Source organism: Pelagibacterium nitratireducens, from assembly GCF_037044555.1.
In the GTDB taxonomy this organism is placed as follows: Bacteria; Pseudomonadota; Alphaproteobacteria; order Rhizobiales; family Devosiaceae; genus Pelagibacterium; species Pelagibacterium nitratireducens.
On record NZ_CP146275.1, the window covers coordinates 1903769 to 1960417 of the forward strand.

Below are 56649 nucleotides of genomic sequence, written 5' to 3' on the forward strand. Positions count from 1 at the left end.
GATACATCCCTGGTTTTCGCGCTCCTGCCGAGCATGCTGCATGTGCGGGGGCAGGCGCGCTTGACCGCCCTTGTGCAAATGATCCGCGAGGAAGCCCAAGCTGACAGGCCCGCAAAGGAAATCGTGCTCGAAAGGCAATTGCAGCTGCTGTTGATCGAGGCGTTACGATCAGATGCGGCCGGGCTGGAAACGCCGGGTCTGCTGCGGGGCCTTGCCGATCCGCATCTCGGTCCGGCAATTCGGCAGATGCACGAGAACCCGGCCAAGGCGTGGACGATCGAGGAGTTGGCATCGGCAGCCATTCTGTCACGATCGGTATTTTTCGACCGATTCCAAAAGCAGACGGGCATGGCGCCCATGGAATATTTGCTGTCCTGGCGGATGGCCCTGGCCAAGGACATGCTCCGCCGCAAGGACGGAGGAATGAAAGAGATCGCCAGACGCGTTGGCTATGGCTCAGCCAGCGCCTTCAGCGTTGCCTTTTCCCGCTTTGTCGGTGTTGCGCCGAGCAAGTATGCGGCTCCGATGCAAACAGTCTCCGGGGCTCGTGCTCCATAGACGGGCGGTTGGTATTGTCGAGGCCAGCACCGCCGGGCCCTTCAACCATGTGAGCCTGTCGGTGTCATTTCCGGCGTCCGGTTGGCAAGCAGGCCATCGACGCTCAGCCGACCGGCGCCATAGGCCATGAGGGCCAGAGCCATGGCTGCCCAGGGCAGGTGGAAGTTCGCCCACCCTTCGGGGACGGTGAGCTGGATCACAGCGGTCATCAGCAAAATGCCCAAGGCCGCAAAGCGCGTGCCCAGTCCCAGGACCAAAAGGATGGGCAGAACGATTTCACCGGTTGCGGCGAGATAGGCGGCAAGGGTGGGGAACGGGTAGGGGTAGGCGCCTCCGAGAATATGGAGCCGGAATTCCTGTCCGAACAGGAACGCCTGGCTCGGCGCGAGCATGAAGGGCGCGTCCCATTTGGTCAGGCCGGACCGAAAGAAGGGGACGGCAAGCGCGATGCGCAAGACCAGCAGTACCAGGGTTGCGGGAAGGCTGGCGATGAGCGCTTCGCTTCTGGCGATTATCGAACGCAGTGTCATGCCTTATCCCCTTTCGAAGGCTTGAAGGCGCCCAGCGAGATCAGCCCGACAAGGGCGGAGCCGAGGTCGAAATCCGCATCGTTGGCCGATGCCGTTGCAGCGTCGCCAACGGTGGCGCCGGCCATTATGGCGCGGGCGAATTCGGCGTCCTCGTGGGGCAAGACCGTTACGACGACGTCGAGGCCGGGGCGGGCAATCAACACCGTCTCGGGGCCGGCCGACCCGAGCGCGGCGGGCGGTGTCTGCCGGTGCGCGTGCCATATCGAGCCGACGGGAAAGCGTGAGGTGACGAGCGCGCAAGCAGGATGCAGGGCAAGGCGGGATTGAAGGAGGTCGGACGGCTGCAGGTCGGCGAGCGCATCGACCGTCAGGACGGGATCGTCCGCAGCGTGGTACGCGCGGGTCCATGCGCATTCGAGCCGGGCGACATCGGAGAGGTAGGGAAGGAGGCTGCCGGCGGAAATTCGGCAATGAAATCGGGGAAGTTCTCGCCGTATTGGAACAGCATGGGCGATGAAGGTTTGGTCTGGCCGACAAAGACGCGGGCCATGGCGGTGAAAAATTCCTCGCCGACGAGCGCACGCACGACGGGAAACCCTTTGGTCAAGGCGGTCACGAGGCTGACGTGAACATTGTTGCGATAGACGGCGAACCGCAGGGGGTCGTTCTGCCCGCCCTTGCTGGTCAGGCCCTGGGGCAGGGCTCTGGCGGGATCCTGCACCGCCTGGGCGAAGCGGGTCTGCGCGCTCATTGTGCCGCGCTCCGCATACCGGGGAGAGCCTTGTCGAGCGCGGCCTGGGCCATACGGGCTTCGCTCATCAACGTGGGGAAGTCGGGCACGTCATTGTCCCATTCCACAAGTGTGGCGATGGGGCCGGTGCGGCCGAGCGTATGGACATAAAGATCGAAGACGTCGGGCCGGACGGCCGATCCATGGGCGTCGATCAGCAGACGCGCTCCGGCGCTGTCGAGCGTTTCGTCATAGCCGGCGAGATGGATTTCACCGACGAACTCGATGGGAAAGCGATCGATATACTCTTTGGGGTCCCAGCCGTGGTTGACCGATGAGACCATGACGTTGTTGACGTCGAGCAGCAGGCCGCAGCCGGTCCGTTCGGCGATGGCGGCGAGGAAATCGACCTCGTCGATGGTGCTTTCCTCGAACAGAAGATAGGTCGATGGATTTTCGAGCAGCATGGCAACGCCAAGCGTTTGCTGGACGTCATCGACATGAGCGCAAACCTGATCGAGCGTGCGGGCCGTGTAGGGAAGCGGCAGCAGATCGTTGAGATAGGCGCTGTCATGGGTCGACCAGGCGAGGTGTTCGGAAAATGAAGCGGGCCGATAGGTCTCGATGAGATGCTTGAGGCGGGCAAGGTGGGCGCGGTCGAGATCGGTCTCCCCGCCGATCGACAGGCCGACGCCATGTAGGGAAAGTGGATAGGTCTGGGCGATGGCAGCCAGATAACGATGCGGCGCGCCGCCATCTCCCATGTAGTTTTCGGCATGGATTTCGAAAAAGCCGACCGGCGGACGGCCTTCGAGAATTTCCCCGTAATGCTCGGGCTTCAGGCCCACGCCGGCTTGCAGGGGGAGCGTATTGTAGCGGGTCATCATGGCCTCCCAGTCGTTTGGCGAGGGGAGCGCGGACAGTGCCGCGCTCCGATGGGTGCGGCTCAGGCGGGGATGTCGCGTTCGAGCGCTTCGAGGCTGCCCATGCGATCGCCCGGTAATTCCATGCTTTCGCATGTGCCCGAGGGCACCAGTGTCCAGGCGTTGCCCTGATAATCGACGGTGGAGGTGCCGGCGCAGGTGGTGCCGGGGCCGGCCGCGCAATCGTTCTGACCGGCAAGCGAGACGCCGTAGCACTTGACCATATCGTCCTGAGCGATGGCCGGGGCAGTGCCCGCGGTTCCGAGAGCCGTCGCCAGCGATGCGGCGAGAGCGACTGAGGCTATGTTGCGGTTCATTGCAATGTCCTTCCTTTGGAGATCGAAGGCGCCGTTTTTGGCACCCGACGACTCATTCGTTGGGACATCGAAGATGGTTACGGCCATGCGGCATCACGGTTCCGTGAACGCGCCCGGGGAGGTAGCGGCGTGGTCGGGGCGACTACTCCTGCGCGCCGGCGTCATAAATGCCGATGATATCGGCAAGCAGGTCATGAAGGCGATCGCGATGGCCGTTGCCGCCCGACGGGCTGTTGGGGTCGGAGGTCATGACGACGGTCAGGTCGAGATCGGGGACGATGTAGAGCATCTGGCCGCCATAGCCCCAAGCGTAAGAGACGTCATGGCCGGCCAATTCGGTCAAGAACCAGCCATAGCCATATCCGTGTCCGCCAAAGCGTGAGGTGGTGCGCTGTTGCCTGGATTGCTCGATCCAGTCTTCCGAGACGATCCGTTCGCCATCTTCCGTGACGCCGCCATTGCGGATCATTTCGCCGAAAGCCAGGAGTGAGAGTGGGGTCATGGCAAGCTCGTTGCCGCCGAGATAGATGCCCTGGGGGTCCTGATGCCAGCCGGTTATGGCAAAGCCGTCAATGGGGCCGAGCCATTCGCGGGCGAGCTGGCGGGTGGAGGCGCCGCCCACATCGGTGAGGATGGCCGAGAGCAGATGGGTGGAGCCGGTCGAATAGACCATGGGGCCACCCGGTTCGGCGACGAAAGGCTGGGCGAGGGCAGTGCGCACCCAATTGGCGCTGGCGACCCAGCGCCCGTAATTGGCGCCGGACGTGGCTTGAAGGCCGGCCTGCATGGACATGAGGTGGCTCAGGGTGATCTCGTCGACGCGCGGGTCGGGATCGGAAGGCAGATCATCGGCAAGCAGTTCGGCGACCGGTTGGTCGGGACCGTCGAGCAGGCCCTTGTCGATGGCGATGCCGATCATTGTGGTGACGATGACCTTGGAGGCCGATTTGATATTGGTGGGATCGCTGGAGGTGTAACCGTTATAGCCGCGGTCGGCGATGAGTTCGCCGCCGCGGGAAACAGTGACGGTGCGGAGTGGTTCGAGGTCTCCGGCGGCCTCCAGCACGGGGGTCAGCGGGTCGGGGGATGTGGTTTCCTGTGCCCAGGCGGCGAGGGGGAAGGATATGGCAGCGGCCACGGCCAGAACCCGGGCGGGGCGAAGGAAGGTTGAAATCGTCATGGAATGAAGGCCGCGCGCAAGAGTGGATATCCGTTCGGGCGATGTGTCGGGCAAGATGGGCTTTTGTGCGGCGTTGCGGGCAGGATGGCGATCAACAAACCGGGAGGTGGGGGCAGGGGCAACACTCGAAAAGCAGTGCTTCTCTGCCCCTCAGGGCCTGGGAATCCCTCGTCCGTTATTTCTTGGGCTTTTTATGCTCTCCAAGCTGAACGACACCTTTTAGCGAGGGCGCTGCTGCTATGGTTTTCTCTTTGACCTGTTTGGGCTTTTTCGCTTCGCGGTTTTTCCGCACCTGACCTTTGGCCATGTCGCTGTCCTTTGAGCGCGCAAACATGATCGTTTGCGCCCGCGCAGCATCGCACGTTCCGGCCTCGGCCCCTATGGAAATTTGCAGCCTGCATGCAGCATATGCGCCAAGCAAAAAGGGCTCCCGAAGGAGCCCTTTCCGTATGCGATTAACAGTGGCCCTCAGGCCGAGTAGTACATCTCGTACTCGACGGGGTGAGGGGTGTGTTCGAACTTGATCACTTCTTCCATCTTGAGGTCGATGTAGGAGTCGATGAAGTCGTCGTCCATCACGCCGCCGGCCTTGAGGAAGTCGCGGTCGGCCGAAAGGCTGTCCAGCGCTTCGCGCAGGGAGGCGGAAACGGTCGGGATGCCCTGGAGCTCTTCCTTGGGCAGCTCGTAGAGATCCTTGTCCATCGGGTCGCCCGGGTGGATCTTGTTCTTGATGCCGTCAAGGCCAGCCATGAGCAGCGCCGTGAAGGCGAGATAGGGATTGGCGAGCGGATCGGGGAAGCGGACTTCGACGCGCTTGGACTTCGGGCTCTGACCGAAGGGGATGCGGCACGAAGCGGACCGGTTGCGGGCCGAATAGGCCAGCAGCACGGGGGCCTCGAAGCCCGGCACCAGACGCTTGTAGGAGTTGGTGGTCGGGTTGGTGAAGGCGTTGATGGCCTTGGCGTGCTTGATGACGCCGCCGATGTAGTAAAGGCATTCCATCGACAGGCCAGCATATTCGTCGCCGGCGAAGAGCGGCTTGCCGTCTTTCCAGATCGACTGGTGGCAGTGCATGCCCGAGCCGTTGTCGCCGTAAACAGGCTTGGGCATGAAGGTTGCCGTCTTGCCGTAGGATTGGGCGACCTGCTGGACACCATACTTGTAGAGCAGGACGTGATCGGCAGCGGTGATCATCGGAGCGAACTTGATGCCGAGTTCGTGCTGGGCGGAAGCCACTTCGTGGTGGTGCTTTTCAACGACCACGCCCATCGCGGCAAGCGCTTCGAGCATTTCACCGCGGATGTCCTGGGCGCTATCGACCGGCGGAACCGGGAAGTAGCCCTTCTTGAGTCCGACGTGGTGGCCGGTGTTGCCGCCCTCGTAATCGGCGTCCGAGTTGGAGCCGAGTTCGGAGGAATCAACCTGGAAACCGACCTTGTAGGTCGAGGTCGAATATTTCACATCGTCGAACAGGAAGAATTCGGGTTCGGGACCGAAACCGACGAAATCGCCAACGCCGGAGGTCTTGACGAAGGCCTCGGCCTTCTTGGCGATCGAGCGCGGATCACGATTGTAGGGCTGGTAGGTCGCCGGCTCGAGAATGTCGCAGTTCACGCACAGGGTGGGCGCCGAAAAGAACGGATCGACATAGGCCGAATCGTTGTCGGGCATAAGGACCATGTCGGATTCGTTGATGGCCTTCCAGCCAGCGATCGAGGAGCCGTCGAACATGACGCCTTCTTCGAACATGTCGGCATCGACAACCGATGCGTCCATGGTGACATGCTGAAGCTTGCCGCGCAGGTCGGTGAAGCGAAGGTCAACGTATTTGATGCCTTCGTCCTTGATCTTTTGCATAAGATCGTTTGCTGAGCTCATAATAGATCCCCAGAAATTGGTGTTTGAAGTTTATGCCTGCGCTTAAAACGTCCGGGAGGAGTTTGTCGCGCGCCTGACTTGGTTTCACGAAGCCCGATTATAGGGCTTCGTCTCCGCTTTCGCCCGTGCGGATTCGAATGGCCTGTTCGACCGTCGAAACGAAAATCTTGCCGTCGCCAATCCGACCGGTCTGCGCCGCGTTGCGGATCGCCTCGATCGCCTTGTCGGCAAGCTGGTCCGGTACAACGACCTCGACTTTGACCTTGGGCAGGAAATCGACGACGTATTCGGCGCCCCGGTAGAGCTCGGTATGGCCCTTCTGACGACCGAATCCCTTGGCCTCCGTCACTGTGATGCCTTGCAACCCAACTTCCTGAAGGGCCTCTTTGACCTCATCGAGCTTGAAGGGTTTGACGATGGCCTCAATCTTTTTCATGTCCACGTCTCCTCGTGTTCGGGACCGGTTGGCCCATTGAATGCATGGGGTGTGCCAATCGGGATTTTTGCGACTTCAGTGCTGCGAAAACAAAGGGTTGTATGGATAAACGAAACCGTTTTGTTATGTCTTCTGTATGGCTATCGGTCAAAATATGGGCAATATGCCTATATAATGAGCATTTCCGATGCTGATGGCGCGATGCCGTTTGGACGCATCATGGAACAGGATGGCGTGGCACGCAAACGCAGGGGAACGCGGGCCCCGAACCAATGAGGCTTTGACTGCAATGAGAAGTTGGGCTAGGACGCGTGCCAACTCGACGCCGGGCGTACGAGATGCGCGGGTGTGGCGGAACTGGCAGACGCACTGGATTTAGGTTCCAGCGCCGCAAGGCGTGGAGGTTCGACTCCTCTCACCCGCACCAAATTCTGCGCCGGCTTCCAACACGATTTACGAAAATACGGGATCGATACGCAAAATGAACGTAACTGAAACTCTGAACGAAGGGCTGCGCCGCAAGCTCGATGTGACCATTCCGGCGACGGCGCTCGCATCGAAACTCGACGAAAAGCTCGACGAGGTTCGGGGCAAGGTGCAGATCAAGGGCTTCCGCCCCGGCAAGGTGCCGACCGCGCATCTGAAAAAGGTCTATGGCCGCTCGCTGATGAGCGAAGTGCTGCAGGATTCGATCAACGAGACCGTTTCCAAGACACTCGAGGAGCGCTCGGAAAAGGCCGCGACCCAGCCCGAAATCGACCTGAGCGAAGATCAGGCCCTCATCAACCGCGTGCTGGATGGTGAAGGCGATCTGGCATTTTCGGTTTCCTACGAAGTGCTTCCCCCCGTTTCGCTGATGGATTTCAAGACCATCGCGCTCGAACGGCCGGTTGTTGAAGTGACCGACGAGGAAGTCGACGAGGAAGTCGAAAAGTTCTTCAAGCAGAACCGCCAGTATGAAGACAAGGGTGACGATGGTGTTGTCGAAGACGGCGACCGTGTCGGTCTCTCGTTCGTCGGCAAGATCGACGGTGAGCCCTTTGAAGGTGGTTCGGCCGAGCATACCCACCTGACGGTGGGGTCCGGCCAGTTCATTCCCGGTTTTGAAGAGGGTCTGATTGGCGTCAAGAAAGGCGGCAACAAGACCATCAAGGTCACGTTCCCCGAAGATTACCAGAACGCTGAACTGGCCGGGAAAGAGGCCGAGTTCGACGTCAATGTGCTCCATGTGGATGGCCCCAAGGCCGATGTGGAACTCAATGACGAGTTCGCCAAGACGTTGGGTCTCGAAGACCTCGCGGCGCTGAAGACGGCGATCCGCGAGCAGATCGAAAGCCAGAACAAGAGCCTGTCGCAGCAGCGGCTCAAGCGCCTCGTTCTCGACGCGCTCGACGAGGGCCACAAGTTCGACGTGCCGGCCAAGCTGGTCGAATCCGAGTTCGATGCGATCTGGAATCGCGTCAAGCACGAAGTCGAGCACCACGGCAAGACCTTCGAATCGGAAGGCACGACCGAGGAAAAGGCGCAGGAAGACTATCGCAAGATCGCCGAGCGCCGCGTGCGTCTGGGGCTGGTCGTCGCCGAGATCGGCAATGTCAACGAGATCACCGTGTCGGACGAAGAGCACCAGCAGGCGCTGATTGCCGAAGTGCGGCGCTTCCCCGGCCAGGAACAGCAGGTCTACGATTATTACCGCAAGAACCCCAACGCTCTTGCCGGTCTGCGTGCGCCGATCTTTGAAAACAAGGTCGTCGATTTCGTTGTCGAACTGGCCGACGTCAAGGACAAGAAGACCAGCCGCGAAGAACTGGTCAAGCTGGTCCGCGAGGGCGAAGACGGATTCGATATCGACAGCGATCACGATCACTGACGACATCGTTTCCTTGTGGTCGCGCTGCTGAACCGGAAAAGTGGGACCCACTTTTCCTGGCAGCACTCCGGATCGACAGCGATCACGATCACTAAAGCTCTGTGGAGCGATAGGCAACGGCCACGTTATCGACACAGAACTCGCTATTTGAATAGGGCTCCGCAACCTTTGCGGGGCCCTATTTGTTTGTGATTGCAGGCCGTGTCGGGGGATGGTGCTGCCGATTGTGACCGGAGTTGATGGTGCAGGACCTGCTAACCCCAAAACAGATGGCCATGGCCGACAGGCTGGCGATCGAAAGCGGCGTCAATTCGCTCAGTTTGATGGAAAATGCGGGGCAGGCGGTTGCCTATGAGGTGAGCCGCAGGTTTGTGCTGCAGCCGGTTCTGGTTCTTTGCGGGCCAGGCAACAATGGCGGCGACGGGTTTGTCGTGGCGCGTCTGCTGTCCGAGCGTGGCTGGCCGGTGCGGCTGGGGCTGACCTGCACCAAGAGCGATCTCGACGGCGACGCGGCGATGATGGCCCGGATGTGGGGTGGCGCCATCGAAACGGCGGCCCCGGGAATGTGCCCGGACTTCGGAATCATCGTCGATGCCCTGCTGGGGGCGGGTCTGTCGCGCGACGTCGAGGGCGAGATGGCCGATCTTGTCGAAGCAATCAATGAAAGCGCGGCAAAAGTGGTGGCTGTCGACATCCCCAGCGGGGTCGATGGGGAAACAGGAGCGGTGCGCGGCACGGCCGTGCGAGCCGCCCTCACGGTCACCTTCTTCCGTCACAAACCGGGCCATTTGCTGTTGCCGGGCGGCGGGTTATGCGGTGAAGTGCTGCTGGCCGATATCGGAATTCCAGACGCAGTGCTTTTAGAGATCGACATACGCCTTTACGAGAACGATCCGCGGCTCTGGACGCTGCCCGCGCGCGCAGCAGAGGGGCACAAATTCGATGCGGGTCATTGCGTCGTGGTTTCGGGCGGCGCGCTGCACACCGGGGCGGCCCGGCTGTCGGCGCTCGGCGCTGCGCGAAGTGGGGCGGGCCTGGTAACGATCGCCGGAGAGCGGGAAGCGCTGCTCGTGCACGCAGCCCATGTGACGGCAATCATGCTCGCCGAAGTTGATGATGGCGCGGGGCTGGCACGGTTGCTTGAGGATACGCGCAAGAACGCGCTGGTCATTGGACCGGGGACAGGTATCGGGGAGGCAACGCGGCAGATGGTGCTGGCGGCTCTCGAGAGCCAGGCGCGGCTGGTGTTGGACGCCGACGCACTGACGAGTTTTGCCGACCAGCCGAACATCCTGTTTTCGGCCATCGGCAAACGTGAGTCGGAAAGCGTGGTCCTTACGCCCCATGCAGGGGAATTCAACAGGTTGTTCGGTGAGATCGACGGCGCCAAGACGGACATGGCGATCGCGGCGGCCCGGCGCTCTGGCGCAATCGTGCTGCTCAAGGGTTCGGATACGGTGATTGGCCATCCCGAGGGGCGCGCCGTTATCAACACCACCGGTACGCCGATCCTCGCCACCGCGGGCGCGGGCGATGTGCTGTCGGGATTGATCGGAGGGTTGCTTGCCCAGGGCATGGGCAGCTTTGAGGCTGCTTGCGCGGGTGCTTATCTCCATGGGCGGGCAGCGCAGCGTTTTGGCAAGCCGGGGATGGTGGCCGACGATTTGCCGGGCCTGATTCCCGAAGTGTTGGCCGATTTGTCCGTGGCGGGGCCTTAACGGCGAGGTCCGGGGCGTTCCTACCAGCTCACGTCGAGCCGCTCCAATCCGTGGAAATGATAGACATCGGCGTAGCGGGGTGGTGCCGAGAGGTGAAGCCTGGGCAGGCGCTCGAAAAGGGTGCGCAGCGCGATCTGCATTTCGAGGCGGGCCAGGGGCGCGCCGATGCAGAAATGGATGCCGGCGCCGAAGCTGACATTGGCGCCATCTGTGCGTAAAGGGTCGAAGGTGTTGGGGTTTGTGAAGCGGTTCGGGTCGCGGTTGGCGGCGCCGAGCATCAGGCCGATCACATCGCCCTTTCGCAATGGAATGCCGTCGTAGTCGAGGTCTTCGAGAGCGTAGCGGGTGAACATGTGCAATGGCGCATCGAACCGCAGCGCTTCCTCGACTGTGGCGGCGGTCGCTGCGTCATCTGCAAACAGCATGCGCGGATCATAGCCGCTTTCAAGGATGGCTTTGACGGCATTGCCGGTGGTGTGGACGGTCGCTTCGTGCCCGGCGTTGAGCAGCAGAATGGCGGTCGAGAGCATTTCGTCTTCGCTCAGGCGTTCACCACCCTGCTCGGCGGCAATCATGTGGCTGAGCAAATCCTCGCGGGGCAGCTTGCGGCGCTCGGCGATGACTGTGCGCAGATAGGCGGTGAATTCGGCGGCTGCGCGGTTGGCGTCGCGTTCGATATCGTGGCTGACATCAAACATATACATCTTGACCATGCGGTTGGACCAGTCGAGCAACTGGGGCGCCATTTGCGAGGGGAGACCGATCATTTCGGCGATGACGATGGCCGGAATGGGGGCGGCGAAGGCCTTAATCAACTCGACGCTGCCCTGATCCTCAAAGCTATCGATGATGGAATGGACAAGATTGGCGATGCGGGGGCGGAGCAATTCGACCTGCCGGGAGACGAAAGCGCGGTTGACCAGCGTGCGCAGGCGCGAATGGGCGGGCGGTTCGAGATTGAGTAGCGAATATTTTTCGGTGAGGTCGAAATCGGCGGTGTGGGGCTGGGGCTGCGGCAGGCCGATTTCTTCGCGCGTGGCGACGTGGAGAATGTCGCGGCCGAATCGCCGGTCGCGCAGAAGCGCGCTGACCGATGGGAAATCGGCAAAGCACCAATGGCCGTATTCAGTCCAGAAGAATGCCGGACGTGTAGCGTGGCGCGCTGCGTAGAACGGATAGGGGTTCTGGTAGAAGGCGGGATCGGAGGGGCGGGCGCTGGCGCAACGATCGGCGGGGACGTCGGTGATCGGCCGGACCTGGAGTATGGCTGCCATCGGTCGGGAGTCCTTCTTGCTTTTGTGCTAGCCTATTGCAGCAAATTCTTCATGCCTATGGTCAGGTCTTGCCCATGCCCAGAAATTCTTTAGGTATGGGCCGGACCATTCTGGAGACCAGTTATCGTGAGCGACATCACAGTTTCGCAGGCCATCGAGGCCATCTATACTTCGCTTGAAAATGACAATGAGGATCTCGATCTCCATATCGCAACGCTCAAGAGCGCGATGGCGCGCGAAGGCGCCAAGGAAGCGGTGTTCGAAACCTCCAAGCTGGCCCAGCCCAATCGGCAGGGCCGCAAGCTGATGCAGGCGTATTTCCGCAAGAAGGGCGTGGCCACCAGCTTTGTCTGACCGTGTGGACAGGCCGGGAGCGTTAAGCATGCGCCACAATAGGGCCATGCTTGGGCTTGCTATTGAAGTTGAACGCGGCCAAGCCTATGTGACGCTTAACCGTCCTTTAAGCAGCAATCGCTTGCTATCTGGCCGACAAGCCGAATCCTTTTCTCCGGGGGAGTTACCTAAAACATGCGAGATCCCGTCGATCTATACATGAACACGCTCGTGCCGATGGTGGTCGAGCAGTCCAATCGCGGCGAACGCGCCTTCGATATCTATTCGCGCCTTTTGCGCGAGCGCATCATTTTCGTGACCGGCGTCGTCGAGGACAATATGGCCTCGGTGATCGTCGCACAGCTTCTTTTCCTCGAATCGGAAAATCCGAAAAAGGAAATCGCCATGTACATCAACTCGCCTGGCGGGGTGGTGACAGCGGGGCTGTCGATCTACGACACGATGCAGTTTATCCGTCCCAAGGTTCAGACCCTGTGCATGGGCCAGGCGGCGTCGATGGGATCGCTGCTCCTGACCGCCGGCGAAAAGGACATGCGCGGCGCTCTGCCCAATGCCCGTGTGATGGTGCACCAGCCCTCGGGCGGCTATCAGGGCCAGGTGACCGACATCATGATTCACGCCCGCGAGGCCGAGAATCTGAAGCGCCGGCTCAATGAAATCTACGTGAAGCATTCCGGGCTCGAATATCAGCAGGTGGAAGACCTTCTCGAGCGCGACAAGTTCCTTTCGCCGCAAGAGGCCAAGGAACTCGGCCTTATCGACCACGTTCACGATAAGCGGGCCGTGCCGGAAGGTGGAGCGTAAACCTCGATTATATACCGCACGCAACGGGCGCTGGAGAAAGCGCCCGTGCCGATTGCGCCCCGACGGAACGATCTTTATGGTCACAGTGAGAAATTGTTCATGCGTCGTCGGGTAGCGTTCTCAAATCGGCGAAACTGAACCAAGCGTTTGCAACGCTTCTGGAGTTGCTAGATGTCCAAGGAAAATTCGAGCGGAGATTCCTCCAAGAACACGCTGTACTGCTCGTTCTGCGGGAAGTCCCAACACGAAGTTCGCAAGCTGATCGCCGGACCCACCGTATTCATCTGCGATGAATGCGTTGAGTTGTGCATGGACATCATCCGCGAGGAATCGAAAACCTCGATGGTCAAGTCCGCAGATGGTGTGCCGAGCCCGGCCGATATCTGCAAAGTGCTCGACGATTACGTTATCGGCCAGCGGCGCGCCAAGCGCGTGCTCTCGGTGGCCGTTCACAACCACTACAAGCGCCTGCACCACGCGACCAAGAATCAGGATGTGGAGCTTTCCAAGTCCAATATCCTCCTGATCGGTCCGACCGGTTGCGGCAAGACGCTGCTGGCCCAGACGCTGGCGCGCATTCTCGACGTTCCGTTCACAATGGCAGACGCCACGACCCTGACCGAAGCCGGTTATGTGGGCGAGGATGTTGAAAACATCATTCTCAAGCTGTTGCAGGCCGCCGACTACAATGTCGACAAGGCGCAGCGCGGGATTGTCTATATCGACGAAGTCGACAAGATTTCGCGCAAATCGGACAATCCTTCCATTACCCGTGACGTATCGGGTGAGGGCGTACAGCAGGCGCTGCTCAAGATCATGGAAGGCACAGTGGCTTCGGTTCCGCCCCAGGGTGGCCGCAAGCATCCGCAGCAGGAATTCCTGCAGGTGGACACGACCAATATCCTGTTCATCTGCGGCGGTGCCTTTGCCGGACTTGAAAAGGTCATCGCGGCGCGGGGCGAAAACTCCTCGATCGGATTTACCGCCGCGGTCAAGGACCCCAACGACCGTCGGGTCGGTGACGTGCTTGCCGAAGTCGAGCCCGAGGATATGGTCCGTTTCGGGCTGATTCCGGAGTTCATCGGCCGTCTGCCGGTGATTGCGACGCTTGAGGATCTCGATGAGGATGCGCTGGTCCAGATCCTGTCCGAACCCAAGAACGCCCTGGTTCGCCAGTACGCACGTCTGTTCGAGATGGAAGACGTGCAACTGACCTTCCACGAGGACGCTCTAAAGGCGGTTGCCCGTCAGGCCATCGCCCGCAAGACAGGTGCGCGCGGCCTGCGTTCGATCCTCGAGGCCATCCTGCTCGATACCATGTACGACCTGCCTTCGCTCGAAGGGGTCGAGGAAGTGGTCATCAGCCAGGAAGTCGTGGACAACAAGGACGTGCGCCCGCTCTACATCTACGCAGAGCGCGCCAAGGAAGACATGAAGTCGGGCGCCTGACCGACAGGCAGCCTGAATGAAGTACAAAGGGCTCGGATCGGTTGATCCGGGCCCTTTGCTTTGGCCGGTTTGGCTACCGAATCTTTCGCTCAAGAATTGGCTGGGGGTGGCGTTTACGGACAGGCGTGGGGCTTGCTATGGTCGGCGCGTGGTCGGCACGCCAACCAAGACAGGGGACGGAGCTTATGAAATTTTCGGGATATGTATTTCCAATATCGCTTGTCCTCGGGCTTGCCGTCGCCGGAGGTGCCGCTGCCCAGCCGCAGACCAAGCTGGTCCAGGACCTGCCCAAGAGTCTGGTTCAGGCGATCTGGTGCAGCGCGCTGTTTTTCGAGGAATCCTATTATTACGACGACGGCAGCGACGACATGATGCACTACGAGGATCTGGCGTTCGACCTGGGGGCCGATATCGATACGGTCCTTTTGGAGGATCATGGGTTTCGGCAGGAGGAGGTCGACGAAATCTGGTCTGTGTTCGATGCGGGCGCTTACGATCTGACCATGGAAGACGATGAGAGCTTTCTGGCTCAGCTCGAGCTTTGCGAGAGCAATTACGACGCGCTGCTGTAGCCGCCGTGCGTCCTATTGCGCATTTGTGGCCGGTGAGTGAGGTGCCATGCCGCCTGCGCATGCCGGCCATTTTGATATGCGTACGGGAAATTGTGTCGTCACGCTTGTAGAGCGGCGCTATTGCCCTATCTTAGTGGGCGAAGAGTCGTTTCGGTTAGCCAATCCCTAACGGGTGAGGCGCACACTGGAGCGCAACACATTACAAGTTGCCGGGAACCATCCTCCCTGTCCGGCAACGACGAAAGGATAGTCCATGTCCGACACCGAAACATCCGCAGTCGAGTTCGACCGCGAAAAGGTGTACCCCGTCCTGCCGCTGCGCGACATCGTGGTGTTTCCATCGATGATCGTGCCCCTGTTTGTTGGACGCGAGAAATCCGTGCGCGCGCTTGAAGAGGTGATGCGCGAGGACAAGCATATTCTGGTGGTTACCCAGAAAAATGCCCAGGAAGACGATCCCGAGCCCGACGGCATCTACGAGATCGGCACGATCGCGTCGGTGCTGCAACTGCTCAAGCTGCCCGATGGCACCGTAAAGGTTCTGGTCGAGGGGCTGCATCGGGCCAAGATCGAAAACTATGTGCAGACTGAAACCTATTTCGAGGCACAGGCCGAGGCCCTGCCCGTCGAAGGGCACGATGCCGTTGAGGCCGAGGCGCTTGCGCGGTCGGCCGTCACCGAGTTCGAGAACTACGTCAAGCTCAACAAGAAGATCTCGTCGGAGGTCGTCGCAGCGGTCACCCAGATCGAAGAGCATTCCAAGCTCGCCGATACGATTGCCAGCCATCTGGCGGTCAAGATCCAGGACAAGCAGGACATTCTGGCGACCCCATCGGTTACCGAGCGCCTTGAACGCGTTCTGGGGCTTATGGAAGGCGAGATCGGCGTTCTACAGGTCGAGCGGCGTATCCGGAGCCGGGTCAAGCGCCAGATGGAAAAGACCCAGCGCGAGTACTATCTCAACGAGCAGATGAAGGCGATCCAGCGCGAACTGGGTGATGGCGAAGATGGCACCAATGAGCTCCAGGAGCTCGAGGACCGGCTCGCCAAGACCAAGCTTTCCAAGGAAGCGCGGCAGAAGGCCGACGCGGAAATGAAAAAGCTCAAGCAGATGAGCCCGATGTCGGCGGAAGCCACGGTCGTTCGCAATTATCTCGACTGGATGCTGAACCTGCCTTGGGGCAAGAAGTCCAAGGTCAAGCGCGACCTCAAATATGCCGAGGACGTGCTCGAGGGTGATCACTACGGTCTCGACAAGGTCAAGGAACGCATCATCGAGTATCTTGCGGTCCAGAGCCGGACCGGCAAGCTCAAGGGCCCGATCCTGTGCCTTGTTGGACCTCCGGGTGTCGGCAAGACCTCGCTGGCCCGCTCGATTGCCAAGGCGACTGGGCGTGAATATGTGCGCATGAGCCTTGGCGGTGTGCGGGACGAAGCGGAAATTCGCGGTCACCGGCGGACTTATATCGGGTCCATGCCCGGCAAGATCGTGCAGTCGCTCAAGAAAGCCGGGAAAGCCAATCCGCTGTTCCTGCTCGACGAGATCGACAAGATGGGCCAGGATTTCCGGGGCGACCCCTCTTCGGCATTGCTCGAAGTGCTCGATCCGGAACAGAACTCGACGTTCAACGACCATTACCTCGAGGTCGATTTCGACCTCTCGGACGTGATGTTCGTGACGACGGCCAATACGCTCAACATTCCAGGGCCACTGCTCGACCGTATGGAGATCATCCGGTTGTCCGGGTACACGGACGAGGAAAAGTGGGAAATTTCCCGCCGTCACCTGATGCCCGAAACCCTCAAGGAACATGGGCTGAAGGCCGAAGAGTTCGAGCTGACCGATGAGTCTCTCCAGCTTCTGACGCGGCGCTACACCCGCGAAGCGGGCGTGCGTAATCTCAAGCGCGAGATTGCCAATCTGATGCGCAAGTCGGTCAAGGATATTCTGCTCACGGGCAAGAAGAAGATTGTCGTTACTCCCGAGCTGGTCGAGGAATATCTTGGCGCGCCGCGCTTCCGTTACGGTGAAATCGATGCCGAGCCTCAGGTCGGCGTGGTGACCGGTCTGGCCTGGACTTCGGTCGGTGGCGAGCTGTTGACCATCGAAGGCATCATGAGCCCGGGCAAGGGCAAGATGACCGTGACGGGCAATCTCAAGGACGTCATGAAGGAGTCGATCTCGGCAGCCGCGACTTATGTGCGGGCCCGGGCGCTCGAATACGGCATCAAGCCGCCGCTGTTCGATAAGCGCGATATCCACGTGCACGTGCCCGAAGGGGCAACGCCCAAGGATGGACCGTCTGCGGGTATCGGCATGGCCACGGCCATCGTGTCGGTGATGACGGGCATTCCCGTGCGCCACGATGTTGCCATGACCGGCGAGATCACGCTGCGCGGCCGGGTGCTGCCGATCGGTGGGCTCAAGGAGAAGCTTTTGGCGGCTCTGCGGGGCGGTATTACCAAGGTGCTGATCCCCGAGGAGAACGTGCGCGACCTCAAGGACATTCCTGACAACGTCAAGGAGGGCCTGGAGATCGTGCCGGTGAGCCGGATGGGCGAAGTGCTCGAGCATGCGCTGGTCGAGATGCCCCAGGCCATCGAGTGGACCTTCGAGGATGACACCAAGCCGGTACCGGCTGTAGAAGGCGACGACACAGGGGCTGCTCTGCCGCACTAGGCAGAGCGCCAATCGAACCGTTGAAGCGGCGCCTTGAACAAGGCGCCGCTTTTTCGTTGGGGGACCCGCCAAGGCAATGGGCAGGTGATTCGGCTCAAAGGGCCCGCAAACCGGCGCTGGCAGCGCTTTTCGACTATGATGTGTTAACAATCGCGCGAGGCACTTGCCACATTGCTGACAAGGTCCTGCATTTTCCCCCGTTTTGCGGCCGAAAACGCCGAGAATCTGGCAGTTTTCCTTGCTTTTGGCCCGGAATCGTAAAAGGGTGAAGCCGCTTCCGCTCGTCCCGTTAGGATGGGCACATCATTGTGAGGAAACGCTATGAACAAGAACGATCTGAGCGCGGCTGTCGCCGAAAAGGCTGATCTCACCAAGGCCCAGGCGGCAGCAGCGGTTGATGCTGTTTTCGAAGCCATCACCGCCGCTCTGAAGGGTGGAGACGAAGTTCGCCTCGTCGGTTTCGGCACTTTCGCTGCAACCCAGCGCAAGGCCACCAAAGGCCGCAACCCGGCCACCGGCGCGGAAATCGACATTCCGGCTTCGACCCAGCCCAAGTTCAAGGCCGGCAAGGGCCTCAAGGACGCGCTGAACTAAGCCATTTCGGCTTCAGTATGGTTTGGCCCCGGACATCTGTCCGGGGTCTTTCCGTTTCCGGCCCCCATGGCTTTCCCGCTATTGACGGGAAGGGGGTTTGCGCCTAATCAGGCGCGGCATTTGCGCAACCGGGGCAACCAAGACCCGGTTGGTTCCGTTGACAAGCGGGCAAGGGCGATTAGCTCAGTTGGTAGAGCGCCTCGTTTACACCGAGGATGTCGGCAGTTCGAGCCTGTCATCGCCCACCATTTTCCTTTTCAGTGCAAAGTTTGGTTAGGTGTACCAGGGGCCGCGCCTTGCGCCTCCGGGCTCAAGCCGTCAAGTTGAGACGGAGGATCCGAGGGACAGTGTGAGGTTATGGGGTTCTGGCGCCGCGTTATCGCGTTCCTGTTCACTCCTGGCACATCTTCAGCCAGGGCTGAGTTCAGAACAGTTCGGCCAGCCCGGATCGAGCCGGTTGTCGGCTGGCCATCGGGCATTATCAGCGGGCGCTGTTGGGTGATCGATGGCGATACCATCGTTATCAACAAGACCCGCATCCGGCTGGCGGGAATAGATGCGCCCGAGCTTGAGCATCCCTGGGGGCAAAAGTCGAAATGGGCGCTTGTGGAGTTGTGCAAGGGGCAGACAATTACCGCCCGGATCACTCCAGAGCTTTCTTATGATCGCCTGGTGGCGCAGTGTTTTTTGCCCGATGGACGCGATCTGGCGGCCGAGTTGGTCCGGTGCGGCCTAGCGCTCGACTGGCCGAAATTTTCCGGTGGCAAGTATCGTCATCTCGAGCCCCACGACGCGCGAAAGAAACTGTGGCTGGCTGATGCCAGACAAAAGGGGCGGCAGGTTTTTTCGCAATATGGGGCCCGCGATACATTGCCACCCAAGCCTGGCACCTGAGCCCGGAAAGGGTAAGGTGGCGGCAATCAGTCAAAACCAGGTTTGCTGCCGCGCAGGCTCTTGATGGCGCCACGGCGGGTCTTGGCGTCCAGGCGACGGCGCTTGGAGGCCAGGGTGGGCTTTGTGGCGCGGCGTTTGCGCGGGACGTAGGTCGCGGCGCGGATCATCTCGGCAAGGCGGTTGAGGGCGTCCTCGCGATTGAGCGGCTGGGTGCGGTGCCGGTCGGCGGTGAGGATGATAACGCCGTCTTTGGTTGCCCGGGAGCCGGCCTGCCCGATGAGGCGGCTGCGCACACCATCAGGGAGCGACGGGGAGGAGGCGGCGTCGAAGCGCAATTGAACGGCTGTCGCGACCTTGTTGACGTTCTGGCCGCCGGGACCGGAACTGCGCACGAAGTTCAACTCGATCTCCGAGAGTGGAATTGACAGGGTCGAGGTGATTTCGATCCGTTCGGGCATGAAATTTCCTTCCAGAACCCACTCCAGCCCGATTGAATCGGGTGGGGGCTCTAAGTCTTTGTTTTGGCGTGCGATCACGCTGGAAAGGTCTGCGCTCTCCGCTTTGCGCCCGCCGGGTCGCGATTGCGCTCCAGCCGATTTCCACATTGGATTTTATCAGGAGACGGCCACTTGTGACAGGTGCGGGCCGGATGAAAAGCCGATAGAAAAATCAAGGTTTTGCGGGGAATTCAGCTGCGTTGGCGATGGGGTTTTGGGGTGGTTTGGGCGCGGATCAAAAATTCTTCACAAAAGGGGGTGGCAAGTCGCTTGACTTGGTTCGGGGACCCCGTTAAACGAAGCCCACCTTGCCGGGGCCGAAGCGCTTCGGGGTCACAAGGGGGTGTAGCTCAGTTGGTTAGAGCGCCGGCCTGTCACGCCGGAGGTCGCGGGTTCGAGTCCCGTCACTCCCGCCACTTTCTCCAAAAACATTGCGTCAACATTGGCGGTATTTCACCGCCAGAATGCATGGACTTGTGCGTTCGGTGCCACCAAGTTTGCGCGACCTTGGAATTGCCTTTTCGTGGCCGCGCTGTCGCCCCAATTCACGAACATGTTACCGATGGTTCGAGTCGCTAGCGAGCCCCCAAATTTGTCATGCGGCTCGGCTGTGAGCATTCGTTCGGAAATTCCGGGCGGATGCTCCTTTTTTGTAGGCGGAAGAATTTCTCGCGTCCCAGAGCCGTTCAGGATTTGATTGAATCAAATCCTTGGCTCCAAACCCCTGTTTTGTCGCGTGTCCGAACCGCAAAACCGTTTCCACTTTTGCTGGATACGCTCTAATCAGAGAAATCCTGCAGCGTTCCGTCCTCGTAGACCAATGCACTGACGCAGGCGATGCCGATGACGTCGTCGGGGTGAAGATTTTCCAGGCGCTCGAGAATCGTGCCGGCGACGACGGCGTTCAGGATATGGTCCTGCCCGGCGCCGATGCCGTCGGCGCGTTCGAGCGGAAATTCGCCGATTCGCTCTCCCAGGACATCCTCGAAGCGCACGGTTGCGTCGATCAGGCGGATGCCGACGGGCCCGCTGTGGTGGAGGGCGATGTTGATGGTCTTTTCGGCCTCATTGTCCCTGTCGAGCAGCTCCCAGCTTTCGAGACTGAGAATATCGCCGGACTGGCCGTTGAGACATTCGATGGCGTGGGCGCTGGATGCGCTGAAAAGGGCGAAGGATAGAGCAAAAACAATCTGACGCATTATGGACTCCTCAAATCGAGAGGGAAATGCGGCAGAGCGGCCCTCGGTTCATTGGGGCTTGCCCGCGGGCATCACAAAGTTGCCATAAGGTCACAGGAGGGGCCGGGCACTCCTGGCGCCCGGCCGGTCCGATCGTCTGCCGATGTCAGCCACAATAGGCGCGGACGAGATTGCCCGAGTCGTTCACTTCGAGATTGAGGCGGTCAGGACGGAAATCCTGGGTGACGGCCATGCCCGGGGCGATGACGCGGACGGTGCCGGCGCTGTTGACGGCCTGGCCGTCGATGCGAACATCCTGGGCTGTGCTGCCGATGACCGGTTGACCGATCTTGCCCGAAAGGGCCTGGGCACCGCAATCGAGAGGCGGCGGCATTGACGTATCGGGTGGGGTGACGGTGGTCGAACAGCCCGCCAGGATGATGGACGTGGCAAGTGCGAGCCCGCCAAGGCTGGTTTTGACTATCGGCATGGTATCTCCTCGATGCTGTGGAATTTGCCCCCGCAAGGTGCACTCGCAGAACGAAAAAGGCCGGGAAACGATCCCGGCCAATTCAATCAAGGCACTAAAGAATATGGGCTACCGCTCGTCGCGGCTGCCGAATTTGCGAAAGCCTGCTTTCAGCCAGCGGCGGAAGTGCATGAGGCTTTCGCGGGTGTCTCCGCGCAGATCCTGATAGACGCCGGACGCCATCAGCCCGAAATCGCGCAGGTTTTCGACCCACACGGGTTCGGTCGCTGTCAATGCGGCCTCGGCGCGCCGGATGCGCAGGCGGTCAAGAAATGAATTTTCATTGTGGGCCATAGCAAACCCTCGTGATCGTTAGGCAATCGATGCCAATATAAGTATGGCGAATGCAAGGACAATGTCCAATCGGTACACAATGTTCCACATCGGGTGGCCAGTGTTGCCGATCCGCGCCAACCGCACTATGGGTGAAAGGGGCGGGGCCTGCCGCATATTAGGCAGCACGTACCCATAAGGGAAGGAAAAGGAAGGATGCGCCAAGTCATTCGTATGGCAGTGCTTTTTGCGTTTGCGGCTCTGGCGGCAGCGCCTGCGCTGGCGCAGCGGAGCGATATCGTCGTCGGGCTTGTGCTCGAACCGCCGCATATGGACCCGACATCGAACGCGGCGGCGGCGATCGACGAGGTGGTGTACGCAAATCTGTTCGAAGGGCTGACCCGATTCGGGCCGGACGGCGATATTCTGCCCGCGCTGGCGCAAAGCTGGGACGTGTCCGAGAACGGGCTGACCTATACCTTCCATCTGACCGAAGGCGTGAGTTTCCATGATGGATCGGCGCTGACGGCGGACGACGTGGTGTTTTCTCTCGATAGGGCGCGGGCCGAGGACTCGGTCAACGCGCAGAAATTCCTGTTTGCCGATATCGAGAGCGTCGAGGCGAGTGACGATCTGACGGTTGCGGTGACGCTAAGCCAGCCGAACGGCAATTTTCCCTTCAATATGGCCTGGGGTGACGCGGTGATCGTGGCGCCCGAGAGCGCGGAAACCAACGCGACCGATCCTGTTGGGACGGGACCGTTCCGGTTCGAGGACTGGCGGCAGGGCGATAGCGTCACTCTGGTGCGCAATGAGGACTATTGGGGCGAGCCGGCGCTGCTGGAGCGCGCGACATTCCGGTTCATTTCCGACCCGACGGCGGCGTTCGCGGCGATGATGGCCGAGGACGTCGATACATTCCCGGTGTTTCCCGCGCCCGAGACGCTGGCGCAACTCGATGCCGATCCGCGGTTCGAGGTCGTTGTGGGGACCACCGAGGGCGAAACGATTCTGGCGATGAACAACCGGCGCGAACCGCTGGATAATGTTCTCGTGCGCGAAGCGATTGCCCATGCCATCGACCGGCAGGCGGTTATCGACGGGGCAATGTTTGGGTATGGCACACCGATCGGGACCCATTTTGCCCCGCACCACCCGGCCTATATCGATCTTACGGAATTGTCGGCATACGATCCCGAGCGCTCGCAGCAATTGCTGATCGAAGCCGGGGTGAGCGGATTGCGGCTGTCGCTGGCGTTGCCGCCGCCGGTCTATGCACGGCGTGGCGGGGAGATCATCGCGGCGCAGTTGCGGGACGTGGGAATCGAGACCGAAATCGTCAATGTGGAATGGGCCCAGTGGCTCGAGCAGGTATTCGGCGAGGGCGATTTCGACCTGACGGTCATTTCGCACACCGAGCCAATGGATATCGAGATCTATGGCCGCGAGGACTATTATTTCGGTTATGGGGCGCCCGAGTTCGTGGCGCTTTGGGACGAATTGACCCGTACGGTCGAGCCGGAAGCGCGCAACGCCTTGCTGGGCGATCTCCAGCGCAATATCTCGGAGAATTTCGTCAACGCCTATATTTTCCAGCTGGCCAAGGCCGGGGTGCAGAATGCCGATCTTGAGGGGTTGTGGGTGAATGCACCGACACAGGCGACCGATCTGACGCAGGTTCGTTGGACGCGGTGACCCAAATCGGGGCGGCGCGATGCTGAATTTCGTTCTGCGCCGCGCCGTTTCGCTGGCCATCAGCCTTCTGGTGGCCAGTGTGGTGATCTTTTTCGTGCTCGAGGTGCTGCCGGGTGATCCGGCGCGCTTCATGCTTGGGCTCAATGCGTCTCCCGAAGCGCTGGCGGCCCTGCGGACACAGCTGGGGCTCGATGCGCCGGTGCTGGTGCGGTACTGGAGTTGGCTGGCCGGGATGGCCAGTGGTGATTTCGGGATCAGCTACACCTATCGCACGCCGGCGATCGAGCTGATCGCGGCGCGGCTGTGGGTCTCCATTCCGTTGGCGGTCTATGCGCTGGTGCTGGCGACGCTGATCGGGATACCGCTGGGCGTTCTGGCGGCAACCAAGCGCAATTCTCCCATTGATGCAGGCACGATGGGTCTGACCCAGATCGGCATTGCGCTGCCGAACTTCTGGTTCGCCATGCTGCTCGTGCTGCTGTTTTCGGTCACGCTGCGCTGGTTTTCATCGGGCGGGTTTCCCGGCTGGGATGATCCGGGCGCGGCGATGATGGCGCTGACCCTGCCGGCAATCGCGCTGGCGCTGCCGCAGGCGGCGATTCTGGCGCGGGTGATGCGCTCGAGCCTGCTCGATACGCTGGACGAGGATTATGTGCGCACGGCGCAGGCCAAGGGGCTGACGCGCAGCCAGGCGCTGTGGCGGCATGCATTTCGCAATGCCCTGATCCCGGTGCTGACCATCATGGGGCTGCAGTTTTCGTTCCTTCTGGCCGGGGCGATCATCATCGAGAATGTCTTTTACCTGCCCGGACTGGGGCGGCTGGCGTTTCAGGCGATCACGGCGCGCGATTTGATCGTCGTGCGCTCGGTGGTGATGATTCTCGTGTTTGCGGTGATCGTCGTGACGTTTGCCGTCGACATCGCCTATGCGGCGGTCGATCCGAGGCTGCGGCGGGGGACGCGATGAGGGTCGGGCTGGGTGTCGGGGCGGTACTGACCGCGATTCTGGCGGCGATGGCGCTGCTTTCGCTGTTCTGGACTCCTTATGACGTGACGCTGATTGCGGTTGGTGAGCGGCTGCTGCCGCCCGGACCCGAGCACTGGCTGGGGACCGATCATTTCGGGCGCGACATGGTGTCGATGATCCTTGTGGGCGCGCAGACCTCGATTGCCGTGGCGCTGGTGGCCGTGGGTCTGGGGATGGCGGTTGGCGTGCCGCTGGGGCTTGCCGCGGCGGCGCGGGCCGGGACGGCGTTCGACGACATCATCATGCGCGGCAACGATTTGGTGTTCGCGTTTCCGGCGCTGATCATCGCCATACTGATCACGGCGGTGTTCGGGCCGGGGGCGATCAACGCGATCATTGCCATCGGGATTTTCAACATTCCGGTTTTTGCGCGGCTGACGCGCGGGGCGGGCATGGGCGTGTGGCAGCGCGAGTTCATCATGGCAGCGCGAGTGGCGGGCAAGGGCCGGGTGCTGATCTCGCTCGAACATGTGCTGCCCAATATCGGCAACATGCTGATCGTTCAGGCCACGATCCAGTTTTCGCTGGCCATACTGGCCGAGGCGGGGCTGGCCTATGTGGGGCTGGGCGCGCAGCCACCCCTGCCGAGCTGGGGACGGATGCTGGCCGAGGCGCAGACGATGATTTCGCTGGCGCCGCATGTGGCGCTGGTGCCGGGGCTGGCGATCGTGTTTTCGGTGCTGGGACTGAACCTGCTTGGCGACGGGCTGCGGGATCTGTTCGATCCGCGATTGGGGAAGGCGGGACGATGAGCCTTCTTGAACTTGAAAAGCTGGGGCTGACGATTGATGGCACGCGGATTCTCGAAGATGTGTCGCTCGAGATCGGGGCGGGCAAGGTTCTGGGGCTGGTGGGCGAATCGGGATCGGGGAAATCGCTGACGGCGCTGTCGATCATGCGGCTGTTGCCGGGCGGAGCGAATCTGACCGGGAAGATCGGGTTGGACGGGCGCGATCTGGTTGCCGCAGGCGAAGGTGAGATGAACGGTCTGCGCGGGCAGGCCATGGGAATGATCTTTCAGGAGCCGATGACGGCGCTCAATCCGCTGATGACCATTGGCGATCAGGTGGCCGAAACGGTACGTGTGCATCGCGGGCTGGGGCGGAGCGAGGCGCGGGGGCTGGCGGCGGAAACGCTCGAACGGGTGGGGCTGCCGGGGGCGATGATTTCGCCCTCGCGCTATCCGCACGAACTCTCCGGCGGGCAGCGCCAGCGGGTGGGGATTGCCATGGCGATTGCTCTGCGGCCCAAGCTGTTGATTGCCGACGAGCCGACCACGGCGCTGGACGTGACGACGCAGGCGCAAATTCTCGATCTGCTGGCAGGGCTGGTGCGTGAGGAGGGCATGGCCCTGATGCTTATCACCCACGATCTGGCCGTGGTGTCGCAGATGGCCGATACGATCGCCGTGCTTCATCAAGGCAGGGTGGTGGAGGCGGGGCCGGCGCGGCGGCTGATCGATGCGCCCGAATCTCCCTACACCCGACAGCTCGTGGCTGCGAGCACGCATGTGCCAACCCGTGTGCGGGGCGCGGTTGGCGAGGTGCTGTTGCGGGTCGAGGGGGCGACACGGGATTATCGGTTGCGGTCGGGACTTTCGATGGGGTCGAAGACGACGTTTCGGGCGCTCGACGGGGTGAGCCTGACCATTGGCCGGGGCGAGAGCGTGGGGCTGGTGGGCGAGAGCGGGAGCGGGAAATCGACGCTGGCGCGGGCGATATTGGGGCTCGAACCGCTCGATGCGGGCCGGGTGGAGTTTGCCGGACGGGTGGTGGAGCGGGCAGGGCGGGCCGCGCGGCTGACGTTGCGCGACATGCAGATGGTGTTTCAGGACCCCTATGGCTCGTTCGATCCGCGTCACAGGGTCGGCCGGCTGGTGGCCGAGCCGTTGCATCTGCTGGGCGACAAAGCGCCCAAGGGGGCGGAGCGGGAGGCGCTGGTGGCGCGGGTCCTCGAATCGGTGGGGATCGAGGCGAGTGCCGCCGATCGGCATATCCACGCGTTTTCGGGCGGACAGCGTCAGCGGATTGCCATTGCGCGGGCGCTGGTCATCGAGCCGGCGCTGATCGTTCTGGACGAGGCTGTGTCGGCACTCGATGTGTCGATCCGGGCGCAGGTGCTCGATCTGCTGGCGGCGATTTCGCAGCGGGTGGCGATAAGCTATCTGTTTATTGCCCATGACCTGCAGGTGGTGCGGGCGATCACCGACCGGGTGCTGGTGATGGAAGGCGGCCGGATCGTCGAGGAGGGGGCAACCGAAAGGGTGCTCGAGGATCCGCAGCAAGACTATACGCGCCAGCTGGTGCGGGCGGCGCCGAAACTGGGCGGGTAGGGCCTTGCTTCGACTGTCGGGCGGCGCTATTGACCAAAGAACAGGGCTGAATGAAAGCACTCAGGGAAGGCGATTGACTATGGATTTTTCGCGCGCGCGCCGGACAATGGTCGACAACCAGTTGCGGACCAGCGGAATCACCGACTGGCGCATTCTGGACGCCATGAACCGCATTCCGCGCGAAAAGTTCGTGCCCGATACGCACACGGCCTTTGCCTATAGCGACGAACCGATTGCGCTTTCGGCGAACCGGACGATGGCCTCGCCGGCCGATTTTGCGCGGCTGGTGCAGCTTGCCGAGATCGGCAGCCAGGACGTGGTGCTCGATGTGGCGTGTGGGACCGGGTATTCGGCGGCGGTGCTTTCGCTTTTGGCCAATGCGGTCGTGGCGCTGGAAAGCGATGAGGTTCTGGCGGGGCGGGCCAACGATATCCTGGCCGATCTCGACATCGGAAACGCCGCGGCCGTGGCCGGCCCGATCGAAAACGGCGTGCCCAGGGAAGCGCCGTTCGATGCGATCATTCTCGAGGGGGCGGTGGACGTGGTGCCGCCGGCGCTGCTCGCCCAATTGCGCGATGGCGGGCGACTGGTGGCGGTGCTGGGGGCCGGGAACGCGGCTGTGGCCAATCTCTACGTCAAGACCGGCAATGATGTGGCGCCGATGCCCAGCTTCAACGCCAGCATTCCGGTTCTGGGGAGTTTTGCGGCGGCGCCGGCCTTCGTGTTCTGAATCTGTCGCGAATCTGTAACCTTGCGGCAATCTTGGTGTGAGATCATCAGCGGAACTGTTACCGACACGCAACGAATGAAAAGTTACCTACCTTAAAGTCCGGTTAGTGCGTTCGTTTGGCGTTGAAAGCGTGGCGGCGCAGCCATAGGTTGGGGCGGCGCTGGAGGCGCTGGGCAATGAAATTTAGTCAAGTTTTGGGTGTAAGCGTCATTGCACTTTTCGGGCTCGTCACGACGGCCCAAGGGCAAAGCCTCACCTCGGCTTTGGCCTATGCGTATGAAAACAATCCCGAGATCGCCAGTTCGTTCCTTTCGGTGAGGGCTGCCCGGCAGGGCATCATTGCGGCAGAGGGGGCGAGGTTGCCCACCATCGGGGCAGAAGGCAGCATCGGAGCCACATCGACCTGGGCTTCGGGCGGTCAGAGCTGGTCGACCAGCGACAGCATCGGCATCGGCTACAACCAAACCCTGTTCGACAACAATGCGACCAGTGCCGCGATCAGCGGCGCCGAGGCGCAGTATGACGCGGCGGTGTATGGCGCCAGGAACACCGAGCAGAACGTGCTGCTCTCGGTCATTCAGGCCTATGTGAATGTCGTGGCCAACCGGCGGATCGTCGAAATCCGGCAGGAAAGCGTCGGTTTCGTCGAGGCGCAGGTGGGATCGGCCCGCGACAGACTGGAGTTGGGCGAAGGGACACAGCTCGAAGTTTCCCAGGCCGAGGCGACACTTGCGCAATCCACCGCGTCCTATCAGGCCGCAATCAACAATCTGCGCAACAGCGAAGCCAACTATCAGCGTTGGGTCGGCCGGGCGCCCGGCAGCCTTTCGGGCGGGTACAGCTATTCGTCGCTTATTCCGGGCTCGCTCGATGCAGCGCTTGCGCGCGCCAATACCGACCATCCCGCGCTGCTGGCTTCTGCGGCCCAGTTGCGCGCCGCGCAGTATGGCTATGAGGAGACGCTGGCGAGCTTCGGGCCCAACCTCTCGGTGACCGGCCAGGTCGGCGCCGGCGGCTTTACCTCGGGCACTGTCGCCAGCCAGGCGAGCATCAGCCTGCGGCTGAGCGTCCCGATCTATACGCCGACCCGCGATCCGTCGGTCGAGCAGGCCAATATCGGGCAGATCCAGACGCAACTCGAAGGGTTTGCGACGCGCGATCAGATCGTTGAGGCGGTGCGTCAGGGGTGGGCTGGTATCCAGGCCGCCACGGCACAGATCGAGGCGGCGACCGCCGCTGTCGCAGCGAGCCGGCTGGCCCTGCAGGCAACGATCGATCAGAACGAACTCGGACAGGCCACAACGCTGGACGTGCTCGATGCGCGGGCCTCGGTGGCCTCGGTCGAGGAAACGCTGATTTCGGCGCAGTCGCAAAGAACAATCGCCGCCTATTCGCTGATTGCCGCCATGGGCACGCTGAGCGCTCAGCACCTGGGGCTGCCGGTTCAGCCGCGGACGGTGGAGGGCGATGTGGTTGTTCCGGCGACCGCGCCAGCGGCGCCTGCCGATGCGTGGGGCAACCTACGCTAGAATACCGATAGTGCTGGTTTTTCGTGGATTACGCCCCCTCGCCGGGGCGTTTCCCTTTTCGTGCGCCGGGCTCTCACGTTAAGGTGCTGTAAAGCGAATCAACGGCTGTGCGCCGTTTTTGCAGGCAGTACGGAGTAGCGGCCAGGGTGGCCGAACGAAATCGGGGCAGATATGAACCAGCCGGCATCAAAAGAACCGACAATGGACGAAATCTTATCGTCGATCCGGCAGATCATTGCCGATGACGATGAGGCTGCAACCCAGAAGATGCCGGTTGCCAAGGCGCCTGGCCCCAAGCCTGTGCCCGCGCCTGCACCCGAACCGGTTCCTATGCCTTCGGCGGCTGAAATCGATCCTTTCAGCGACGATGACGACGATACGGTGACCCCGCTGGCGCTTTCGCCCGAACAGATCGTCGAGCCGGCTGCCGCCGAACCGGAGGCCAAGTCCGAGCCCGAGGCGGTTGAAACGGAAATGCCGTCGGCGGCAAGCCTGGATGCCGCCGCGGAACTGGTGGTGCCCGACGACGTGGCGTTCGAGTTGGACAAGGACGAGGAACCTGCGCCGCAGATGCGCGCCGAGCCCGAACCCGAACCCGAAGCTGTGGCAGATCCGCAGCCAGCGCCCAAGCCCAAGGCCAATTTCGCCCAGGCGGCGCCGATGCCCGACCCTGAATTGAGCAGCGACCTGGCCGACGAGCTGTTGGAGCCGGCGACCAGTGCGGCCGTGAAGAACGCCTTTGCCAAGCTCGGTACGCCCAAGGGGATGCCGGACATGGCCGTAGGGGCCAGCGGGCTGACCATCGAAGCGATGATCCGCGAAATGCTGCGGCCGATGCTCAAGGACTGGCTCGAGGAAAACCTGCCCTCGATGGTGGAACGGCTCATCGCCCAGGAGATCGAGCGCGCATCGCGCGGTTGACTTCGCCGCCCGGCTTGGCTTTAGAGATAAGCACACTATGTCAGAGGCCCGTCCCATAGTCTGGGGCGGGTCGTCGTTCTGGAGCATTTCCGCTTTTCGTTTGCGCGGCCCATCGGGTCCTGGAATGGCGGAATTCCTCCAAGTCTTTGTTATGTCGCGTTTCCGAGCCGGATGGGTAGCCTCCACTTATCCCGGAAACACTCCAGGGGTACCGCACAGATGATCGAAAAGACCTACGAGCCGAGCACGGTCGAAGGGCGAATTTACAGCGCCTGGGAAGAGGCGGGGGCGTTCAAGGCCGGCGCCGGGAGCAAGCCGGGCGCACAGAGCTATTCGGTCGTCATTCCGCCGCCCAATGTGACGGGTTCGCTCCATATCGGTCACGCGCTCAACAACACCATCCAGGACGTGCTGGTGCGTTTCGAGCGCATGCGCGGCAAGAACGTGCTCTGGCAGCCGGGCACCGACCATGCGGGTATTGCGACCCAGATGGTGGTCGAGCGCCGCATGATGGAGCGCCAGGAGCCGGGACGCCGCGAGATCGGGCGCGAAAAGTTCGTTGAAAAGGTCTGGGAGTGGAAGGCCGAGAGCGGGGGGACGATCCTTAACCAGCTCAAGCGGCTCGGTGCGTCGTGCGACTGGTCGCGCGAACGCTTCACCATGGACGAAGGGTTGTCCGAAGCGGTGCTCAAGGTCTTTGTGGAGATGCACCGCAAAGGGCTGATCTATCGCGCCAAGCGGCTGGTCAACTGGGATCCGCAGTTCGAGACGGCGATCTCCGATCTCGAGGTGGAGAACACCGAAGTCAACGGCCATATGTGGCATTTCAAATATCCGCTGGCCGGGGGCGAAACCTACACATATGTGGAAAAGGACGCCGACGGGAACGTGGTGCTCGAGGAAGAGCGCGACTATATCTCGATTGCGACGACCAGGCCGGAAACCATGCTTGGCGATGGCGCCGTGGCGGTGCACCCCGACGATGAGCGCTATGCGCCCATCGTTGGCAAGATGTGCGAAATTCCGGTCGGGCCGAAAGAGCACCGCAGGCTGATCCCGATCATCACCGACGAATATCCCGATCCCGAATTCGGCTCGGGTGCGGTGAAAATCACCGGGGCGCATGATTTCAACGATTATGAAGTCGCCCGGCGCAACCACATTCCCATGTATGCGCTGCTCGACACCAAGGCCAATATGCGGGCTGATGGCGCGCCGTATGTGCAGCAGTCCGAACTGGCGGGCAAGATCGCGCGCGGCGAGATGGATTTCGACGACGCGGTGACTGCGGAAATCAATATCGTGCCCGACGAATATCGCGGCATGGACCGCTATGAGGCCCGCAAGAAGATCGTGGCCGACATCGACGCCGAAGGGCTGATGGTGATGGTCGAGGACAAAAAGATCATGCAGCCGTTCGGGGACCGCTCCAAGGTGGTGATCGAGCCGTTCCTGACCGATCAGTGGTTCGTCATGGCCGACGTTCTGGCGCAGCCGGCCATCGCCTCGGTGCGCGAAGGCCGCACGAAATTCGTACCAAAGAGCTGGGAGAACACCTATTTCGCCTGGATGGAGAACATCCAGCCCTGGTGCATTTCACGCCAGCTGTGGTGGGGTCATCAGATCCCGGCCTGGTACGGACCGGATGGACGGGCATTTGTCGATTATGACGAGGCGGGCGCGGCCAGGGCCGCGGAGGCCCATTACGGCGAACCGGTGGACCTGACGCGTGACGAAGACGTGCTGGACACCTGGTTCTCATCGGGGCTGTGGCCGTTTTCGACCATGGGGTGGCCGCAGCAGACAAAAGAGCTGGAAAGCTACTATCCGACGGCAACGCTGGTGACCGGGTTCGACATCATTTTCTTCTGGGTTGCCAGGATGATGATGCTCGGACTTGAATTTACAGGTGAAGAGCCGTTCTCCACCGTCTATGTGCATGCGCTGGTCCGCGACGAGAAGGGCCAGAAGATGTCCAAGTCGAAAGGCAACGTCATCGATCCGCTCGAACTGGTCGATGCCTATGGGGCGGATGCGACGCGGTTTACGCTGGCGGCGATGGCGGCGCAGGGGCGCGACATCAAGCTGGCCATGAGCCGGGTCGAGGGCTATCGCAACTTCGTCACCAAGCTCTGGAACGCGGCGCGGTTTCTGGAAATGAACGAATGCGTGCGGGTTGACGGGTTCGAGCCGACGAGGCTTTCCGGCGCGCTCAACCAGTGGATCGCCGGAGCGACGGCGCGGGCCGTGGCCAATGTCGAAAAGGCGATCATCGAGTACAAGTTCAACGAAGCGGCCAACCACGCCTATGATTTCGTGTGGGGCACGTTCTGCGACTGGTTCGTGGAACTGGCCAAGCCCACTTTTTCAGGCGCCGATGAAGCGGCCAAGGCCGAGACGCGGGCAACGGCGGCCTGGGCGCTCGATCAGATCCTGAAAATGCTGCATCCGTTCATGCCGTTCGTGACCGAAGAGCTTTGGGCGGAAACCGGCAAGACCGGGCCCAAGCGGGACGGCTATCTGATGCTGGCCGATTGGCCGGTTCTCGATGCGATTTCCTACCCGCAAGCGGGTGCGGAACTGGGCTGGCTGCTCGAGGTGATTTCGGCCATTCGGTCGGTGCGGACGGAAATGAACGTTCCCGCCGGGGCGAAAGTGCCGCTGGTCGTGGTGGGCGCCAGTGCGGAGACGACGGCGCGGATCGAGACGCACCGTGCAGCCATCGAGCGGCTGGCGCGGGTTTCGACCATCGATCCGGTGGATGCCATCCCGGCCAGTTCGGCACAGTTCGTTGTGGGCGAAGCCAGCTGGGGGCTGCCGCTTGCCGATCTTATCGACATTGCGGCGGAGCGTCAGCGGCTCTCCAAGGACGTCAAGAAGCTCGAAGGCGAAATCGGCGGGCTGGAGAAAAAGCTCGGCAATGAGCAGTTTCTGGCCAAGGCGCCCGATGAGGTGATTGACGAGCAGAAGGAGCGGCTGGCCGACGCCAGGGCACGGCGCGAAAAGCTCGAACAGGCGCTCGCTACGCTTTCGTGAGCTAGAGCCAAGGATTTGATTGAATCAAATCCTTGGCTCTAAACCCCTGTTTTGTCGCGTGTCCGAACCGCAAAACCGTTTCCATCCCCGATCGCGTCGAGGACATGCTTTTGCTGGACACGCTCTAATAGGCTGCGCTGTCGCTCAGCGCAGCTCCTCGGCAAGCCCGATAAGGAGCCCTTCAGGCCCCCGGATGTAGCAAAGGCGATAAACGTCTTCATACTGGACGACTTCGCCCACGAGCTGCGCGCCGCGCGTGCGCAGCCTTTCAAGCGTTTCGTCGATGTCGTCCACCGTGAACATGGCGCGCAGATAGCCCAGGGCGTTGACGGGCGCGGTGCGGTGATCGGCAATGACCGTGGGGCGGATGAAGCGCGAGAGTTCGAGCCGGCTGTGGCCGTCGGGCGTGCGCATCATGGCGATCTCCACATGCTGATCGCCCAGCCCGGTCACGCGTCCGGCCCATTCGCCTTCAATCATGGCGCGGCCTTCGAGCTCGAGGCCGAGTTCGGCAAAGAATTCGATCGTCGCCGAGAGATCTTCGACGGCGATGCCTATGTTGTCCATCCGCTTGAGCGCCATTCCATCACTCCTCCCATGTGCCGGGCCAATCTACAGCCTGTTGCCGGATCGGCAAAGGCTTCAGGCGCATCACGCTCTTGTGACAATTTTGCTACATTGCTCACAGACTCGTAGCCGCGCCATGCGCAGTCACGTTTTGCTAAGGGGCCATGCCACAATCTTACCCTAAACCAGCCGGAGAAAGGTTGGCGGTGGGCGGATACGGCGTTCTGGTGCGTGTTGCGCACCGGCCGGTTGTGCCTGCCAAACCCAAGCCCGGCGCGGGAGCATTTTCCCGCCCAACGGGCACGGAGCAGGACACAGATGGTAATCGGCGCGTCCCATTGCAGCGAAACACTCGGCCTTCCGGCATGGAAAAATGTTGCCATCCTGGTGGCAGACATTCGCTCTAATGCCGACACAATGGGCCGATATCATCTGGTCAATCAAACATATGAACTGTCATTGGCAGATCGGCCATGGGCATCTGCAGTTACCCGGTGGGTGGCGCGGGCCCTGAAGGCCGAAACCATAAAAAAACACAGGGTGGCGGCAGGCATACGATCTGCCGTTTGTATCGATACGGTAAGGTTTCCCGGCTCTGCGGCGGGCGCATACGATGGTGTGCGACGGCTTTGCGGCTGGGGCGTGAGAAGGTGTGTAATGCCTATAGTCAGGAGTACTGCGTTCGCTCTGGCTGCGACCTGTTCGGCTCTGCTGTCGCTCGGCACCGTGCTGCCGGCGCAGGCGCAAAGCGCGCTCGATGCCGCCCAGGAACTGGCCCAGATGCTTGATGGCGTGACGGCCACCGAACTGAGCGGGGACAATCTGGTCTCCGCGCTCGAGGGCGCGGCCGATGCCGGCCAGCCCATAGCGCTGTGGCAGCTCGGGACCATGTATGAAACCGGATCGGGGGTTCAGAAAGACCCGGCCAAGGCCTTTCAGTATTTTTCGCGCATTGCCAATGAGAATGCGGATGCGCCGCCAAGCTCGCTCGACGCGGATATCGTGGCGCAGTCCTTCGTCAAGATCGGCGATTACTATCTGCATGGGGTGCCCGATGCCGGCATTCCAGAGGATGCGTCGCGCGGCCAGACGCTGCTGATGCACGCGGCGACCTATTTCGGCGACGCGGATGCGCAGTTTCGGGTGGGCATGCTGTATCTGAGCTCCGAGGGGTTCGGGGTGAACCCGTTGCAGGGTGCGCGCTGGCTGTCGCTGGCGGCCCGAAAGGGGCATCCGGGCGCGCAGGCTCGGCTGGGTGAAATGCTGGTTTTGGGCGACGGTATCGAGGCGCAGCCGGTCGAAGGGCTGATGTGGCTCAATATCGCCTATCGCTCAGCGCTCGGGACGAGCGATGAAGGCTGGATCCGCGAATTGACCGACAGCGCGATGGCCAAGGCCGATCCGGCACAGGCCGAAACCGCGCTGCGGGCGGCCGATACTCTGGGAAGCCAGTTCGCCGATTTCTAGAGCCGTTCAGGATTTGAGTGAATCAAATCCTTGGCTCTAACCCCTTGTTTTGTCGCGTGTCCGAACCGCAAAACCGTTTCCATCCCCGATCGGGTCGAGGACATGCTTTTGCTGGACACGCTCCAGGTTGGGTGATGGCGGCCGGCAAATGGCAATTTTCGACTCGCCCTGACCCAACCTCGCCATACTGCCAAATCTTCAGCTACGCGGCTTTGGCCGAGAGGCCTGCGAGGGTGAAATCGCCTTCGACGGGGACATGGTCCGAGGGCTTGTCCCAGCCACGGGTGTCCTTGTGGATGGTGACGCCGGTGAGCCGGTCGGCGGCCTGGGGCGAGAGCAGCAAATGGTCGATGCGGATGCCGGCGTTGCGGCGCCAGGCGCCGGCCTGGAAATCCCAGAAGGTGAAGACCTGATCGCTGGTCGTGGCGCGCAGGGCGTCGGTCAGACCCAGATTGACGAGGCGGCGCCATTTTTCGAGGCTCTCGGGCCGGAACAGGGCATCGCCCCACCAGGCGGACGGATCGTGGCAATCAAGGCCGGTGGGGATGAGGTTGAAATCGCCCATCAGGATGAAGGGTTCCTCATAGGCCAGGCGCTGCTCGACGAAATCGTGGAGCCGGTCCATCCAGCCAAGCTTGTAGGGGAATTTTTCGGTATCGACCGGGTTTCCGTTGGGCAGGTAGATGTTGCACACGCGCACCACGCCGCCATCTTCAGTGGAAAAGACGCCTTCGATGAGGCGGGACTGGGGGTCTTCGTCATTGCCAGGCAGGCCGCGATGGACTTCATCAAAAGGGAGCTTTGAGAGCAGGGCGACGCCGTTGAAGCTCTTCTGGCCATGAGTCTCGACATTGTAGCCGCGCGATTCGAATTCGGCGCGGGGGAAGTTCTCATCGAGGCATTTGATTTCCTGGAGGCCGACGATGTCGGGTTTTGTCTCGTCGAGCCAGGTGAGGACGGCCGGGAGGCGTGCGTTGATGCCGTTGATGTTCCAGGTAGCTATGCGCATCGGGCCGTCTCGTTGGTTGGTCAGCGATCTGAAAGGGCGAGGCGCAGGCCGAGCAGGCCGAAGCTTGCCGCAAAGCTGCGCCTTATCCATTTGAGCACGTCGGGCCGGGAGATGACATAGTCACGCGCCAGTGCGGCGCAGGCTCCGTACCCCACGAAGGTCACAAAGGTTATCGCCATGAACATTGCCGCATGCAAGAGCAGTGTTGGGGTTGCGTTGGGTGTGTCGAGGGGAACGAACTGGGGCAGGAAGGCCAGAAAGAAGAGGCTGAGCTTGGGGTTGAGGACGTTGATGAGGGCGCCGCTGGTGGCGATTTTGGCCATGGAGGCTGGCGAGCGGTCGGCCTCGAGCCCCATGGCGCCGCCGGAGCGCAGAATCGACCAGGCCATATAAAGCAGATAGGCAACGCCGAGATATTTGAGGGTCTGGAAGGCCACGGCGCTGGCGTGGAAGATGGCGGCCAGACCGACGATAGAGGCAAGAGCGGAGGGGATGATGCCCAGCGTGCAGCCGAAGGCGGCTGCGATAGAGGCTTTGAAACCGCGACCCAAGCCCACGGCCAGCGTGTAAAGCACGCCCGAACCGGGGAGCAGACAGACGACCAGGGCAGTGATCAGGAATTCGGTGCTCATGGCTTACCTCCGCGCGCAGGACGGGCAGAGGTAAGCATTATCGTGCGGCCAAGGCGACCCGAAAAATGCGGAAGGTCAGACCGCGAAGCTGGTGCCGCAGCCGCACGAGGCGACGGCGTTGGGGTTCTTGATCTGGAAGGACTGGCCGATCAGATCGTCGACAAAGTCGATTTCGGCGCCGCCCATGAATTCAAGGCTCATCGAATCGATGTAAACGGTGGCCCCGTCCCGGGAAAGGACCAGATCGTCTTCGGTGGGGGTTTCCTTGACGAAATTGTACTCGTACTGGAAACCCGAACACCCGCCGCCCGCTACGGCGATGCGCAGGACGGTGCCAGGGTCTTCCTTTGACAGGATGCGATTGATCCGCTTGGCGGCGCGCTCTGTCAAAACGACCTCGTTCGGTGATAGTTGGATATCGGTCATGGCGCTGCTGCTTTTGATTGCAAATTCGGTCTCCAACATAAGATCGTAGAGCGACGATGAAAAGGGGCTCTCCCACATGAGTGATATGCATGCGGTTTATGCCGCCGATCCGGCACAGTCGCGGGGGCGGGTCTATCGGCCCTCAGCCAGCCCGACACGCAATGAATTTCAGCGGGACCGGGACCGGATCATCCATTCGACGGCGTTCCGGAGGCTGCAACACAAGACGCAGGTTTTCCTTCATCACGAGGGCCAGCACTTCAGAACCCGGCTGACCCATACGCTCGAAGTGAGCCAGATCGCACGCTCGATCGCGCGGGCGCTGCGACTCAACGAGGATCTGGCCGAGGCCGTGGCGCTTTCGCACGATCTGGGGCATACCCCGTTCGGGCATGCCGGCGAGCGGGTGCTGGCCGATAAAATGGCAGAGCTTGGCGGGTTCGATCACAATATTCAGGCGCTTCGTGTGGTGGGGATGCTGGAGAACCGCTATGCCGACCATGACGGGCTGAACCTGACCTGGGAGACGCTCGAAGGCATCCTCAAGCACAATGGCCCGGTGGTGGGTGCGGCGTCCGAGCACGGGCAGGATATCGGGGCGGCGCTGGCGGACATTCCGGCCAGTGAGGATTTGTTGCCTGAAACCTATGCCAATCTCGAGGCGCAGGTGGCCGCGATTGCCGACGATATTGCCTATAACGCTCACGATATCGACGACGCGGTAAGGGCGGGGCTGGTGGTGATCGACGATCTTGTCGATGTGCCGCTGGTGGGGCCGATCGCGCGTGAAGTCGTCGACATGTGGCCGGGACTGGAGCGGGGGCGCCAGATCCACGAGGTGCAGCGGCGGCTGATCACACGGACCATCGAGGCGGTGATTGCCGAAAGTGCCGAGCGGCTGATCGCGGCGGATCCGCAAAGTGCCGACGACGTGCGGTATGCGGGGCAGGCCCTGATCGGGTTTCCCGCCGAGATGGCGGAGGATGAGACCGAACTCAAGGCTTTCATGTTTGCCAAGGTTTATCGCGACGCGCGCGTCATGGGGCCGGTGCGCGAGAGCGAGGCGGTGGTGGGGCGGCTGTTTGACGCCTATATCGCCGATGGAGACATGCCGGGGCGCTGGGGGCTGGCCCACAGCGCCGCACGTTCGGAGGCGGCGCGGGCGCGGATCGTTTGCGATTTCGTGGCCGGGATGACCGACCCGTTCGCGCTTGACGAACACGCCCGTTTGTTTGACGAAAGACCGGAATTCCGGTAACCCGCCCCCGGCATGCCGATATTGGCGTGAAGGCGGGCTGCAAACACCAGCTTTCTGCGCTTCCGGTGCTCACGTACTGTCTGTACGCTCCGCTCCGGTTCTCGAAAGCTAGCGTTTTCGCCGCACCTTGACGCCAATCTCAACGTGCCGGTCTCAAATTTCAATCATAGGTTTCCTTTCATGGATGTGTTTGCCCTTTTTGAAGGGCGCGTCACCGATGCGCTGATCGCGAGTTTTCCCGAGCTGGCCGACAATCGCGAATTGTTGGGCCGCGTCGTGGTCGAGCCGCCGCGCGATGCCGCCCATGGGGACCTTTCGACCAATGCGGCGATGGTGGTGGCCAAGCCGCTGGGCAAGAACCCGCGCGAAGTCGCCGCGGCAATTTCCGAGCGGTTTTCAGGCGATGCCGATGTGGCTTCGGTCGAGATCGCCGGACCGGGGTTCATCAATTTCCGGCTGCAGCAAAGCGTCTGGCACAAGGTGCTCTCTTCTATTGCCGAACGCGGCGACGATTTCGGACGGGCCGATGTGGGGCAGGGCGAGAAGGTCAATGTCGAATATGTTTCGGCCAATCCGACCGGGCCGATGCATGTGGGCCATACGCGCGGCGCCGTTTATGGCGACGCGCTGGCATCGCTTCTGGCCTATGCAGGCTACCAGGTGTCCAAGGAATATTACATCAACGATGCCGGATCGCAGGTCGATACGCTGGCCCGCTCGGCTTTCCTGCGCTACCGCGAGGCGCTGGGTGAAACGATTGAAATTCCAGCGGGCTTTTATCCGGGCGACTATCTGGTCCCGGTGGGGCAGGCGCTTGTGGAAGAATTCGGCAACTCCTTGTTGGACAAGCCCGAAGAGGCGTGGCTGGCGCCGGTCAAGCAGCATGTGCTGGCCGCAATGCTTGAACTGATCAAGGCCGATCTGAAAAAACTCAATATCGAGCACGACGTGTTCTTTTCCGAAAAGACCCTGCACGGACCAGGGGGCGAGATCGAAAAGACGCTGGCCTGGCTGCGCGAGGAGGGCCTGATCTATGAGGGGCGGCTCGACCCGCCGAAGGGCAAGCTGCCCGACGACTGGGAAGACCGCGAGCAGACGCTGTTTCGCGCCACCCAGTTCGGCGACGACGTGGACCGGGCGCTCGTCAAATCGGATGGCAGCTACACCTATTTTGCAGCCGACATCGCCTATCACCGTAACAAGGTGCTGCGCGGCTTTACGACGTTGATCGACGTTCTGGGCGCCGACCATGCGGGTTATGCCAAGCGCATCGAAGCGGCAGTGAAAGCCGTATCGGGCGGCAAGGCTTCGGCCGACGTGCGGTTCTGCCAGCTGGTCAAGCTGTTGCGGAATGGCGAGCCTGTGAAAATGAGCAAGCGGTCCGGTGACTTGGTGACACTTGCTGATGTTGTGGAAGAAGTCGGTGTGGACGCGACCCGTTTCATGCTGCTGTTCCGGCGCAACGACGCGCCGCTCGATTTCGACTTTGCGCTGGTCAAAGAGCAGAGCAAGGACAATCCGGTTTTTTACGTCCAGTATGCCCATGCGAGGACGTTTTCGATTTTCCGCAATGCGGCGCGCGACCTGCCCGACCTCGATACCTCCGATGCGGCACTGGCCGGAGCCGACCTCTCGTTGCTCGCAACAGGCGATGAAATCGAGTTGATCCGGTTGCTCGGATCCTGGCCGCGGCAGGTTGCGGCGGCGGCGCGGGCGCATGAACCGCATAGACTTGCGTTTTACTTGCACGAGCTTGCCGCGCAGTTCCACGCTTTCTGGGGAAAGGGCAAGGAAGATCCCAGCTTACGCTTTGTTAACGACGATGACCCGAAACTGACACTGGCTCGACTCGCGCTTGTGGATGGCGTGCGCCGGGTTCTCGGCAACGGCCTTGATCTTTTAGGCGTCAGCGCCCCGCAAGAGCTTTCATAATTACGGCGCATTGCTGTGAACAGTTCCGTGGGCATGCTCGCAATCAAGGGCAAGTTAAAGCGAAAGACTTTCGGGGCACTGCTCTATGACCGATACAAAGCACAACCCGGCCACGGCGGGTCAGGACTCCGATGATCTGATTGCGGAACTGGCGCGGCTTGTGGCGCAGGATGCCCGCACGGCCGCGGCGCCGGCCAGCGCCCACAGACCCGCCGAGCCGGAGGTTTCCGCCCAGCCCGAGCCCGAACAGCCCGCTCAGGACGATTTTTACCAGGCCGAGCCCGGTTTCGGCGTGCCCCAGGATGTGCCTTTCGAGGGCGAAGGGGAAACCGAGCCGACGCAGGACGCAGGGCAGAGCGATGCGATGCCGGTTTTCGATTTCGGGTTTGGAACCGCGCAACGGGCCAGTGTGGACACGCAAGAGGTGTCGGGCGACCCGATTGCCGATTTGATCGCCGACGCCGAAGTGGAGACCTACCAGAGCGATTCTTCGCAGGACGATGATTGGGCCAACCACGACGATCCGCTTCCTGCCGAACCCGAGCCTTCATATGAAGACTATGGGCGATCGAGCGCGGCGTTTTCCGATGCGGCACCGGTGCCGCACGAACGCGATCCGATCGGCGATATCGAAGCATTGATCGGGGAGGCGGCGCGGGCCAATTCGGTCGATACCGGACTGCCGGGCGGGCGGCGCGTGAAATCGAGCTTTCTCGATGATTTTGAAACCGATGCCGCCGTGGATGCCGCGGAATCGGCGATACTGGCCGCTGCCGCCGCCACCGGGTCTTCGGTGCGGCGCGTCGAGCCTGCAAACGACCCCGAAGATTGGCTCGTGGCGCCAGCACCCCGTCAGATCGAGGAGCGGCCAGAGCCTGCTGTCGATCCGCAGCCGAGCCAAGAGCAATTTATACCCGATCCACTGTTTGCCTCGCCGGTACCGCCCCCGTCTGAACCGGAAGCGCAAGCGGCGCCAGCCGACTATGCCGACGACGATTACACCGATGAAGCCTATGCCGATGAAGCCTATGCTGAGGAAGAGCCGGCGCCGAGACGCCCGCGCCGCCGGCTTGGCGGATTCGTTTTGCCGGTTGCGGCAGGGGCGGTGATTTTCGCACTGATCGGCGGCGTTTATTTCGCGTTCTTCTCCGGCCCCGGAGAGCCGGGCGAAGCGCCGGTGCTGACCGCCGATGCATCGCCGCTCAAGGAAGATGCGCCGCCGCAGAGCGAGTCGACAGCCAGCGAATCGGTGGTTTTCAGCGAGATCGAGGGCAATGGCGGGTCTCCCGAAGACGAGGCGCTGGTGTCGCGCGACCAGACCAATGGTGCCAGCGGCGCCCAGGTCGCCGAGGTTCTGGCACCCGAGGACGGCGAAACGGCGCTTGCCAATCGTCCGGTGCGTACGGTTACCGTTCGGCCCGACGGCACGATCGTCCAGGCGACCGACAGCGTTGCGGGGTCGAACGTTCTGCCTGTCGAAAGGCCCGATGTGCCTGCTGTTCCCAACAGCACGCTGACCTCCGATCCGATCGGGGAGGCAATTGCGCTGGCCATGGCCGATGGCGAAACAGCAGCGGCGAGCCAAACCGAGGCGCCCGCGGCAGATGCAAGCGAGGCTCTGCCTGAGGCAGCCAGCACCCCTGAAACGGCAGATGAGACCGAAACGGGAGCTGCGGCAACGGCTGAAGATGCCGGTGCGCCGGTGCCGGTCGCGCGGCCGGCCGGACTGACGGCCCAGGATACGACAGCGTCGACGCCCGTTCCCGCATCGGAAGCCCCGGCGACCGAAACGGTTGCCGCTGTCACGCCGACGGAAACAACGCCTGCCCCGGCCGCGGCGGCAGCGACGCCGGCGGCCGATGTCGGTGCGTGGGTGCAATTGTCATCGCAGCGGAGCGAAGCGGATGCGCAGGCCGATATCCCCTCGCTGCAGGCCCGCTATGGTACGCTGTTCAACGGCGCGACGCCCCAGGTCAGCCGGGTCGATCTGGGTGAACGTGGCATCTATTATCGCGTGCGGCTGCCACAGCCGAGCTTCGATCAGGCCAATTCGGTCTGCACGGCGATCCAGGGGCAGGGTGGCGACTGTTTCGTGCTGAACAACTAGGGCATGCCGCGATTCAGATCATGCTGGACTGCAAACGGCCATTTTCTGCGCTTCCGGTGCTCACGTACATAATGTACGCTCCGCTCCGGTTCTCGAAAACGACCATTTTCGCCTCAGCCTGATCTGAATCACAACATACCCTGGGCACCAACGGTTCTCATGGCTTGACTGGGTTGAGGGGAGTGGCAATGCTGCTCTCCTCTTTTTGCTTTTTTGCTTTGCCAGCGGCGGGATATGGCCGAGACTTCTGATCCCTGGTTCGATGCAGTGCCCGAGCGTGCGCAGGCCGATGCCGTGCTGCATGTGGACGTGCGCGGTTATGAAGGTCCGATGGACCTTCTGCTCGACCTTGCCCGCAAGCAGAAGGTGGATCTTTCGGGCATTTCGGTGCTGGCGCTCGCCGAGCAATATCTGGCGTTTATCGAGACTATCCGCCAGCAGCGGATCGAGGTGGCGGCCGATTATCTGGTGATGGCGGCGTGGCTGGCGTATCTGAAAAGCCGGCTGATGGTGCCGCAGCAGACCGATGACGACGAGCCGAGCGGCGAGGAAATGGCGGCATTGCTGCAGTTCCGGCTGGCGAGGCTCGAAGCGATGCGCGATGCCGCGGGGCGGCTGCTCAATCGCGCGCGGCTGGGGCGCGACGTTTTCGCACGCGGGATGCCCGAGCCGGTCTCAATCACGCGGCATGCGCTGTGGGAGGCCGACCTTTATCAATTGCTGCGGGCCTATGCGGCGCAGCGCGAACGCGGTATTCCGGCCGAATATTCGCCCCACCAGCGCACGGTTTGGGGGTTGCAGGAGGCGCGCGAAATCCTGGAGCGGCTGATCGGGCAGAGTTTTGAGTGGGTATCGCTCGATACCTATCTCGCCGAGTATCTGGCGCGACCCGAAGAACGGGCGACGGCGATGGCGTCGAGCTTTACCGCATCGCTGGAACTGGTGCGGCTGGGGCAGGTCGAGTTGCGCCAGCAGGAGGCCTTCGCGCCGCTCCTTATGCGCCGGCGGCAGGGGGAGACGCCGCAATGAGTGCGCTGGAAAACGATGTTTCCGAACTCCATGAGCGCAATCTGCGCATTCTCGAGGCGCTGCTGTTCGCTTCGGCCGAACCGGTCGATCTGCGCGATGTCGCGCCGTTCCTTTCCGATGGGGCCGATGTGGATGCGCTGATCGATGCGTTGCAGGCCCGCTATGCGGGGCGGGGGATCAATCTGGTGCAGCGCGGGTCGAAATGGGCGTTCCGGACGGCGGACGATCTCAATTTCCTGTTGCGGCGGGAGGAAACCGATACGCGCCCGCTGTCGCGGGCGGCGCTGGAGACGCTGGCGATCATTGCCTATCATCAGCCGGTCACGCGGGCGGAAATCGAGGAGGTGCGCGGGGTTTCGATTTCCAAGGGAACGCTGGACGTGCTCATGGAAGCGGGATGGGCGCGGATGCGGGGGCGGCGGCGGACGCCGGGGCGGCCGGTGACCTATGGCACGACCGAGGCGTTTCTGGACCATTTCGGGCTGGAAAGCCTTGGCGATCTGCCCGGGCTCGAGGAACTGAAGGGCGCGGGGCTGCTTTCGAGTCGCGTGCCGCCGAGTTTTTCCGTGCCCATGCCGTTCGACGGGGCGTTGCGCGATGACGAGGATCCACTCGATCCCGACGATCAGGGTGATGCCGAAACCGAGAGCGAAGATTGATCGGCCAGCGGCGCCCCGCGACGATTATGGTCCAACAAGAGCGCACAGCATCCTTGTTTTCGCCGCCAATAATCAATATCTGTGGGCCAGACACATCTGCCGGCCGGCGCCAATGCCGCCGTGCCATTAGGAGGTATTGAAATGAATCCCGGACCCTGGGGACTTCTGGTTATCGCTGTCGTCGTGCTGCTGCTTTTCGGGCGCGGCAAGATTTCGGGCCTGATGGGCGAAGTCGCAGGCGGCATCAAGGCCTTCCGCAAGGGCATGGCCGAAGACGACACGCCTGACGACAAGGCCACGGCCACGATCGACCAGAAGCCCGGTCAGGCTGAGCCCACGCTCAACCAGACCACGGAAGCTGAGACGCGCAAGGACGCCTAAGACGCGTTCTTTCCGCATAGCTTTCAAACGAGGATAGATCAGCATGCTTGGGCTTGGCTGGAGCGAGATGCTCGTTATCGGCATCGTGTTGCTTGTCGTCGTCGGCCCCAAAGACCTGCCGATGATGATGCGCAATGTCGGCCGGATGATGGGTACCGTGCGGCGCATGGGCAATGATTTCCGCCGGGAGATCGACAAGGCCATTGCCGCCGACGAGATCGCCGAGGCCAAGAAGGCTATTTCGGACCCGCTCAAGCAGACCAGCGCCGAGATCAATCGCGAATTCAATTCGATCCGCAATGGCAAGGTTGAGCCGACCGGCAAACTCAAGCCACCCGCTACGGGTGAGGAGAGCGTTGTCGATGCGATCCACGCACAGGCGGGCATCACACCATCGCGGGCCGAACCCTCCGCTGCGTCGGCGGCGTTGCGGGCCAAGGTGAGTGAATCGGTCGCCAAACCGGCCAACGCGGCCACAACCGAGGCCGAGCAACCGGCACCGATTGCCGATGCGCCGGCCAAGACCAAGGTCAAGGCCGCCCCACGCAAAGCGGCGACATCAACGGCCAAAACCTCCGAACCCAAGAGCAAGGCTCCTGCGAAGGCTGCCAAGCCTGCGGCAGCGGCCAAAGCCGCAAAAAAGCCGGCGGCGAAAAAAACCGCCGACGAAAAGCCCGCCGCGCAGCAAAAACCTGCAAGCAAGACCGGCGCAACAAAGACCACGGCCAGAAAAGCGGCACCGGCGCGCAAAAAGGCCGTTGCGGAGACGGGCGGCGATAAATGACCGAGGCACAACAAAAGATCGCGGGATCCGCCCCGCCCAAGGAGGATGACCTCAAGGCCAGCGAGGCGCCGCTGATCGAGCATCTGACCGAGCTGCGCACACGACTGATCTATTCGATCATCGCGCTGGCGGTGCTGTTTATCCTGTGCTTTTTCGTTGCCGACCAGATCTACGGCTTTTTGCTTGGGCCGTTCGTTGCGGCGGCGGGGAGCCCGGAGGCGGTGCGCCTGATCTATACGGCTCCGCAGGAGTTTTTCTTCACCAAGCTGTCGGTGGCGCTGTTTTCCGCCATTTTCCTGGCGTTTCCGATCATCGCTTCGCAGATTTACGCCTTTGTGGCGCCGGGGCTCTACAAGAACGAGCGCCTGGCGTTCCTGCCCTATCTCGTTGCGACGCCGATCTGTTTTCTGGTGGGCGCGGCGCTTGTCTATTATGGCGTGATGCCGCTGGCGCTTGGATTCTTTTTGGGGATGCAGCAGACCGATCCCTCAGGGGTCACCATCGAGATGGTGACGCGGGTCTCGGAATATCTGAGTCTGATCATGACGCTGCTGCTGGCATTCGGGGTATGCTTCCAGTTGCCGGTTATTCTGACGCTGCTGGCGCAGATCGGGCTGATCGGGGTCGACAACCTCAAGGCGTGGCGCAAATACGCGATCGTGGCGATCATCGTGATTGCGGCGTTCCTGACACCACCCGATCCGATTTCGCAGATCGGACTGGCGATCCCCTTGCTGCTGCTCTACGAGCTGTCGGTGTTTGCGGTGCGTATTGTCGAAAAACGGCGGCTGGAGCGTGAGGCTCAACTGGCCAAGGATCTCGAAGACTAAGCGGTCCTTGAGTTTGACGCGCGGCTCGGCTAGGCACTGTCCGTATCTTTCTTTCCAGCGGACCAGCCCAAAATGTTCGACATCAAATGGATCAGTGCAAATCCTGAAGCGTTCGACGCCGCGCTCAAGACGCGCGGGATGGAGCCGGTTTCCGCATCTCTCGTTGCGCTCGACGATGAGCGGCGCGCGGTCGTGGCCGAGCTCAATTCGGTACAGGAAAAGCGCAACGCATCCTCGAAACTGATCGGGCAGGCCAAGGCGCAAAAGGACGAGGCACGGGCGAGTGAATTGATGGCCGAAGTATCGGGCCTGAAAGACAGGCTCGGCGAACTCGAAGCGCGGGAAAAGGCGCTGACCGAGGAGATTCGGGCTGCGCTGTCGGTGATCCCCAATTTGCCAGCCGAGGGCGTGCCGGTGGGTGAAGACGAGGGCGACAATGTTCCCTATTTCCGAGCCAATGAATCCGAAGCGACGCGGCCGGCCAAGCCTAGTCTCGGCTTTGCGCCCAAGGAGCATTACGAACTCGGCGAAGCGATGGGCGGTATGGATTTTGAAACCGCCGCCAAGCTTTCGGGCAGCCGGTTCGTGGTGCTCAAGGGGCAGATCGCACGGCTGGAGCGGGCGATTGGGCAGTTCATGATCGATCTGCATGTGGATCAGCATGGATATACAGAGGTGCAGCCGCCGCTTTTGGTGAAGGATGATGCGCTCTTTGGCACCAACCAGCTTCCGAAATTTGAGGAAGATTTGTTCTTTGCCCCACACGGTGATGGGCGACTGGCGCTCATTCCGACGGCGGAGGTGCCGCTGACCAATTTCGTGCGCGAGTCGATCCTTCCCGAAGACGAACTGCCGTTGCGGTTTACGGCGCTGACGCCCTGTTTCCGGTCGGAAGCGGGGTCGGCGGGGCGCGATACGCGCGGGATGCTGCGCCAGCACCAGTTCAACAAGGTCGAGATGGTGTCGATCACGACGCCGGAGAAATCGGCCGACGAACATGAGCGGATGCTGGCTTGTGCCGAAGAGGTGCTCAAGCGGCTGGGCATCCATTATCGCGTCATGCAGCTTTGTACCGGCGATATGGGGTTCGGGGCGCGGCGGACCTATGACATCGAGGCGTGGCTGCCGGGGCAGGACACTTATCGCGAGATCTCCTCGGTTTCGGTGTGCGGGGATTTCCAGGCGCGGCGCATGGATGCGCGCTATCGTGACGCCAATGGCAAGCCGCAATTCGTGCATACGCTCAACGGATCGGGCGTTGCCGTGGGGCGGGCGCTGATCGCTGTTATGGAAAACTACCAGAACGAAGATGGTTCGGTGACCATTCCCGATGCGCTGCGTCCTTATATGGGCGGGATCGAAAAGATCGGCGGATGAAAGCCAATCCTCGTATCCTTTTGACCAATGATGACGGCATCGACGCGCCGGGGCTCGCCGTACTGCTCGATGTTGCACGCCAACTGTCCAACGATGTGTGGGTGGTGGCGCCGGCAAACAACCAGAGCGGCACCGGGCACCGGATGACGTTCGGCTATGAAATCGAGATCGAGACACGCGGCGAGCGCATCTATTGTCTCGACGGCACGCCGGCTGACTGCGTGGTGGCCGGGATTACCCATGTGCTCAAGGACGGTCGTCCCGATATCGTCCTGTCAGGTGTCAATCGCGGGCAGAACCTTGGCGATATCATGCATTGCTCGGGGACGGCGGCGGGGGCGCGCGAGGGCGCGCTGCATGGTGCCATCGGGATCGCGTTGAGCCAGGCCATGGATTACGACCATGGGCGCGACGAGATCGACTGGGGGCCGGCGGCTGAATTGGGGGCGGAAACGGTGCGGTCCATTCTGGATGTGGCCGGAGCGCGCGACACCTATTTCAACGTCAATTTTCCGATCTGCGCGCCCCACGAGGTGAGCGGCATCAGGCTGGTGCCGCATCAGCGATTCGCGCATTCGCCGTTCGAGCTGTATCCGAGCGACAATCCGGGCAAGCATTTCGTGACGATTCTGAATACGCCCAAACCTCTGGACGCGGGCGCGGATTTCCATATCCTGCATGAAGACAAGGCGATCACGGTGACCCCGCTCATGCTGCAGCAGACCGATATGAATTTCGTCCAGCGCCACGAAGGGCGATTGCCGTTCACGGGTCCTGGGCGGACCTAAACGAGGGGGCGGGGCGTTTGACCGATTACTGGGAAGCGCGGGCCGGCCTGATCCTGAACCTTCGCCAGCTCGGTGTGACCGACCCGGACATCCTGCGCGCTTTCGAGACCGTTCCGCACGAAAAATTCGTGCCTGAGGATTTCGGCGACTACGCCTATCGCGAATCCTCGCTTCCCATCGCGTGCGGTCAGTCGATCACGGCGCCCGGTCTTCTGGCGCAATTGCTGGTGCCGCTTGCGCCACAGGGCACCAACAAGGTGCTGGAGGTGGGGACGGGCTCGGGCTATTCGGCCGCGCTGCTGTCTCGGATGGCAAGGCGTGTATTCTCGATCGAAAAATACAGGACGCTGGCCAGCGGCGCGCAGGGGCGCTGGCAGGGGCTGGGCTATACCAACATTGTCGGGCTCAACGAGGATGGCCTTATGGGCCTCGAACAACAGGCGCCATTCGAGCGCATCCTTTTGACCGGGTCGGTGGGCGAGGTGCCCGAGGAGCTTGTCGAGCAGCTTGCCGACGGGGGAATTGCGGTGATGGCGGTCGGCGCGCCGTCAGACAGGCAGGCGATTTTGCGGATCGAAAGGGCCGATGACAGTTTCATCGAGACCGAAACGGGCACGGTGCGGCTGGCGCCGCTGAGCCCCGGCCGCGCGCGCGGCGCATAACTTTGCGTAATGGTAGCGTCTTTAAGCTCGTCTTTACCTTAACAAGTCTACTCTAATTTCCATTGAGTAGACGAGTTGACAGGCACTTCCCATGACCTTGAGCGTAACGGGTTCCAATCTGCGCAGCGCCGGCTCTGCACTTGCGATGAGTGTTGCCGCCCTCGTGTTGGCAGGGTGTTCCTCGATGGGTTCATTCGGAGGCGATTCCACGGTGACGGGATCAACCTCGCGGATGGGTGGCGCCGCAGTGGGCCAGGCAATGCCAGCGTATCTGCCCCCAGCCAATATCGGTGGCGGGGCAACGGCAGTTGCCAATACCGGACCGGTCCTGATCGACCGGACGACCGCTTCGCCGGTCGGTACGCAGTCGGCCGTCGTCTCCCAGGATCTTCCCGCTTTGCAGCCGTCTTCAGTAACGAGTACCCAAGCCATGCCTGCACAAACCGCCGCAGTATCCTCTCCTTCGCCAAATTCTTCCCAGCCCACCGCATCGAGCGCTCCGCAGCTCGGCGTGGTGCAGGGTGATACCTACAAGCACACAATCGCTTCGGGTGAATCGCTCTATACGATCGCCCGCCGCTACGATGTGAGCGCAACCGACGTGATCGCCGCCAACAACATCACCTCGCCAGACAAGATTGTCGTCGGGCAGAGCCTGATCATTCCGGGGCGTCCCGATCTTCTGGCCCAGCGCGGGCAGACCCAGCAGGTCGCCGCGGTTTCGGGATCGCAAACCCTGACATCGCCGAACGGGGCGACCGCTGCCAATACGCAGACGGCAACGCCGGCGCCCGCCGCGGCCCCTGAGCCGGTGGAGCGGCCCGACGAAACTCAGCCAACCCAAGTGGCCGCAGCGCCAACGCAGCAGCCTACACCGGCCGCGACCGGTTCGGTGACCAGCGACAAGTTCCGCTGGCCGCTGTCGGGGCGGGTCATTACAGATTTCGCCGCTTCGCGCGGCACCGGCATCAATATCGAAGCGCCGGAAGGCACCTCGGTGCGCGCCGCCGAAAATGGCGAAGTCATCTATGTTGGCAACGCCGTCGAGGGCTATGGCAATCTGGTGCTGGTCAAGCACGCCAATGGCTTTGTGTCGGCTTATGCGCACCTCAACACGATCGGGGTTGTCAAAGGCGATGCCATATCGCGCGGCGATGCCATCGGCACAGTGGGCATGACCGGATCGGTCAGCCGCCCTCAGCTTCACTTCGAGCTGCGCAAGGGCGCGACGCCGGTCGATCCGATGCCGCTTCTGGCCGGCTAGACGGCTTTACAAATACTGGTAGGCAATGCTCCTTGTTGGGGCCGGTCCAGGAGGGCCGGCCCTTTCGTTTGTTAGCCGATCGACTTGCCTTTGATACCAGCGAGGTGGCGGACGAACTGGATGGCGACGCGGCCGGAACGGGATCCGCGAGTCGCCGACCACTCGATGGCCAAAGCGCGCAGTTCGTCCTCGCCGACCTCTATGCCGTAGTGAGCGACATAGTTACGCACCATGGCGAGATAGGTATCCTGATCGCAATTGTGAAAGCCCAGCCAGAGGCCGAAACGGTCCGAAAGCGAGACCTTTTCCTCGACCGCTTCGCTGGGATTGATGGCCGTCGAGCGCTCGTTTTCGATCATGTCGCGCGGCATCAGGTGGCGGCGGTTCGAGGTTGCGTAGAACAGGGTGTTGGCAGGGCGTCCTTCGAGCCCGCCGTCGAGTACGGATTTGAGGGCCTTGTAGCTGGACTCGTCGCGATCGAAACTGAGGTCGTCGCAATAGATGATGAAGCGCTCGGGCCGGTCCACAAGGAAGCGCAGAAGCACGGGCAGGGTGGCGATGTCCTCGCGGGCGATCTCGATGAGGATGAGGCGGGAAAGCCCCGGTTCTCCGGAGGTTTCGATGTGACCGTGAATCGCCTTGACCATCGAGGACTTGCCCATGCCGCGGGCGCCCCAGAGCAGGGCATTGTTGGCGCCGTGGCCGCGGGCGAAGGCGAGGGTGTTGTCCAAAAGGATGTCGCGCAGATGGGTCACACCCTCGAGCAGGTTGAGCGGGATGCGGTTGACGCTGCGCACCGGGCGCAGGATGTGGTCGGCGCCGTCCCAGAGATAGGCGTTTATTCCGTCCTCGATCCGTGCGGTCGCTTCGGCGTTTCCGGCCATGGTGTCGAGCGTGCGCGCGATCTTTTCGAGCGACGCGGAAATGGCCGAAAGCTTGTCTGTATTTTCCACTGGAGAATAGTCCCTGAATGTGCCCGATAGGCTTTGCCTTTCGCCGGGCCCGCTAGTATAGTCCGCGCGATTTTTTGGGAGCAAAATACCTGCCCAAAACCGCAAGCGTCCCTATATGGGACAATCAGTCCTGCTTTGACAAGCAGACCGCTACGGAGTGCCTTAATGTTCGTTACGCCAGCCTTTGCCCAGGGTGCAGCAGCACCCTCCGGGATGGACTTTATTTCCAGCTTTATTCCCATCATCCTGCTTATCGCCATTTTCTGGTTCCTTATCTTCCGCCCGCAGCAGAAGCGGATGAAGACCCATCAGGCCATGCTGGCGGCCGTGAAGCGGGGCGATACCATCGTCACCAATGGTGGTGTCGTGGGCAAGGTGACCAAGGCCGTCGACGGCGAAGACCTGGAAGTGGAAATCGCAACCGGGGTCAAGATCAAGGTCGTTCGGACCATGATTTCGGACGTGCGGACCAAATCCGAGCCGGTCAACGACAACAAATAGTCGATTGATTTATCCGCCGGGCCAGCGCCTTGCGAACGCGAACCGATAGCGCCGGCGTGCCTAGAGCGCCGGCGCTATGGATCATTAAAAAACAAAGGTTTCCCATGAAGTTCCCGCCGTTCCGGACCATTGCCGTTCTTCTGGTGACGCTGCTCAGCGTCCTGGCGGTCTTGCCGAATTTCCTCAGTGAGCAGACCAAGGCCGGTTTGCCGGACTGGCTGCCGAACCAGGAAATCGTGCTCGGTCTCGATCTGCAGGGCGGGTCGCACCTTCTGTTGCAGGTCAACCGCGACGATATCGTCGAGGGTCGGATCAGCGACATCCGGCGCGATGCACGCGCCACTCTGATCGAGGCGGGTATCGGGAGCCTGATTACCACCGACGGCGCGACGCTCAATGTCGAATTGACCGATCCGAGCCAGCTCGACGCGGCGCAGGCAGCGCTCGAGCCGCTCGCGCAGCCGGCAGAGGGTGGGATTTTCGGCGGCGGCACGGCGGCGCCCGAGATCGATATTGCCACATCGGGCGGCCGTATCCTGATTACGCTGACCGAGGACGCCATTTCGAGCCGCATGTCCTCGCTTGTGGCGCAGTCGCTCGAGGTTATCCGCAGCCGTATCGACGAGGTGGGAACGACCGAGCCGATCATCCAGCGCCAGGGCGAAGACCGGATCCTGGTGCAGGTGCCCGGTTTCGGCGATTCCGAGAGGCTCAAGGACCTGATCAGCCAGACGGCGCGTTTGACGTTCCATCTGGTCTATCCCTCGATGAGCGCGGCTCAGGCGCAGGCCCAGGGCCTGCCGGCGGGGACGATGATCGTGCCCAGCACCGACGGGTTCGACGAATTGCTTTATGAGGACGTGGCCATTGGTGGCGAGGAACTCGTGGATGCACAGCCCTCGTTCGACCAGAACAGCCAGCCGGTCGTCTCTTTCCGCTTCAACACCCAGGGCGCGATCACGTTCGGCGAAATCACATCGGAGAATGTCGGGCGCCGGTTTGCCATCGTGCTCGACGGCCAGGTGATCACCGCGCCGACCATCCAGCAGTCCATCACCGGCGGCACAGGCCAGATCTCAGGCAATTTCACATCCGAGTCGGCGAGCGATCTGGCGGTACTGCTGCGCGCGGGCGCGCTTCCGGCGACGCTCGATATTGTCGAGGAACGCACGGTGGGTCCGAGCCTTGGCGCGGACTCGATCAATGCGGGGGTGACCGCGGGGCTGATCGGTACGGCGGGCGTGGTGCTGTTCATGCTGGCGGCCTACGGGCTGTTCGGGGTGTTTGCCAATATCGCGCTGGTGCTCAATATCGGCATGATCCTGGCGGCACTTTCAACGCTGGGGGCGACGCTGACGCTTCCGGGCATCGCCGGTATCGTTTTGACTGTCGGTATGGCCGTTGATTCCAACGTGCTGATTTTCGAGCGCATACGCGAGGAACTGGGGGCAGGGCGATCTCCGTTCCAGGCCATCGATTCAGGGTTCAAGCGGGCGATGACCACCATCATCGACGCCAACGTCACGACGCTTATTGCGGCCGTTGTACTGTTCTTCCTCGGCTCGGGGCCGGTTCAGGGCTTTGCCGTGACGCTGGCGATCGGCGTTCTGACCACGATGTTCACCGCTTATCTGGTGACCCAGCTTTTGGTGACGACCTGGTTCCAGAACCGGCGTCCCAAGACGCTCAAGGTCAACATACTGGAGCGCTTTCTGCCGCTTGAGCCCAAGCTGCCTTTCATGAGCTGGCGCAAGTTCGGCTTTGCCTTCACGCTGGTGCTGCTGGTCAGCACCGTTGCGCTGGAAGCCTCGCGCGGGCTCAATCTGGGCATCGATTTTACCGGCGGTAGCGCCATCGAATTGCAGGCCAATGACGGAGACGCCGATATCGGCGATCTGCGCACCCGGCTGGGCGATCTCGGGATCGGGGAAGTGCAGGTTCAGGAATTCGGCTCGCCCTCGGACGTTCTTGTGCGCATCGGTACGCAGGACGGCGACGAGACCGCCCAGCAAGCGGCCGTGCAGCAAGTGACCGATGCTGTTGCCGAGGACTACGAGGTGCGGCGCACCGAGGCGGTGAGCGGCACGGTATCGTCGGAACTGGCGTTCAACGGTATCGTGGGCATACTGGTGGCGATGTTGGGCATCGTGATCTATGTCTGGCTGCGATTCGAGTGGCAGTTCAGCGTCGGCGCCATTATGGCGCTGGTTCACGACGTGGTGCTCACCGTGGGGTTGTTCGCCCTGCTCCAACTCGAGTTCAATCTTTCGAGTATCGCGGCCGTGCTGACAGTGATCGGTTACTCGCTCAACGATACTGTGGTGATCTATGACCGGATTCGCGAGAATCTGGCCAAGTACAAGCGGATCAGCCTGTCGGAAATCATCAACATGTCGCTGAACCAGACGCTGACGCGGACCATCCTGACCGGTGGCACGACGGCGCTGGCGCTGATCGCGCTGGTGATCTTTGGCGGCGAAGTGATCCGCAGCTTCACCCTGGCCATGGCCTGGGGCGTGTTTGTGGGCACTTATTCATCGGTGTTCGTTTCGGCGCCAATCCTGCTCTATCTGGGCGTCAAGACGCGTGCCGAGACCGAAGTGAGCGACAAGCCCAAGCCTGAGCGCCGCGCCGACGGCGCTGCGGTTTAGCGCCCGTGGCCTGGGAAGCAGGTCAGGGACACTATCCCTATCAGGCGACGATCGACGCCTATGGCGATGGCGGGTTCCGTTTCGCAGAGATGTCGCATCGGGGCTCGCTGATCTGCCTGCCTTCGGGAATGTACGCCTGGGACGTCGACGCCGCCGGGGACGTGACGCTCGCCTCCCTTACGCGGGTCATCGAGAATGCCGACAACATCGACGTTCTGCTGATCGGCATGGGTCCCGATATTGCCGCGATCGCACCTGAAATCCGTTCGGCATTGCGCGAGAAGGGTGTGATTGTCGAGGCGGTTTCGACCGGCAGCGCCATTCGGACCTATAATGTGCTGTTGGCCGAGAATCGGGCAGTTGGCGCGGCGCTGATCAGCGTCGAAAAGGCGCGCTAGATGAGCGACAGTTTTGCGCTTGCGGCGGATCAATTGCGCGAACTCGATCGGGATCGTTACGCCGCCAGCCTTGTCATTCCGAGCGAGCACCGCGCGGCGATGCAATCGATTTTCGCCTTTTCCGCCGAGGTCGCAGCGATCCGTGAGCGGGTTTCAGAGCCGACGCCGGGTGAGATCCGGCTGCAATGGTGGGTCGATGCCGTCGAGGGGGAAGGGCACGGCGCCATTGCCAGCAATCCGGTGGCGGACGCGTTGTTCAGAACGCTTGAGCGCCATGAATTGCCCGGCGGTCCGCTGCTGCGGCTGCTGGCGGCGCGGCGATTCGATCTCTATCACGATCCCATGCCCGATATCGGCCAGTTCGAAGGCTATGCTGGCGAGACGGTTTCGGTGCTCTACCAATATGCCGCGATGATTCTTGCGGGCGGACCGGTGGACGAGGCCGCTGACGCTGCCGGGCATCTGGGGGTGGCGCAGGCGCTTGCCGGCCACGTTCGGGCCTTTGGCTACAATGCGTCACGCCAGCAGCTTTTCCTGCCCTTGGCGCTGTTTGCGGCGCACGGCGTGCGCGAGGCCGACATTTATGCCGGCAAGGACAGCGACGGGGTTCGGGCGGCGTTGGCACAGGCGGGCGACCTGGCGCAGACGCATGCCGAAAAGGCGGCTTTTGCCATTGCCGGCCTGGATGCGGGCATAAAACCGGCGTTTGCCAGCCTGGCACTGGTCAGGGCCGATATTCGCGCACTGGCCCGGCAAATCGAGCAGCCCTTCACGGCACTGCCGGCGCCGTCGGCGTTCAGTCGCCTCTGGTCCGTCATATGGTGGCAGTTGCGAAACGGCCGCTGAAGATTAGAGCCAGCTTCCCAGATCTTCGAGGGCGCGAGTGGTGAACGCCTTTTTCTTGGCTTTTGCCTTGTCGGGTCCGCGCCAGCGGCCCTTCAGACCCTCGGGCTTTTTGATTTCCACTGGGGGAAACAGGCCGAAATTGACGTTCATGGGCTGAAAGCTGCGGGCGCCGGAATAGGATTCGGCTTCAAGATGACCGCCGGTGATGTGACCGATCAGGGCGCCGAAGGCGGTTGTGATCGGCGGCAGGGCAGGGGTTTCGCCCTTGGCTTCGGCGGCGGAGAGGCGGCCGCAGATCAGGCCCATGGCGGCGCTTTCGACATAGCCTTCGACGCCGGTGACCTGGCCGGCGAACCGGAGGCGCGGATCGGCCTTGAGCTTGAGGTCTGGCCCCAACACCTTGGGGGAATTGAGGAATGTGTTGCGATGCAAGCCGCCGAGCCGCGCAAACTGGGCGTTTTCGAGCCCGGGGATCATGCGGAAGATTTCGGTCTGGACGCCATAGCGCATCTTGGTCTGGAAACCGACCATGTTCCAGAGCGTGCCAAGCGCGTTGTCCTGGCGAAGCTGGATCACGGCATAGGGCTTGGTTTCCGGATCGCGCGGGTTGGTGAGCCCTACCGGCTTCATGGGACCGAAGCGCAGGGTTTCGCGGCCGCGTTCGGCCATGACCTCGATGGGCAGGCAGCCATCGAAATAGGGGACGATCTCCCAGTCCTTGAATTCGTGAAGCGGCGCGGCCAGAAGCGCGTCGATGAAGGCATTGTATTGCTCTTGGGTCATTGGGCAGTTGAGATAGTCGGCGCCGGTGCCGGCAGGGCCGGGTTTGTCGTAGCGCGACTGGGCCCAGACGACATCGAGATCGATGCTGTCATAATGGATGATGGGGGCGATGGCATCGAAAAAGGCCAGCGAATCCTCGCCGGTCAACTCCTGGATGGCCGCGGCGAGAGCGGGCGAGGTCAGCGGGCCGGTGGCGACGATGACATTGTCCCATTCGGCGGGAGGCAGGCCGGCGATCTCCTCGCGTGCGATGGTGATGCGGGGGTGGGCCTCGAGCGCTTCGGACACCATTTGTGAAAAGCCGTCGCGATCGACGGCCAGCGCGCCGCCGGCGGGCAGGGCGCTTTTGTCAGCACAGGCCATGATGAGCGAATTGGCGCGGCGCATTTCCTCGTGCAGCAGGCCAACGGCGTTATGTTCATGATCGTCGGAGCGGAAACTGTTCGAGCACACCAGCTCGGCAAAGCCATCTGTGTGGTGCGCGTCGGTGGGTTTGACCGGGCGCATTTCGTGGAGCACCACGTCGACGCCCGCCTGGGCTGCCTGCCAGGCCGCCTCGGACCCTGCAAGACCGCCACCGATCACATGAATTTTCGCCATGACACCATCCGTTTATGAAGTTGGGAAGGCTATAGACGAAAAGCGCGCGGCAATCCAAGACTGCCGCGCGCTGCGTTTGGTCACAGGTGTTTGAGTCAGGCGGCGCGGCGCTCGTGCCGGCCCTCATTGATCTCCTCGGCGATCTTTTCGCAGAAGGCGTCGAGGTCGCCGGGATTGCGGCTGGTGACGAGGCCCTGATCGGTGACGACGGGGCTGTCTTCCCATTGCGCGCCGGCG

56 protein-coding genes and 3 tRNA genes (2 of these 59 only partly in view) are annotated in these 56649 nt (G+C 61.8%); 38 read left to right on the plus strand and 21 right to left on the minus strand.

Annotated features, from left to right (window positions below; all coding sequences use genetic code 11):
- Positions 1-558, plus strand: the 3' portion of a protein-coding gene (locus V6617_RS09365; protein ID WP_338606726.1) for an AraC family transcriptional regulator. Its footprint begins 366 nt before the window's first position; the window shows 558 of its 924 coding nt (coding positions 367-924); its start codon lies off the left edge, out of view; the stop codon is at positions 556-558.
- Positions 559-599: 41 nt separating this feature from the next.
- On the opposite strand, the gene V6617_RS09370 is transcribed toward V6617_RS09365, so the two are convergent.
- From V6617_RS09370 to V6617_RS09410, 9 genes are all read right to left on the minus strand, one after another.
- Positions 600-1088 (minus strand): DoxX family protein, encoded by a 489-nt coding sequence (locus tag V6617_RS09370; RefSeq protein WP_338606727.1) that lies wholly within the window; start codon positions 1086-1088, stop codon positions 600-602.
- Positions 1085-1288, minus strand: coding sequence for a hypothetical protein (locus V6617_RS09375; protein ID WP_338606728.1), 204 nt, complete (start codon positions 1286-1288; stop codon positions 1085-1087). Before V6617_RS09375 ends, V6617_RS09370 begins: the two co-directional genes overlap by 4 nt.
- A gap of 167 nt (positions 1289-1455) precedes the next feature.
- Positions 1456-1839 (minus strand): DNA-binding domain-containing protein, encoded by a 384-nt coding sequence (locus tag V6617_RS09380; protein ID WP_338606729.1) that lies wholly within the window; start codon positions 1837-1839, stop codon positions 1456-1458.
- Complete coding sequence (locus V6617_RS09385) at positions 1836-2702, minus strand: DUF692 domain-containing protein (protein WP_338606730.1); 867 nt, start codon at positions 2700-2702, stop codon at positions 1836-1838. The genes V6617_RS09380 and V6617_RS09385 overlap by 4 nt, the downstream gene beginning before the upstream one ends.
- A gap of 62 nt (positions 2703-2764) precedes the next feature.
- Positions 2765-3058: a DUF2282 domain-containing protein gene (locus V6617_RS09390; RefSeq protein ID WP_338606731.1), complete on the minus strand. Its 294-nt coding sequence runs from the start codon at positions 3056-3058 to the stop codon at positions 2765-2767.
- Between the two features lie 142 nt (positions 3059-3200).
- Positions 3201-4238, minus strand: coding sequence for a serine hydrolase (locus V6617_RS09395; protein ID WP_338606732.1), 1038 nt, complete (start codon positions 4236-4238; stop codon positions 3201-3203).
- A 175-nt stretch (positions 4239-4413) separates the two neighbouring features.
- Positions 4414-4545 (minus strand): hypothetical protein, encoded by a 132-nt coding sequence (locus V6617_RS09400; protein WP_264224140.1) that lies wholly within the window; start codon positions 4543-4545, stop codon positions 4414-4416.
- A gap of 161 nt (positions 4546-4706) precedes the next feature.
- The gene (gene glnA / locus V6617_RS09405) at positions 4707-6116 is read right to left on the minus strand and encodes a type I glutamate--ammonia ligase (RefSeq protein ID WP_338606733.1); all 1410 of its coding nucleotides are present in this window, start codon (positions 6114-6116) and stop codon (positions 4707-4709) included.
- A gap of 97 nt (positions 6117-6213) precedes the next feature.
- Positions 6214-6552, minus strand: coding sequence for a P-II family nitrogen regulator (locus V6617_RS09410; RefSeq protein ID WP_014130680.1), 339 nt, complete (start codon positions 6550-6552; stop codon positions 6214-6216).
- Between the two features lie 342 nt (positions 6553-6894).
- Between V6617_RS09410 and V6617_RS09415 the strand changes: the two genes are divergently transcribed.
- The 3 genes from V6617_RS09415 to V6617_RS09425 all read left to right on the plus strand — a co-directional run bounded on the left by V6617_RS09415 (position 6895) and on the right by V6617_RS09425 (position 10140).
- Positions 6895-6979 (plus strand) — tRNA-Leu (locus V6617_RS09415).
- Between the two features lie 54 nt (positions 6980-7033).
- A complete protein-coding gene (tig, locus tag V6617_RS09420; protein ID WP_338606734.1) occupies positions 7034-8422 on the plus strand; it encodes a trigger factor in 1389 nt (462 codons plus the stop codon).
- A gap of 239 nt (positions 8423-8661) precedes the next feature.
- On the plus strand, positions 8662-10140 hold the full coding sequence (locus tag V6617_RS09425; RefSeq protein WP_338606735.1) for an NAD(P)H-hydrate dehydratase: 1479 nt from the start codon (positions 8662-8664) through the stop codon (positions 10138-10140).
- 20 nt (positions 10141-10160) lie between these two features.
- Here the strand turns inward: V6617_RS09425 and V6617_RS09430 are convergent, their stop codons facing one another.
- Entirely contained in the window at positions 10161-11414 is a 1254-nt protein-coding gene (locus V6617_RS09430) for a cytochrome P450 (RefSeq protein ID WP_338606736.1), read from the minus strand.
- Between the two features lie 126 nt (positions 11415-11540).
- Here V6617_RS09430 and V6617_RS09435 point away from each other — a divergent pair, with 126 nt between their 5' ends.
- From V6617_RS09435 to V6617_RS09470, 8 genes are all read left to right on the plus strand, one after another.
- Positions 11541-11768 (plus strand): hypothetical protein, encoded by a 228-nt coding sequence (locus V6617_RS09435; RefSeq protein ID WP_338606737.1) that lies wholly within the window; start codon positions 11541-11543, stop codon positions 11766-11768.
- Between the two features lie 174 nt (positions 11769-11942).
- A complete protein-coding gene (locus tag V6617_RS09440) occupies positions 11943-12572 on the plus strand; it encodes an ATP-dependent Clp protease proteolytic subunit (protein ID WP_338606738.1) in 630 nt (209 codons plus the stop codon).
- Positions 12573-12743: 171 nt separating this feature from the next.
- The gene (gene clpX, locus V6617_RS09445) at positions 12744-14021 is read left to right on the plus strand and encodes an ATP-dependent Clp protease ATP-binding subunit ClpX (RefSeq protein WP_338606739.1); all 1278 of its coding nucleotides are present in this window, start codon (positions 12744-12746) and stop codon (positions 14019-14021) included.
- Between the two features lie 185 nt (positions 14022-14206).
- Entirely contained in the window at positions 14207-14593 is a 387-nt protein-coding gene (locus V6617_RS09450; RefSeq protein WP_338606740.1) for a hypothetical protein, read from the plus strand.
- 253 nt (positions 14594-14846) lie between these two features.
- Positions 14847-17273 (plus strand): endopeptidase La, encoded by a 2427-nt coding sequence (gene lon / locus V6617_RS09455; protein WP_338606741.1) that lies wholly within the window; start codon positions 14847-14849, stop codon positions 17271-17273.
- Between the two features lie 321 nt (positions 17274-17594).
- Entirely contained in the window at positions 17595-17867 is a 273-nt protein-coding gene (locus V6617_RS09460; protein ID WP_014130670.1) for an HU family DNA-binding protein, read from the plus strand.
- A gap of 172 nt (positions 17868-18039) precedes the next feature.
- Positions 18040-18115 (plus strand) — tRNA-Val (locus V6617_RS09465).
- Positions 18116-18224: 109 nt separating this feature from the next.
- Positions 18225-18761 carry a thermonuclease family protein gene (locus V6617_RS09470; RefSeq protein ID WP_338606742.1) on the plus strand — a complete coding sequence of 179 codons (537 nt, stop codon included), beginning with the start codon at positions 18225-18227 and terminating at the stop codon, positions 18759-18761.
- A 26-nt stretch (positions 18762-18787) separates the two neighbouring features.
- Here the strand turns inward: V6617_RS09470 and arfB are convergent, their stop codons facing one another.
- A complete protein-coding gene (gene arfB / locus V6617_RS09475; RefSeq protein ID WP_338606743.1) occupies positions 18788-19219 on the minus strand; it encodes an alternative ribosome rescue aminoacyl-tRNA hydrolase ArfB in 432 nt (143 codons plus the stop codon).
- 378 nt (positions 19220-19597) lie between these two features.
- On the opposite strand from arfB, the gene V6617_RS09480 reads away from it, so the two are divergent.
- Positions 19598-19674: transfer RNA gene (locus V6617_RS09480), tRNA-Asp, on the plus strand.
- A 363-nt stretch (positions 19675-20037) separates the two neighbouring features.
- Here the strand turns inward: V6617_RS09480 and V6617_RS09485 are convergent.
- From V6617_RS09485 to V6617_RS09495, 3 genes are all read right to left on the minus strand, one after another.
- Positions 20038-20457 carry a hypothetical protein gene (locus V6617_RS09485; protein WP_338606744.1) on the minus strand — a complete coding sequence of 140 codons (420 nt, stop codon included), beginning with the start codon at positions 20455-20457 and terminating at the stop codon, positions 20038-20040.
- 145 nt (positions 20458-20602) lie between these two features.
- Positions 20603-20926 carry an I78 family peptidase inhibitor gene (locus V6617_RS09490; RefSeq protein WP_338606745.1) on the minus strand — a complete coding sequence of 108 codons (324 nt, stop codon included), beginning with the start codon at positions 20924-20926 and terminating at the stop codon, positions 20603-20605.
- Between the two features lie 108 nt (positions 20927-21034).
- Positions 21035-21259: a hypothetical protein gene (locus tag V6617_RS09495; protein WP_338606746.1), complete on the minus strand. Its 225-nt coding sequence runs from the start codon at positions 21257-21259 to the stop codon at positions 21035-21037.
- A 195-nt stretch (positions 21260-21454) separates the two neighbouring features.
- Here V6617_RS09495 and V6617_RS09500 point away from each other — a divergent pair, with 195 nt between their 5' ends.
- The 8 genes from V6617_RS09500 (at position 21455) to V6617_RS09535 (ending at position 32508) form a co-directional block, all read left to right on the plus strand.
- On the plus strand, positions 21455-22933 hold the full coding sequence (locus V6617_RS09500) for an ABC transporter substrate-binding protein (protein WP_338606747.1): 1479 nt from the start codon (positions 21455-21457) through the stop codon (positions 22931-22933).
- A 19-nt stretch (positions 22934-22952) separates the two neighbouring features.
- The gene (locus tag V6617_RS09505; protein ID WP_338606748.1) at positions 22953-23900 is read left to right on the plus strand and encodes an ABC transporter permease; all 948 of its coding nucleotides are present in this window, start codon (positions 22953-22955) and stop codon (positions 23898-23900) included.
- Positions 23897-24712 carry an ABC transporter permease gene (locus tag V6617_RS09510; protein ID WP_338606749.1) on the plus strand — a complete coding sequence of 272 codons (816 nt, stop codon included), beginning with the start codon at positions 23897-23899 and terminating at the stop codon, positions 24710-24712. The genes V6617_RS09505 and V6617_RS09510 overlap by 4 nt, the downstream gene beginning before the upstream one ends.
- Positions 24709-26292, plus strand: a complete 1584-nt coding sequence (locus V6617_RS09515) for a dipeptide ABC transporter ATP-binding protein (RefSeq protein WP_338606750.1) — start codon at positions 24709-24711, stop codon at positions 26290-26292. Before V6617_RS09510 ends, V6617_RS09515 begins: the two co-directional genes overlap by 4 nt.
- 79 nt (positions 26293-26371) lie before the next feature.
- A complete protein-coding gene (locus V6617_RS09520) occupies positions 26372-27022 on the plus strand; it encodes a protein-L-isoaspartate O-methyltransferase (RefSeq protein WP_338606751.1) in 651 nt (216 codons plus the stop codon).
- Between the two features lie 176 nt (positions 27023-27198).
- Positions 27199-28551: a TolC family protein gene (locus V6617_RS09525; protein WP_338606752.1), complete on the plus strand. Its 1353-nt coding sequence runs from the start codon at positions 27199-27201 to the stop codon at positions 28549-28551.
- 201 nt (positions 28552-28752) lie between these two features.
- Entirely contained in the window at positions 28753-29472 is a 720-nt protein-coding gene (locus V6617_RS09530) for a DUF2497 domain-containing protein (protein WP_338606753.1), read from the plus strand.
- 219 nt (positions 29473-29691) lie between these two features.
- Complete coding sequence (locus tag V6617_RS09535) at positions 29692-32508, plus strand: valine--tRNA ligase (protein ID WP_338606754.1); 2817 nt, start codon at positions 29692-29694, stop codon at positions 32506-32508.
- Positions 32509-32652: 144 nt separating this feature from the next.
- On the opposite strand, the gene V6617_RS09540 is transcribed toward V6617_RS09535, so the two are convergent.
- Positions 32653-33090, minus strand: coding sequence for a VOC family protein (locus V6617_RS09540; protein ID WP_338606755.1), 438 nt, complete (start codon positions 33088-33090; stop codon positions 32653-32655).
- A 642-nt stretch (positions 33091-33732) separates the two neighbouring features.
- On the opposite strand from V6617_RS09540, the gene V6617_RS09545 reads away from it, so the two are divergent.
- Positions 33733-34542, plus strand: a complete 810-nt coding sequence (locus V6617_RS09545) for a tetratricopeptide repeat protein (RefSeq protein WP_338606756.1) — start codon at positions 33733-33735, stop codon at positions 34540-34542.
- Positions 34543-34744: 202 nt separating this feature from the next.
- On the opposite strand, the gene xth is transcribed toward V6617_RS09545, so the two are convergent.
- The 3 genes from xth to erpA form a co-directional block, all read right to left on the minus strand.
- On the minus strand, positions 34745-35551 hold the full coding sequence (gene xth / locus V6617_RS09550) for an exodeoxyribonuclease III (protein ID WP_338606757.1): 807 nt from the start codon (positions 35549-35551) through the stop codon (positions 34745-34747).
- A 20-nt stretch (positions 35552-35571) separates the two neighbouring features.
- Positions 35572-36183, minus strand: coding sequence for a LysE family translocator (locus V6617_RS09555; RefSeq protein WP_338606758.1), 612 nt, complete (start codon positions 36181-36183; stop codon positions 35572-35574).
- A 75-nt stretch (positions 36184-36258) separates the two neighbouring features.
- The gene (erpA, locus tag V6617_RS09560) at positions 36259-36609 is read right to left on the minus strand and encodes an iron-sulfur cluster insertion protein ErpA (protein ID WP_338606759.1); all 351 of its coding nucleotides are present in this window, start codon (positions 36607-36609) and stop codon (positions 36259-36261) included.
- Positions 36610-36694: 85 nt separating this feature from the next.
- Here erpA and V6617_RS09565 point away from each other — a divergent pair, with 85 nt between their 5' ends.
- From V6617_RS09565 to V6617_RS09620, 12 genes are all read left to right on the plus strand, one after another.
- On the plus strand, positions 36695-37867 hold the full coding sequence (locus V6617_RS09565) for a deoxyguanosinetriphosphate triphosphohydrolase (protein ID WP_338610668.1): 1173 nt from the start codon (positions 36695-36697) through the stop codon (positions 37865-37867).
- 180 nt (positions 37868-38047) lie between these two features.
- Positions 38048-39799 (plus strand): arginine--tRNA ligase, encoded by a 1752-nt coding sequence (gene argS, locus V6617_RS09570; RefSeq protein WP_338606760.1) that lies wholly within the window; start codon positions 38048-38050, stop codon positions 39797-39799.
- An 85-nt stretch (positions 39800-39884) separates the two neighbouring features.
- Positions 39885-41906 (plus strand): SPOR domain-containing protein, encoded by a 2022-nt coding sequence (locus V6617_RS09575; RefSeq protein WP_338606761.1) that lies wholly within the window; start codon positions 39885-39887, stop codon positions 41904-41906.
- 234 nt (positions 41907-42140) lie between these two features.
- Positions 42141-42935 carry a ScpA family protein gene (locus V6617_RS09580; RefSeq protein ID WP_338606762.1) on the plus strand — a complete coding sequence of 265 codons (795 nt, stop codon included), beginning with the start codon at positions 42141-42143 and terminating at the stop codon, positions 42933-42935.
- A complete protein-coding gene (gene scpB, locus V6617_RS09585) occupies positions 42932-43594 on the plus strand; it encodes an SMC-Scp complex subunit ScpB (protein ID WP_338606763.1) in 663 nt (220 codons plus the stop codon). Before V6617_RS09580 ends, scpB begins: the two co-directional genes overlap by 4 nt.
- A gap of 141 nt (positions 43595-43735) precedes the next feature.
- Positions 43736-43975 (plus strand): twin-arginine translocase TatA/TatE family subunit, encoded by a 240-nt coding sequence (gene tatA / locus V6617_RS09590; RefSeq protein ID WP_338606764.1) that lies wholly within the window; start codon positions 43736-43738, stop codon positions 43973-43975.
- A 43-nt stretch (positions 43976-44018) separates the two neighbouring features.
- Entirely contained in the window at positions 44019-44759 is a 741-nt protein-coding gene (tatB, locus tag V6617_RS09595) for a Sec-independent protein translocase protein TatB (protein ID WP_338606765.1), read from the plus strand.
- A complete protein-coding gene (gene tatC, locus V6617_RS09600) occupies positions 44756-45589 on the plus strand; it encodes a twin-arginine translocase subunit TatC (RefSeq protein ID WP_338606766.1) in 834 nt (277 codons plus the stop codon). The genes tatB and tatC overlap by 4 nt, the downstream gene beginning before the upstream one ends.
- 72 nt (positions 45590-45661) lie before the next feature.
- Positions 45662-46966: a serine--tRNA ligase gene (gene serS, locus V6617_RS09605; protein ID WP_338606767.1), complete on the plus strand. Its 1305-nt coding sequence runs from the start codon at positions 45662-45664 to the stop codon at positions 46964-46966.
- The gene (gene surE, locus V6617_RS09610) at positions 46963-47754 is read left to right on the plus strand and encodes a 5'/3'-nucleotidase SurE (protein ID WP_338606768.1); all 792 of its coding nucleotides are present in this window, start codon (positions 46963-46965) and stop codon (positions 47752-47754) included. The genes serS and surE overlap by 4 nt, the downstream gene beginning before the upstream one ends.
- Positions 47755-47771: 17 nt before the next feature.
- Entirely contained in the window at positions 47772-48416 is a 645-nt protein-coding gene (locus V6617_RS09615) for a protein-L-isoaspartate(D-aspartate) O-methyltransferase (RefSeq protein ID WP_338606769.1), read from the plus strand.
- Between the two features lie 91 nt (positions 48417-48507).
- Positions 48508-49680, plus strand: coding sequence for a M23 family metallopeptidase (locus tag V6617_RS09620; RefSeq protein ID WP_338606770.1), 1173 nt, complete (start codon positions 48508-48510; stop codon positions 49678-49680).
- Positions 49681-49751: 71 nt separating this feature from the next.
- On the opposite strand, the gene V6617_RS09625 is transcribed toward V6617_RS09620, so the two are convergent.
- Positions 49752-50633 carry an ATP-binding protein gene (locus tag V6617_RS09625; protein WP_338606771.1) on the minus strand — a complete coding sequence of 294 codons (882 nt, stop codon included), beginning with the start codon at positions 50631-50633 and terminating at the stop codon, positions 49752-49754.
- 165 nt (positions 50634-50798) lie between these two features.
- Between V6617_RS09625 and yajC the strand changes: the two genes are divergently transcribed.
- The 4 genes from yajC to V6617_RS09645 all read left to right on the plus strand — a co-directional run bounded on the left by yajC (position 50799) and on the right by V6617_RS09645 (position 55029).
- The gene (gene yajC / locus V6617_RS09630; RefSeq protein WP_338606772.1) at positions 50799-51134 is read left to right on the plus strand and encodes a preprotein translocase subunit YajC; all 336 of its coding nucleotides are present in this window, start codon (positions 50799-50801) and stop codon (positions 51132-51134) included.
- A 104-nt stretch (positions 51135-51238) separates the two neighbouring features.
- Complete coding sequence (gene secD, locus V6617_RS09635; protein ID WP_338606773.1) at positions 51239-53785, plus strand: protein translocase subunit SecD; 2547 nt, start codon at positions 51239-51241, stop codon at positions 53783-53785.
- A 5-nt stretch (positions 53786-53790) separates the two neighbouring features.
- On the plus strand, positions 53791-54183 hold the full coding sequence (locus V6617_RS09640) for an Mth938-like domain-containing protein (RefSeq protein ID WP_338606774.1): 393 nt from the start codon (positions 53791-53793) through the stop codon (positions 54181-54183).
- A complete protein-coding gene (locus V6617_RS09645) occupies positions 54184-55029 on the plus strand; it encodes a phytoene/squalene synthase family protein (protein ID WP_338606775.1) in 846 nt (281 codons plus the stop codon). It begins immediately after the preceding gene.
- A gap of 3 nt (positions 55030-55032) precedes the next feature.
- Here the strand turns inward: V6617_RS09645 and trmFO are convergent, their stop codons facing one another.
- Together trmFO and V6617_RS09655 are read right to left on the minus strand one after the other, a co-directional pair.
- Complete coding sequence (gene trmFO, locus V6617_RS09650; protein WP_338606776.1) at positions 55033-56412, minus strand: methylenetetrahydrofolate--tRNA-(uracil(54)-C(5))-methyltransferase (FADH(2)-oxidizing) TrmFO; 1380 nt, start codon at positions 56410-56412, stop codon at positions 55033-55035.
- Between the two features lie 95 nt (positions 56413-56507).
- A protein-coding gene (locus tag V6617_RS09655) for a type 1 glutamine amidotransferase domain-containing protein (RefSeq protein ID WP_338606777.1) crosses the window boundary here: on the minus strand, positions 56508-56649 show its final stretch. The gene runs 419 nt beyond the window's last position; 142 of the gene's 561 nt are visible here — the last part of the coding sequence; its start codon lies off the right edge, out of view — the gene reads right to left on this strand; its stop codon occupies positions 56508-56510.

Coding starts and splice junctions, on each gene's coding strand:
- V6617_RS09460 (WP_014130670.1), top strand. CDS start 17,595: ATGAACAAGAACGATCTGAGCGCGGCTGTCGCCGAAAAGGCTGATCTC.
- V6617_RS09555 (WP_338606758.1), bottom strand. CDS start 36,183: ATGAGCACCGAATTCCTGATCACTGCCCTGGTCGTCTGTCTGCTCCCC.
- scpB (WP_338606763.1), top strand. CDS start 42,932: ATGAGTGCGCTGGAAAACGATGTTTCCGAACTCCATGAGCGCAATCTG.
- V6617_RS09505 (WP_338606748.1), top strand. CDS start 22,953: ATGCTGAATTTCGTTCTGCGCCGCGCCGTTTCGCTGGCCATCAGCCTT.
- arfB (WP_338606743.1), bottom strand. CDS start 19,219: ATGCCCGAACGGATCGAAATCACCTCGACCCTGTCAATTCCACTCTCG.
- V6617_RS09370 (WP_338606727.1), bottom strand. CDS start 1,088: ATGACACTGCGTTCGATAATCGCCAGAAGCGAAGCGCTCATCGCCAGC.
- V6617_RS09485 (WP_338606744.1), bottom strand. CDS start 20,457: ATGCGTCAGATTGTTTTTGCTCTATCCTTCGCCCTTTTCAGCGCATCC.
- V6617_RS09535 (WP_338606754.1), top strand. CDS start 29,692: ATGATCGAAAAGACCTACGAGCCGAGCACGGTCGAAGGGCGAATTTAC.
- V6617_RS09385 (WP_338606730.1), bottom strand. CDS start 2,702: ATGACCCGCTACAATACGCTCCCCCTGCAAGCCGGCGTGGGCCTGAAG.
- V6617_RS09440 (WP_338606738.1), top strand. CDS start 11,943: ATGCGAGATCCCGTCGATCTATACATGAACACGCTCGTGCCGATGGTG.
- V6617_RS09645 (WP_338606775.1), top strand. CDS start 54,184: ATGAGCGACAGTTTTGCGCTTGCGGCGGATCAATTGCGCGAACTCGAT.
- V6617_RS09525 (WP_338606752.1), top strand. CDS start 27,199: ATGAAATTTAGTCAAGTTTTGGGTGTAAGCGTCATTGCACTTTTCGGG.
- V6617_RS09565 (WP_338610668.1), top strand. CDS start 36,695: ATGCATGCGGTTTATGCCGCCGATCCGGCACAGTCGCGGGGGCGGGTC.
- surE (WP_338606768.1), top strand. CDS start 46,963: ATGAAAGCCAATCCTCGTATCCTTTTGACCAATGATGACGGCATCGAC.
- V6617_RS09490 (WP_338606745.1), bottom strand. CDS start 20,926: ATGCCGATAGTCAAAACCAGCCTTGGCGGGCTCGCACTTGCCACGTCC.
- V6617_RS09410 (WP_014130680.1), bottom strand. CDS start 6,552: ATGAAAAAGATTGAGGCCATCGTCAAACCCTTCAAGCTCGATGAGGTC.
- V6617_RS09540 (WP_338606755.1), bottom strand. CDS start 33,090: ATGGCGCTCAAGCGGATGGACAACATAGGCATCGCCGTCGAAGATCTC.
- tatC (WP_338606766.1), top strand. CDS start 44,756: ATGACCGAGGCACAACAAAAGATCGCGGGATCCGCCCCGCCCAAGGAG.
- V6617_RS09580 (WP_338606762.1), top strand. CDS start 42,141: ATGGCCGAGACTTCTGATCCCTGGTTCGATGCAGTGCCCGAGCGTGCG.
- V6617_RS09500 (WP_338606747.1), top strand. CDS start 21,455: ATGCGCCAAGTCATTCGTATGGCAGTGCTTTTTGCGTTTGCGGCTCTG.
- V6617_RS09530 (WP_338606753.1), top strand. CDS start 28,753: ATGGACGAAATCTTATCGTCGATCCGGCAGATCATTGCCGATGACGAT.
- V6617_RS09450 (WP_338606740.1), top strand. CDS start 14,207: ATGAAATTTTCGGGATATGTATTTCCAATATCGCTTGTCCTCGGGCTT.
- clpX (WP_338606739.1), top strand. CDS start 12,744: ATGTCCAAGGAAAATTCGAGCGGAGATTCCTCCAAGAACACGCTGTAC.
- glnA (WP_338606733.1), bottom strand. CDS start 6,116: ATGAGCTCAGCAAACGATCTTATGCAAAAGATCAAGGACGAAGGCATC.
- V6617_RS09470 (WP_338606742.1), top strand. CDS start 18,225: ATGGGGTTCTGGCGCCGCGTTATCGCGTTCCTGTTCACTCCTGGCACA.
- V6617_RS09390 (WP_338606731.1), bottom strand. CDS start 3,058: ATGAACCGCAACATAGCCTCAGTCGCTCTCGCCGCATCGCTGGCGACG.
- tatA (WP_338606764.1), top strand. CDS start 43,736: ATGAATCCCGGACCCTGGGGACTTCTGGTTATCGCTGTCGTCGTGCTG.
- secD (WP_338606773.1), top strand. CDS start 51,239: ATGAAGTTCCCGCCGTTCCGGACCATTGCCGTTCTTCTGGTGACGCTG.
- V6617_RS09545 (WP_338606756.1), top strand. CDS start 33,733: ATGCCTATAGTCAGGAGTACTGCGTTCGCTCTGGCTGCGACCTGTTCG.
- trmFO (WP_338606776.1), bottom strand. CDS start 56,412: ATGGCGAAAATTCATGTGATCGGTGGCGGTCTTGCAGGGTCCGAGGCG.
- V6617_RS09430 (WP_338606736.1), bottom strand. CDS start 11,414: ATGGCAGCCATACTCCAGGTCCGGCCGATCACCGACGTCCCCGCCGAT.
- tatB (WP_338606765.1), top strand. CDS start 44,019: ATGCTTGGGCTTGGCTGGAGCGAGATGCTCGTTATCGGCATCGTGTTG.
- V6617_RS09510 (WP_338606749.1), top strand. CDS start 23,897: ATGAGGGTCGGGCTGGGTGTCGGGGCGGTACTGACCGCGATTCTGGCG.
- tig (WP_338606734.1), top strand. CDS start 7,034: ATGAACGTAACTGAAACTCTGAACGAAGGGCTGCGCCGCAAGCTCGAT.
- yajC (WP_338606772.1), top strand. CDS start 50,799: ATGTTCGTTACGCCAGCCTTTGCCCAGGGTGCAGCAGCACCCTCCGGG.
- serS (WP_338606767.1), top strand. CDS start 45,662: ATGTTCGACATCAAATGGATCAGTGCAAATCCTGAAGCGTTCGACGCC.
- argS (WP_338606760.1), top strand. CDS start 38,048: ATGGATGTGTTTGCCCTTTTTGAAGGGCGCGTCACCGATGCGCTGATC.
- xth (WP_338606757.1), bottom strand. CDS start 35,551: ATGCGCATAGCTACCTGGAACATCAACGGCATCAACGCACGCCTCCCG.
- lon (WP_338606741.1), top strand. CDS start 14,847: ATGTCCGACACCGAAACATCCGCAGTCGAGTTCGACCGCGAAAAGGTG.
- V6617_RS09575 (WP_338606761.1), top strand. CDS start 39,885: ATGACCGATACAAAGCACAACCCGGCCACGGCGGGTCAGGACTCCGAT.
- erpA (WP_338606759.1), bottom strand. CDS start 36,609: ATGACCGATATCCAACTATCACCGAACGAGGTCGTTTTGACAGAGCGC.
- V6617_RS09380 (WP_338606729.1), bottom strand. CDS start 1,839: ATGAGCGCGCAGACCCGCTTCGCCCAGGCGGTGCAGGATCCCGCCAGA.
- V6617_RS09520 (WP_338606751.1), top strand. CDS start 26,372: ATGGATTTTTCGCGCGCGCGCCGGACAATGGTCGACAACCAGTTGCGG.
- V6617_RS09425 (WP_338606735.1), top strand. CDS start 8,662: ATGGTGCAGGACCTGCTAACCCCAAAACAGATGGCCATGGCCGACAGG.
- V6617_RS09620 (WP_338606770.1), top strand. CDS start 48,508: ATGACCTTGAGCGTAACGGGTTCCAATCTGCGCAGCGCCGGCTCTGCA.
- V6617_RS09495 (WP_338606746.1), bottom strand. CDS start 21,259: ATGGCCCACAATGAAAATTCATTTCTTGACCGCCTGCGCATCCGGCGC.
- V6617_RS09395 (WP_338606732.1), bottom strand. CDS start 4,238: ATGACGATTTCAACCTTCCTTCGCCCCGCCCGGGTTCTGGCCGTGGCC.
- V6617_RS09515 (WP_338606750.1), top strand. CDS start 24,709: ATGAGCCTTCTTGAACTTGAAAAGCTGGGGCTGACGATTGATGGCACG.
- V6617_RS09400 (WP_264224140.1), bottom strand. CDS start 4,545: ATGGCCAAAGGTCAGGTGCGGAAAAACCGCGAAGCGAAAAAGCCCAAA.